Genomic DNA, 51,402 nt, shown 5'->3' with positions numbered 1-51,402 from the left:
GCTGCAATGAATGATGAATACATGATGCTTCTTCTCAAATCCTTTTGTCAAGGCTGATTGAGATGCTCTTACCCTGGTAGAATAAGGTTTAATCTAGCCTCTCTCAAACGTTATACTTTGCAAGTAATTTGCTTAGAAAATGCCAGAGTTTTTGTTCATTGCTTAATCCCACTACACGAGATATTGCTGGTAGTATTTTACGCTTAATCTCAGAAAATCCCCACATAAAAGTAATTAAACGCCTCACAAATTCTCACTTCGGGGAATAGTGTTCTGTATGCTCTGTATAATTCACAGTAATCGTCAATCGTCAACAAATTTTATGGTTACGGCCGGTTCTCCGAGCTTAAACATATTCGTAAATGGTTTACGGCACTTTCTCTTTTTATCTCATGAAAGTGATGAAAGAGCGTTACTTTCTGTTTTTATTATCTCATGAAAGTGATAAGAGATCGTTACCTTAGAGTCGCCGAATTTCCCTAAGTCCTTTCATGCAGAAGCGAACATTAAGTAAATATAATATTTAGAGAATGTCGTGCAGCTAAGTAACTCTTCTCGTTACTATCGTTGACCCCAGACTACGCTATCAGCTCATGTTTTTAAGGCGAAGTGTTTAAAAAAATAATCAGCAATAAAACCCTATAAACTCATGTTCATGCGTACTACGGCTCTCACTCCAATAGAACTCACGACTGCGATCGTCCGGGAGCCCTTGGTGGTTTCGCCCGATACGACGGTGATGGATACGATCGCCCAAATGAGTGGCGTACGATCGCTCTGCAACACCGCTAGAACGGCGGATGGTCAACTCGACGACCTCCACCTAGAGGCGCGATCGAGCTGCGTGTTTGTAGTGGAAAACGAGCAATTGGTCGGCGTACTGACCGAGCGAGACGTGGTGCGGCTGAGTGCCCAGCAGCGTTCCTTGGAGAATTTGGCGCTCCGGGAGGTGATGACACATCCAGTCGTCACCCTCCGCGAGTCCGCCTTCACCGATTTATTTTTGGCGATTAATCTGCTCCAGCAGCAGCAGATTCGCCATTTGCCCATCGTGGACGAACTCGATCGCCTAGTGGGCTTAGTGACTAACGAAAGTCTGCGCCACGCCTCTCGACCGATCGACCTGCTGCGGTTGCGTATGGTAGCAGAAGTGATGACCCGCGAAGTGATTTGTGCTGCGCCAGATTGTTCCCTACTGGCGATTGCCCAACTTATGGCAGAGCATCGCGTCAGTTGCGTGATGATTGTGCACTTGAGCGGAATCTCTACTGAACCGCTACAAATTCCAGTGGGGATTCTCACCGAGCGGGATATTGTGCAATTTCAGACATTGGGCTTGAACCTGGAAACCTGTCTAGCTGAGGCGGTAATGAGTACGCCGATTTTTAACGTCAAGCCAGAGGAGTCGCTCTGGACTGTGCAGCAGATCATGGAGCAGCGATCAATCCGTCGGTTGGCGGTGACGGGGGAGCTAGGAGAACTATTAGGCATCGTCACCCAGACCAGTTTGCTGCAAGCCCTCAACCCGCTGGAGCTATACAAACTGGTCCAGAAGTGGGAAGAGAAAGTGGTGCGCCTAGAGGCGGAAAAGGTGGCGCTGCTGGCAAATCGCAACCTTGAGCTCGAGCAGCAGGTGGAAGCTCGGACAGCCGCCCTCCAAGCAAAGGCCGATCGAGAGCAACTTCTCAATACCATTGCCGAGCAGATCCGCTCGTCCCTGAATTTGTCAGATATTCTGCATACTACAGTGCAGGAAATTCACTCGCTTCTGGGGTGCGATCGCGTCATCATTTACCAGTTTGGGCCTGACTTTAGCGGCACCGTGATTGCGGAAGCGATTACCGACACTGGGCGATCGGTGCTTCATAGGGAAGCCCACGATCCTTGCATGAGCCCAGAATGGCTTGAACCCTATCGCCAGGGCAGAATTCGCGTCATCAACGACATCTACGGCGAAGAAATGACCCTGTGCCATCAGGAAATGTTAGTGGGGTTTGATATTCGCGCCAAGCTGATGGTGCCGATCGTGATTGAGGAACAACTGCGCGGATTAATGATCGCCAGTTATCGAGCCACTGCACACTCTTGGACGACTGACGAGATCGAACTCCTGCGACAAGTTTCTCTACAGGTGGCGATCGCCCTTGGGCAATCCATGATCCAGCAAAAATTGCAGAATGAACTGGTAAAACGACAGCGGATCGAAGCCACCCTGTTCGAGAGCGAACAACGCTACGCCGCCCTTGCCGCTGCTGCTCCGGTGGGGATTTTTCGCACCGATGCGGAGGGGCTATGCACCTATGTCAACGATCGCTACTTTCAGCTCAGCGGACTCAGACCAGGAGCCACTATCGCACAGGGATGGCAACAAGGAGTGCACCCCGACGATCGCGATTGGCTCATCGCCCAATGGGAGCAATTCATCCAAGGTAACGACTCTTTTGAACTCGAATATCGCTTTCAACGTCCCGACGGTGGGGTAACGTGGGTTTATGGGCAAGGCGTCGCCGAACTCGATGCCAATGGACATCGGAGCGGCTATATAGGCACCATTACTGACATTAGCGATCGCAAACGAACTGAAGCCCGCCTGCAAGAAAGCGAAGAACGCTACGTCAGCCTAGTGGAAGCCGTACCAGTGGGGATTTTCCGCGCTGATGCTGCGGGCAAGTGCATCTATGTTAACGATTGGTGGTGTCTGATCAGCGGACTCACCCCAAAAACCGCCATCGGGGAAGGATGGCAACAAGGGCTACACCCCGACGATCGCGATTGGGTCATCGCCGAATGGGAGCAATCTATCCAAGAAAGTGGCTCTTTCCAACTCGAATATCGCTTTCAACATCCCGACGGTGCTGTGGTTTGGGTATATGGGCAGTCCGTTCCCGAACTGGATGCAGACGGGCAAGTAGTCGGGTATGTAGGAACTACTACAGACATTAACGATGGCAAACTTGCCGAACAACAACTCCAGGAACTCAACCAACAGCTAGAAGCAAAAGTCGAAGAACGCACCCAAGAGCTTTGGCAAGTCAACAGCCTGCAACGCGCCATCCTCAATGGTACTGATTACTCCATCATCTCCACTGACCCAACTGGCATCATCCAGACCTTTAATGCTGGAGCCGAAAAAATGCTGGGTTACAGTGCTCAAGAAATCATCGGCAAAGCCTCCCCCGCACTCTTCCACGATGCAAATGAGGTAATGAACCGGGCAGCATCACTATCTGCGGAACTAGGGCAAAATATTCCCCCCGGCTTTGAGGTTCTTGTTGCCAAAGCACGCCAAGGTATTGTCAGCGAAGAAGAGTGGACCTATATCCGCAAAGATGGTTGTCGATTTCCTATGTCGCTATCCATCAGCACCCTCAAGGATGTCAATCAGCAAATTATCGGCTTTTTAGGCATCGCCCAAGATATTAGCGATCGCAAACGTGCAGAAGTGGAACTACAGAAAGTATCGGATCGCCTAGCTTTGTCTCTCAAATCAGGGGCGATCGCTTGTTGGGACTTCGATCTTGTACAGAACACCGTCTTTTGGGATGAGCGGATGTACGAACTGTACGGTGTCACAAAACAATCTGATTCCCCTGTGCTTTACGACATTTGGGCAAACGCGCTACATCCCGATGACCGCATCGCCACCGAAACATTGGTTCAGCAAGCCATCTTAGGACAGACAGAAGTTGATACCGAGTTTCGAGTGTTACATCCAGATGGCAGCCTCCACTTTATTAAAGCCAATGGAGTGGTGGTGCCAGATGCTCAAGGTAATCCCCAGAGCATGATTGGGATCAACTTTGATATTAGTGCTCGCAAACAAGCTGAACTAGAACGACAGCAGTTAATTCAAGAATTATCAGCCTTTAAACAGGCCTTGGATCAGTCTGCCATTGTGGTCATCACCGATCGCGAAGGGGTGATATCCTACGTCAACGATCGCTTCTGTGTAGTCTCTGGCTACTCCCGCGATCAACTGATCGGACAAACCCATCGCATTGTCAACTCTGGCTATCATCCCCCTGCTTTTTTCCAAGACTTGTGGCGCACCATTAACAGCAGTCAGATTTGGCGGGGTGAAATTTGCAATCGGGCAAAAAACGGTAGCCTGTACTGGGTCGCCACCACCATCGTCCCCTTTTTGGACGAACAAGGCCGACCTTTTCAGTATCTAGCCATTCGCTTCGACATTACCGATCGCAAGTTGGCCGAAGCAACGCTTCAGCAGGAAAATACTTTCCGTCAACAAATTGTAGAAAACATGGCAGAAGGGCTGTGCGTTTTCCATGAAGTTGAGGAGTTTCCCTTTGTCGGCTTCACAGTCTGGAATCAGCAAATGCAAACGATTACGGGTTACACCTTAGAAGAAATTAACCGTCTGGGGTGGTATCAAACCTTGTACCCGAATCTAGAAGATCGAGAACAGGCGATCGCCAACTGTAAACAGATGCAGCCGATCACTGTGGAAAGGGAAATCCAGCGTCAAGATGGACAGCGGCGCACTATCTCCATTTCCACCTCTATCCTATCGGCTGATGATGGACATCTCTATGCGCTGGCCCTGATCCAAGACATTACCCATCGCCAACAGACAGAGCGAGAAAATCGCCTGTTGAAAGAACGTCTCGAATTTCTTCTGGCATCCAGTCCCGCGATGATCTATAGCTCTAAGCCCTATCGCGACTATGAGTCAACCTTCATCAGCAAAAATATCGAAGCCATTTTGGGCTACAAGCCAGAAGAAGTTGTATCGACCCCCAGCTTCTGGATTAACCATCTTCACCCAGAAGATGCCCCTAGAGTTTTGGCAGATCTATCGGCTCTCTTTGAGTACGACACTCATCAGCATGAATATCGATTTTTGCATCGCGATGGTTACTACGTTTGGATACGGGATGGAATGCGCCTAGTGCGAGATGAACAAGGTCGCCCAACCGAGATTGTTGGCTATTGTGCCGATATTAGCGATATCAAACAAACCCAAGAAACCCTAAAAATACAACTGGCGGCAATTGAGGCGGCGATCGAGGGCATTGCGATTCTCCAAGGAGATACCTACCTCTATTTGAATCAAGCCCATCTAGAATTGTTTGGCTACGAACATCCCCAAGAACTGCTGGGCAAAACTTGGCAACTTTTGTATTCCCAACACGAGTTAGAACGGTTTGATCAGGAACTCTTTCCGGTGCTGAGGCGCTATCACGCTTGGGAGGGAGAGGCGATTGCCCTCCGCAAAGATGGCTCTACCTTTGCCCAAGGGCTGTCCCTCACCCTCACAGACGATGGATTATTGATTTGTGTATGCCGGGATATCAGCGATCGCAAACAGATCGAAGCGGCATTAGCAGAGAGTGAAGCTAAATTCCGGCGGCTGGTAGAAGGGGCTAATGATTTGATCTGGTCATGTGAACCCGATGGCATACTCACTTATTTGTCACCGCAATTCAAGACGATGTTTGGCTGGGAGGAGAGTGCATGGATTGGTAAGTCGTTTATATATCTGGTGCATCCAGACGATCGCTCTTTGGTGGTTACTGGTTATCGGGAGAATATCAAATTTGGTAAAAAGTCAAGTGATTATGAGTTCCGACACCGCCACCGAGATGGCAATTATGTCTGGGTGAGAAGCAGCGCCACACCCGTTATAAATGCAGAAGGGGAATTGATTAGCATCCAGGGAATTTTATCGGATATCAGCGATCGCAAACAAGCTGAGCTCGCCAGGGAAAGCAGTGAAATGCGCTTCCGCCGGGTGTTTGATTCCAGTGTGAGCGGCATGATGTTTGCCGATTTTCAGGGGAACATTACCGATGCCAACGATCGCTTCTTACAGATGGTTGGCTACACTAGGGAGGAACTAAATGCTGGGATGATTCATTGGGATGCCATGACCCCCCCCGAATATCTCCCCGCTGATTTTTCAGCGCTCGAGCGCCTGACACAGGATGGCGAGATCGAGTCCTTGGAAAAGGAATACTACCGTAAGGATGGCAGCCGGATTGCTGTCCTGCTCGGAGCCGCACTTCTTCCAGGCTCAGAGGATCAAACTATTTGTGTATTAGTAGACATCACAGATCGCAAACAAGCCCAGAAGGCTTTGCAGGAATCTCAGCAGTTTCTGCAAACGGTACTCGATACCATCCCGCTCTCCGTATTTTGGAAGAATCGAGAGTCTGTTTTTTTAGGATGCAATCAGCAGTTTGCCAAAACTCTAGGCTTGCCCTCTACGATCGAAAGTATAGGTAAAAGAGATTTAGATATTTGCCAGGAAGAAGTCGAGGCGAACGATTATTGTGCGATGGATCGGCGGTTAATGGAAACGGGTGAACCTATCTTAGGGCTCGAAGAAACGCTAACCCTACCCAATGGTAAACCAATATTTATCGAAACCCACAAGGCTCCCCTGCGAGACTGCTCAGGTAATATTATTGGTCTGGTAGGCACGTTTCAGGATATCACCCATCGCAAAGAAGCCGAACTGAGATTGCAACAACAAGCAAAACAGGAACGTTTGCTGGGAGCAATTACTAAACGGATGCGATCATCTCTGAATCTTGACGAGATTCTCAATAGCACTGTTGAGGAAATCCATCAGCTCTTGCAATCAGACCGAACGCTCGTTTATCGGGTTTTTCCTGAAGGGACGGGGGCTGCCATTGCTGAATCTGTTTCGCCAAATAGGCTTAAGCTCCTAGATATCCTATTCCCAGAAGAGGTTTTCCCCGAAGAGAACTACGATCGCTATATCCAAGGAAGAGTTTATGCCCTCAACGATAGCGAAGATGAAAACGAGTCAATCGTACCTTGCTTAGTCGAATTTCTCGCAGACATCCAGGTTAGAGCCAAACTCGTAGTTCCAATTATTCAGAATCAAACCCTCTGGGGGTTGCTGATTGTTCATCAATGCGATCGTCCGCGCCAATGGCAAGACGGGGAAATCAATTTACTTAAACAAATTGCTAACCAATTAGCGATCGCAATTCAGCAATCTTACCTCTACGAACAGGTACAATCGGAACTGGCTATCCGCAAGCAAACAGAAAATGCGATCGCTTTACAACTGCAACGGCAGCGAACTTTGGGATTCATCGCCCAGCAAATTCGCGAATCGTTGGATATTAATCAAATTTTGGCGACTGTGACACAGCAAGTCAAAGAAATCTTGCAAGGCGATCGGATTATCGTGTTCCGGCTATTTGGGGATGGCAGAAGTCAAATTGTTGAAGAAGCTGTGTCTAGCGAGTTCCCCGCGCTCAAAGACCATCACTGGGAGGACGAACGGTGGTCGCAAGAAATCCTCAACCGGTACTGGCAGGGCAAGCCCCGCATCGTCCCCGATGTAATGACCGATATCTGGACTGATTGCTTGGTGGAATACGCAAGCGCTGGTCAAGTCCAGTCCAAAATCGTTGCACCTATCCTGCAAGAAGTCCGAAGCAGCGAAAGCCATAGATGGATTGCCCCAGGGCAAACCAAGAAGCTCTGGGGGGTTTTAGTCGTCCATGCCTGTCGAGAACAACGAATATGGCAAGAGTCTGAAGCGCAACTCCTGCAACAAATTGCCAACCAGTTGGCGATCGCAATTCAACAAGCTAGCCTATTTGAGCAGTTGCAGCAAGAACTCACCGAACGACAACAAGCCCAGCAGCAGCTCACCGAGCGCAACCAACAACTGGGAGTCTCTAACGAAGAACTCGCCCGTGCTACCCGTCTCAAAGACGAATTCCTCGCCAACATGAGCCACGAACTCCGCACGCCTCTTAACGCCATCCTGGGCATGAGCGAGGGGCTACAAGAGCAAGTCTTTGGCATCGTCAACGAACAACAAATCAAAGCTTTACAGACCATCGATCGCAGTAGCTCTCACTTGCTAGAGCTAATCAACGACATTTTGGATGTCGCCAAAATTGAATCTGGCCAAATGGAACTCGATTGCACCCCAGTTTCAATCAATCATCTCTGTCAATCAAGTATGGCATTTATCAAACAACAAGCCCTACAAAAACGCATCCAGCTAGAGATTCAAATGCCACTCAATCTGCCCGACTTATTAATTGATGAACGGCGTATGCGCCAAGTCTTGATCAACCTGCTCAATAACGCTGTCAAATTCACTCCTAACGGAGGACGCATAACCCTAGAAGTCAGCCGTCAACAGCGCCCTGCCGACCAAGATTCTGCCGATTCCCCACCCCATTTTTTGGTCAAAGAGACCCTGCGAATTGCCGTCATCGATACAGGTATTGGTATTGCCCCAAAACATATCAATAAACTGTTTCAGCCCTTTATCCAAATCGATGGCGCGCTGAATCGTCAATACACAGGCACTGGCTTGGGGCTTGCCCTGGTGAAACGCATTGTCGAACTCCACGGCGGGGAGGTGGGGCTCACCAGCACTGTGGGTGTAGGAAGTTGCTTCACGATCGACCTTCCCTGCGCTGCTTGTGGGCCATCCTCTGTTTACCTGGAATCCCAAACAGAGTCCCGCATCGAACCCAGCCAGCCCGAACAGGGAGGCTCTCCCTTAATCTTGCTGGCGGAAGACAACGAAGCTAATATCACTACGATTTCGAGCTACCTGAGAGCTAAAGGCTATCGCATTCTCTTGGCTAAGAATGGAGAGGAGGCGATCGCCCTGGCGCAGTCTGAAAACCCCAATCTAATTTTGATGGATATTCAAATGCCTGGTATGGATGGTCTAGAAGCTATGCAGCGTATTCGCTGCGATCCAAACTTAGTTGATCTGCCAATCATTGCCCTAACTGCCTTAGCCATGACGGCCGATCGCGATCGTTGCCTTGCCGCCGGAGCCAATGATTACCTCACCAAACCCGTCAAGCTGAAGCAATTGGCAAGCACTATTCAACAACTTTTAGCTTCTAAGTAAAGATAACCCGTGAACAGACCATCCGTTTTAATCATTGACGACGATCCCAATAATTTTGATGTAATTGAAACGCTCTTGAGCGAGCAAGACTATCAATTGCATTACGCTGCCAGCGGGCAAGAAGCGATCGCATCCCTCGACATATTTGAGCCTGATCTTATTTTGCTGGATGTGATGATGCCAGGAATAGATGGCATCGAAGTTTGTCGGCAAATCAAAGCCATGCCAAAATGGCAAGCCGTTCCCATCATGATGGTGACAGCATTAAACTCAAAATCTGACCTTGCCCATTGTCTAACTGCCGGCGCTGACGACTTCATTAGTAAACCTGTAAATGCTATTGAACTACGTGCCAGAGTTCACTGTATGCTGCGAATTAAGCACCAATATGACGACCTGCAAAGCTTACTCAAATTGCGGGAAGATATGGTTAAAATGGTAGTCCACGATTTACGCAATCCCCTGGCTGGTATCTTGCTTGGCTTGGAACTCCTAAAAAGCGTAGAGTATCCTAGAGAAAAACTACAAACCCAACTGACTCGACTTTACTCTTCTGCACAAGCAATACAGCTATTAATTGATGATTTATTGCAAATTGCTTTACTAGAATCCGGTAAAAGCCGTCTCAATTACACAGAGATTTATCTGTGCGATCTCGTAAAGTCTGCCATATCAAACTTTGAAGCTATCGCTGCTAAAAAAAATCAGTCGCTGGTCGCTCAATTACCAGAAAAAACCAGTAGGAAAGTCTCGGTTGATGCCACCATGATACATCGAACGCTGGATAATCTCCTCTCGAATGCCATTAAGTTTTCCCCACCCAATAGTCAAATCATACTGAATGTAGAATTACCCACATCGGGCAACGCCAAAATCCAGGTTATAGACTCTGGGCCGGGTGTTCCTGATACATTGCGGCACAAGATTTTTGAGAAATACGAGATTGGAAATCTGATGTTGGATGTCTCTCAAATAGGCTTGGGTTTAGCTTTCTGCAAAATGGTCGTTGAGGCACATGGGGGTGACATTTCTGTAAGAAGTAATCAACCACAAGGAGCCATTTTTGAAATCAGTTTGGCCGCCTAGCTGATGGCTATCACGTGAAGTCATAAAACTTTTTACATTGTTGAACGGGTGGCAATTATGTCTCAATTCTCTATCTTAATTGTTGATGACGAGCCGGATAACTTTGATGTGATTGAAACCCTGTTATCAGAGCAGGATTACCAATTGCATTACGCTGCCAGCGGGCAAGAGGCGATCGCATCCCTCGACCTATTTGATCCGGATCTTATTTTGCTGGATGTGATGATGCCGGGAATAGACGGCATCGAGATTTGTCGGCAAATCAAAGCCATGTCAAAATGGCAAGCCGTTCCCATCATTATGGTGACAGCATTAAGCTCAAAATCAGATCTTGCCAACTGTCTAACTGCCGGAGCCGACGACTTCATCAGTAAACCTGTAAATGCTATTGAACTGCGTGCTCGCGTGCATTCAATGCTCAGAATCAAACAACAGTATGATAATATCCAGAACTTATACCACATCCAAGAAAATACCATCAATCTCTTGGACAGCACCCTCAATGAGCTGCGTGGTAACTTAGCTTCTACTCTATCCCACGAACTGAATACGCCCCTCAATGGCATCTTAGGCACGATCGCGTGGCTCAAGGACGAGCTCGAAGACATGGAGATCGCCCAAATCCGTGAGATATTAGGCTGGGCACATGAATCTGCCCGTCGCCTAGAAACATTAACGAAAAAATTCCTGATTTATTTAGGATTAGAACTATCCGCAAGTCAACAGCACAAGATCGAATCTGCGCGGACTGAATTTTCTGCTTCCGCCATTGAAGCCGAGTTGAAATACCAGGCTCAGAAGGTCAATCGTAGCAACGATCTGTTGTTCACTCTTGAGGAAGCAGAAATCGCTCTATCAGAGCGATATCTATCAAGGCTGCTCTATGAATTAATTGATAATGCACTGAAATTCTCGCCACCAGAGACAACTATTAAAGTTAGTAGTCAAGTCGTAGGGGAGATGCTGCATTTATCTGTACAAGACTCGGGGCAGGGCATGACAGAAGAGCAAATTGCTAAAATTGGTGCCTTCATGCAGTTTGATCGCAAGAAGTATGAGCAACAGGGTACTGGTATCGGCTTAAAAATTGTCCAGAAAATAGTCGAACTAGCAGGAGGAGAGTTCTCAATTACCAGTATCTATCCAAAGGAAACAACGGTACATCTCACTCTGCCGATTGTCCGCAATTAGCATGAGTTTTTCTATCAAGTTCGGTGGTATCGTTATGGAGATTGAGAAGGAATAAATTTCTTTGCAGGGGAGCGGCAACAGATCAAAAAAGATGAACTAGCAGGATAAATATTTGACTCCTAATTAGAGCTTGCTTCTGCGCTAATTCATGGAATAGAAGCTAAAGAAAAAACCGTACACAACCTATTAAATTTAACTCGAATCACCCTACTTAATCTTTTGTTACATACTGGCGAATTTTCCCACCGACTTACTTAGTTCTCGTGTAAGCTACAATTGCAGACTCCGGCGCGATCGCACTCCATCTGCACCCGCTACCACTAAAACCCTGCAAATCGCGCCCGCAGTGCGACAGAATCGGGATTTGCGGGCTCGCGCAGTACGATCTGGCGCTTCGCCATTTTAGATTTTAGATTTTAGATTTTAGATGTGCAATGACTGAGGACTATCGGGGTAATGTAAAAATCAAAGCATAACCCTTTTATTTGCCACTCCCCTCATGCCTTTGCCGCGCCTGTTAACCTTAATTGCTGCTTTCTGCCTCACCCTGGGGCTGATTATTGGGCTGGTGAGTTCCTTAACAGGGCTTTACAGTCAAGTTGCGTGGTCTGCCTCTCCGCTGCTTGCTAATTTGCTGATTTTCCTGATAATTGTACTTTTGGGAACCCTAATTTTTGCGCTGGTTTACTATTTTAGGCTGCTGCAACGCCCCCAGAAAGTTAAGGGAAAACGGCCGATTACTCCGAAGATTCCTGTTGTCAAAAGTGAAGCAGCTTCGGAAAATCTCAAAGCAATTCGGCAACAAGTCGATCGCATTCAAGATGAAGTAGCGCGGCAAGCTTTGCTGTTGAGAGCTCGCGAAATTGAAGCTAGCATGGCTCGGGGCAGCGTTCGAGTAGTGGTTTTCGGCACCGGTTCTGCGGGCAAAACTTCCGCTGTGAATGCGCTGGTGGGGCGGATGGCGGGACAGGTGGGCGCGCCGATGGGAACTACCGAAGTTGGGGAAACTTACACTCTGAAATTGAAAGGAATCGATCGAGAATTAGCAATTACTGATACCCCAGGTATCTTGGAAGCGGGAGTTGCGGGGACTTACAGAGAAGAATTGGCGAGGCAGTTGGCGGCGAGGGCAGATTTGATCTTATTTGTGTTGGACGGCGATTTGCGAAAATCCGAGTACGAACCGCTGCGGACTTTGGCGGAAATTGGCAAAAGGTCGATCGTGGTTTTTAATAAAGTTGACCTTTATCCCGACACCGACCGAGATGAAATTCTCGATCGACTGCGGCAGCGAGTCAAGGGTTTTGTATCAGCAATGGATGTAGTAGCCATTAGCGCCAATCCGCAAAAAGTTGTACTAGAAGACGGCACAATTTTTCAGCCAGACCAGGATATTATGCCATTAATTCGGCGCGTCGCTGCGATTTTGCGAGCCGAAGGCGAAGACTTAATTGCGGACAATATTTTGCTGCAATCTCAGCACTTGGGAGACCAAGCACGCAAGTTAATTGACGCTCAAAGGAGGCGGCAAGCTGATAAAGCAGTAGAGCGATTTCAGTGGATCGGAGCCGGAGTAATTGCTGTCACGCCTTTGCCGGTTGTGGATTTACTGGCAACAGCAGCAGTTAACGCTCAAATGGTAGTAGAAATTGCCAAGATTTACGGCTGCGAATTAAATATCGATCGCGCCAAAGAATTAGCATTGTCTCTAGCAAAAACCCTAGCAAGTTTGGGAATAGTTGAAGGTGTAATTCAAGTAGTGTCAAGGGCGTTGCAGCTAAGCGTAGCCGGGTTTGTACTGGGCAAAGCAATTCAAGCAGTCAGCGCCGCTTATTTAACCAGAATTGCTGGTAAAAGTTTTATTGAATATTTTCGCCACGACCAAGATTGGGGCGATGGTGGCATCACCGAAGTTGTGCAAAGGCAGTTTCAGTTAAATCGGAAGGACGAGTTTGTAAAAGCATTTGTCAAAGATGCGATCGCCCGCGTTGTCGAACCTCTGAACATTTATCAGCAGGAATCGGAACCCGAATTAGAAATGTCAGCGGAATTGGAACCAGAAATAGAACCAGAACCCTTGTATCAGCCTCCGCAACAAGACGATTGGGAAACTTACAGCAACAAACGAAACGATGAGTGGTAATTAGTAATATCAAATCCGGCTTAAATATCCGCCTAGTTTCTTAGTCCCCCTCTGCTGGGACGAAAGTTGGTCTAGGGTGGGTTTCAACCGCCGAACGATCGAGGCGTAATAAACTAATTTCGCCCCACCAACAAATAAGCCATCATTTCTCCTTTACCTTTAATCTCAACAGCACCGCGCTTTTTAAACAAAAATTTATCTTTTAAACGATCATAAACCTCAGCAGTCACCTGAATTTCCCCCGGAATACCGCTTGATTCCATCCGCTGAGCAACATTTACTGTATCCCCCCACAAATCGTAACTAAATTTAGTTAAACCAATGACTCCCGCCACCACCCCACCACTATTTATCCCAATGCGGAGACTAAAGTTGTGATTGTTTTCGACATTGAAGCTAGCGACAGCAGCTTGCATATCTAGTGCCATTTGGGCGATCGCAAAAGCGTGATTTTCCTGGGGTTCGGGCAAACCGCCGACTACCATGTAAGCGTCACCCATAGTTTTGATTTTCTCCAAACCGTGCCGTAACGATAACTCGTCAAATAGACTAAAAATTTGATTCAGAACTTTCACCGTTTCTGCCGCACTTTTTTGAGAGGCAAAATTCGTAAATCCCACCAAATCGGCGAATAAAACGCTGACCTCCGAAAAGCTGTCAGCAATTATGCTTTGCCCCTCCTGCAAGCGCTCTGCAATCGCTTTCGGCAAAATATTTAATAGCAATTCTTCAATTTTTTCTTTCTGAGACTTGGTTTTTTCCAACAGCAACCGCGTTTCCCTTTCTGCCTGTTCCCGATAGGCGATTTCCTGCTGCAACATCAGATTTTTATCCCTCAGTTGCAATTCTAGTTCCCGCAGCCGCAATTGATTTTCTACCCTAGCGATCACCTCTACGGTTTGAAAAGGTTTAGTAATGTAGTCCGCCCCGCCAGCATTAAAGGCTTTCACCTTCTCAGAAGCTTGTACCACAGCACTCAGAAAAATAATGGGAATGCCACGAGTGCTAGCGCTCGCTTTCAATCGACTGCAAACTTCATAGCCATCCATATCGGGCATCATAATATCCAGCAAAATCAAGTCAGGCTGAGCCAAATCCACAGAATCGAGTGCCTGTTGACCGCTAGATGCAGCTTCTACTTTATAGCCTTTCCTGGATAAGATCAGCTCCAGTAACAATAAATTGTTAAGACTGTCGTCCACAATTAAAATACTGCCTCTTAATTTTTCTGAAGATGGTTGAGTCATCGGCTTGCTACGGGCTTAGTTAAACTTAATAAACTTAAGATTTGTTGAAATTTATAAATTACGCACGGGTGTGTCCAAACCTATTTTTTTTCACTGAAAGACGCATTGCCGAAGACAAGCAAGAGGAAAAAAAACAGGTTTGTGAGGGCATGATTGGCTCCTGAACTCAAATTTATTATACTAATTTGTCAAAACAGCGAAAGCTGGGGCTAAATTTCATATTGCGGATAAATTCGATCGGCCTGGGCGTCGATTGATTGACTGGCGAATTGATTCACTGCTTGCGGCCGGTTTTAAAACAAAAAATATCCCACGAACCCCACTGCTGCAATTTGCACTACAAAAGACAAAAGAGACTACCCGGATACTTTGCAGGGGTAATTTTAGCGAAATTCTGACAATAGCTGGATTCAAAAGTACGATCGACATCGTGGGCGGTAAGAAATGGGCGTGATTTTTTTATCAGATGCTCCCTGAGTCTCCGGTGCCGCATTATATTAAGAAATATAACAAGAATTTTACAGATTGGGGAGACTCCAAGGGGGAGCAAGTCAAACCGAGCGATCGGATCGAACACAATTTTGATAAGATTTAAGATTGACAACAAAATTTGCTATTGTGCGTCCGGGTAAAAACAATGAGCGATCGACCAATTATTCTCGGTATTGTCGGAGACAGCGCAGCGGGCAAAACCACCCTGACGCGGGGAATTGCCCAAGTATTAGGGCCAGAAAATGTCACTGTGATTTGCACTGACGACTATCATCGCTACGACAGAAAGCAGCGGGCCGAAATCGGAATCACAGCATTGCATCCCGACTGCAATCACCTCGACATCATGCAGCAGCATCTCAGCCTGCTGCGTACCGGACAAGCAATTCTCAAACCCATCTACAACCACACCACAGGTACATTCGACCCGCCGGAATACATCAAGCCCAGCAAATTTGTAATAGTTGAAGGTTTGCTGGGTTACGCAACTCGAACAATCCGCGATTCTTACGACGTAAAAGTGTATCTTGCTCCTCCCGAAGAGTTGCGAACTCAGTGGAAAGTTAAGCGCGATATCATGAAGCGCGGTTATACTGAAGAACAGGTGCTTGCAGAAATAAAAAAACGGGAACCGGACTCTGAAGACTTCATTCGTCCGCAGCGCAAATCGGCCGACGTTGTAGTTAGTTTTTACCCGCCAGAAGCGGACAATGAATCGAATTTGAGCGTCCGTTTAGTGCTGAGGCCGACAATTCCTCACCCTGATTTTACTGAAATTTTAGGTCGAGGCAGCGAGAGTTTTAAACCTGCAATTCGCTTGGGACTCGATCGCGATATGGGCAAACCTGTTGACGTTTTAGAAGTAGACTCCCACGCTACCAGCGAGCAAGTAAACGAACTAGAAAAGATTTTGTGCAGCGAGTTGCCACACCTGCGGGGATTTTGCACCGCCCAAGGCAACCCGGAAATTGGCAAACTGATCGGCACAACTGGCGAAGTTTTGCAAAGTTACCCGCTAGCTTTGACGCAGTTGCTAGTTGCATATCACATGATGAAAGCAATTCATGTGTATTAGTTAGTTGTTAGTTGTTAGTTGTTATTTTTTAATTGTTATTAGGTTCTTGGTCATTAGCTTCAAATACTATTACCAATTATGATTAGTAACAAATAACAACTAACCCATGACTAATGGCTCATAATTTGAGAATCTGCAATTTTCCAGATGCCATCCCAATACTCTAAAGTATAGCGAACTACCTTAGTATTAAAACTGCTAGTCTCGACTCTGCCATTTCGGTACACTGTGGCATCTTCGGTGACTTTGACTTCAATAGTGGCTTTATTTCCAGATGCTGCAAAGCGTTCGACGGATTCAACTTTTTGGACACCGTATCGGTACTGAGAATTGCTGTTTATCAGATTGTCCATCGCTTTGACTGTATCGGTATACAAAATACCTGTAGTCATTTTAGCCAGCAATTGGCGATCGAATGGAGGAGCAAATATTTGCTGCTTTGCATCCAGCCACTTGCCAATTAAATCCGAAGCTTGTCCGAGAGTAATATTCGGAGCTTCACTAATATAATTTTCGCAGTAATTTGTTGCTAGCGGTTGTCTGCTACAAGTAATATTTTCCGCTTTCGCGGGCGGAGTCAACCACAAAGGAGTTAAGATAACGAGTAGGATTATCGGTTTCATATCTAAATTCCTCAATCATCCTAAATTGACTGTGTTTAGCCAAAATTAAATTGAGAATTATTAGAAAATAATCTCAACCTATCATTAGTTGGTCAGTAATTGGGTCTACATCATGTAGTGGGGGAATTTCGGAATTTTAATTGTATTATTTTTGTCACAATTGAGAATAAATCCTCGGTGCTCGCCAAGTCGGGTTAGCAGTGCCTAATTGCTGAAGTGGCATGGAGACTGGCAACTGACTTTGAGGTGCGGGCAGCATTTCGCCTCGGAAGTCGAGGAGGGTGACGAGCAGCAGGTAGGCAACTGCTAAAATTATAGAAATCACCCCAGTGATAATAGCAATAATTTTTGAACGATCCATATTCAGCAAATTTTAAGTGCAGCTAATATTAGTTTAACATTAAAAAGAGCAATTATTACTTAACTTATGCAATAGAATATAATCAGGTGCTACTTATTTAGCTTACGAAAATGGAACCTCTTATAGATGCGCCAAATCCCACCGAGATGCCCGGAGCTACGCCAGTGGTGGAAACATTTAATCTGGGGAAGTTCTACCGTACCGGCTTCTGGATGAATGAAAAAATTGAATCGCTCAAAAATTGCACTCTGACTGTCTCTGAGGGCGAAACTTTCGGGTTGTTAGGGCAAAATGGAGCGGGGAAAACTACGCTGTTGAAAACTTTGCTGGGTATAGTGCGGCCCACTTCTGGCAGGGCGCTGCTTTTGGGGAGGCCTTTGGGCGATCGCACCGTGAAGCAGCGAGTCGGCTATTTGCCAGAAAATCCCTATTTTTACGATTATCTCACGGGCTGGGAATTCTTGCAATTTGCGGCGGGGTTATTTCAAATTCCCCCCTCGATTCAGCGACAGCGAATTCCGAATTTGCTAGACTTAGTTGGCTTATCTCAATCGGCGGCAATTAAAAAACAGTTGCGCCAGTATTCTAAGGGAATGCTGCAACGGATCGGCATGGCTCAAGCTTTGATTAACAATCCAGATGTGGTGTTTTTAGATGAGCCGATGTCGGGTTTAGATCCGATGGGACGCTATCAGATGCGGGAGATAATTTTATCGCTAAAAAATCAAGGAAAAACGATTTTTTTTAATTCGCATATATTGTCTGATGTGGAGAAGATTTGCGATCGAGTGGCAATTTTGGCGAAGGGTGAGTTAATCTGCATTGGTGCGATCGACCAACTCCTCGGCAATACTGAAACTTACCGGGTTGAAGGTAGGGGTGGCCACTTGAATATCCTGAAAAAATGGATACCGGATATGGAAGTTGATAATGATTTGTGGTACGGTCATTTGCAGGGCGAGCCGAAGGAGTTTCTTTCTAGTCTGAGCGGTACGGGAGGGCAGCTAATTGGGATGAATTTGGCTAAGCCTAGTTTGGAAGAGTTTTTTATGCAGCAACTGCAAGAAAGAGGAATTTATTCTAGTGGTTGAAGTCAATAAAATCGGCGGCTGAAACTCGGCGGTTAAAACCCGGCGGTTGAAAGCACTACTACACAAATGAAGCCCCTCTTTAAGAGACTCAGAAAACGGAATCTTCGGCCTGTTCCACAACACATCAAGCAGGACTTACGCACCATATCCAGATGTAGGGACTCTTCATCAGCGGGGGCGATTGCCCTACAAAACCCTATATTTAGAGGCTGTGCGTAAGTCCTGTCTCATTGACTGACATCTAAATTCGCCAAGCTGGTAATCGTTCAGATTGCTTGTCAAGTTTGCACACATAAAGTATCCTCAACAGATAGAAGGTAGTAAGGAGCTTTCTTTCAAAAAATCTTTAACCAAAACTAATACTATATCCTGCCTACAAAGTAATGTCTGTAAAGTTTGCTTGCAGCGAAAAAAGTAAGACTTAATTCCGAGAGATAGGTAGCAGCTTACAATCGTAGATTTTTGAAGGGGCGGATATCTGTGTTGTGGGGAGAGACCGGATCTGGGAAGCAGCCCAGATGTATTGAAACTCGATCGCTCAATTATGCCGACTGATTAAAATACAAGTAAGTTTGTTGGCAGGGTGCAAAATGTCTAACATTCAACTCGGCAGTCTGAAGGATAACTATTTCAATATCGATTTCGTTGGTAAGCTCGATTCCACAGACATTTATCGTTTCCATCGTCCTGCTGCAGGCAGTTTCCAAGTCTTGGCGGAAGGTTATAGCGGCGGTCTGAAAATGGAACTGCTCGACAGCCAAGGAAAGCCGATCGAAACTATCTCAACTAGCGACAAAAAGCCCGGAACTCTCAGTACCGATAATTTGGGCGTAGGAGACTATACTCTCAAAGTTTCTCCCATCTCCTCCGACACAACCTATCAGATTAGTCTGGCCGTAAATGACAAATTTGACCCGCTCACGGGTTTGAAGGTTGACTCCGGTTTTTTTACGCCCGATCCTGCCGGTGAAGTAGGCTTTGATTTTCTGTATGATGGCGGCGGATTCAAAGGACAATTAGCCATATTTAGTTTGCAGGGCATGGAGAAATTTACTCCAGGCTCTAAGGAGTTTATCAAGGAAGCTGCAAAAAGGGCTCTGAGTAATTCGGTGTTGGGTCACGTCGTGATTTCTGATATTACAGAAGGAACCGATCCTCAATTTAGAGGCACTTTAGGAAAAGTAAATCTTAACAGCGGCTCCTACAAAGGTGTGAAAAAGTTTGCGATGAATCCTGGAGAAGCATTTGCTGTGATGCTGGTGCCGGATGGCACGGTTAAGGAAGTATTTGATAAACCCGATATTGGCGGCAACAAGAGTCCGCTGTTTTCGCTATCTAGCAGTGACGAGGGTGATGCTTGGCTGTTGGGTCAGGTGGCAGATATTACTGGCGATGGTAAGGCATTTGCGATCGAGGATCGATCGATTACTCCGAAGTCAGATTACGACTACGATGATGTGATTTTCCGTTTGACGGGTGCAACTGGCAAAGCGGTGGAGGTGAAAGAAGTTATCGCTCCGGCTAAGGATTGGACTAAATCTGAAGGCGGTCAGAAATTGATCGATTATGTCACCTCAAAACTGCCTGATGAGCGCAAACCGCCTGCGGATACAGAACCGCCTCCACCCGCACCAACACCAGCACCTGCACCAGCGCCAACACCTGCACCAGCGCCAACACCTGCACCAACACCTGCACCTGCACCGCTACCTGTTCCTGCGCCAACACCAGCACCAGCGCCAACACCTGCACCAACACCGCCTGTAGCCCCACTACCACCTGCGGAGCCAACACCGCCTGTAGCCTCACAGCCACCTGCGGAGCCAAAACCTCCTGTAGAGCCAAAACCGCCTGTAGCCGCAACGCCACCTGTACCCCCAACGCCACCTGCGGAGCCAAAACCGCCTGTAGCCGCAACGCCACCTGTAGCCCCAACGCCACCTGTAGACCCAACACCGCCTGTAGCCCCAACGCCACCTGTAGACCCAACACCGCCTGTAGAGCCAACAACGCCTGTTGATGATACCCAGTTACCGGCCCAAACTCAACCGCCCGCTGAGCCGGAACCACCTCTAGAACCAAAGAAGCCCAGCCTGCCAACAATCGGGATTATCGATACTGGGTTTGCTGCCAACAATCCGGATCTCGACTACTCTAAGGTGACACTGGGGCGCGATCGCATTGACGGTGACAACAACCCTTTAGTGTCGTCTGATGCAGAAAACGAACACGGCACGGCTGTTTGGAGTTTGATTGGCGCTCGCGCAGGTAATAATATTGGCATTGACGGTATTAACGATCGCGCCCCTGTTTGGCTGGGACGTGCCAGCGGTTCCGGGCAGTGGGACTTGTCGCTGACGGATTTTGTCAGGGCAGTTAAGGCACAGGGGCAGCGGAATGCGATTGTCAACCTCAGCCTAGACTTAACTCAAGTTGACGCTGAAGGCACGGTAACGACGCGCTACGAATTGACGCCCAGAGAGCGGGCGGCTTTAGAATATGCTCGTCAGAATGGAGTGCTGGTGGTGGTTGCTGCTGGCAATGACGGCGGTGTGATGTCGGTTTTGGGTCAAGCTTCTCAGGAGTTTGACAATATTATGACAGTTGGGGCTTTTGATGGAGTGCGCCGATCGTCCTATTCCAGTTACGGTTATGGTTTGGATGCTGTAGTTGCCGAGGGGGAGAACGATGTAGATGCGCTTACGGGAACTTCTTTTGCAGCAGCGAAAGCGACTGGTATGGCGTCTGTGGTGTGGGAAAGCAATCCAGATTTGAGCGATCGCCAAGTAATTGATATTCTCAAACAAAGTGCGATCGATGTCAATTTACCGGGTTGGGATCGGAAAACAGGTTTTGGATTGTTGGATTTAGATAAAGCCGTGCAGTTAGCGAAGGAAACTGCACCGCAACAAAGCACTCGCGCCGAATTTGCCACACCTGAAACTTGGGGTTACGAAGGACTCGTAAAACCGATGGAACGAGCTACGGCAGATCGATTTAACGGCAAATCTTACGAGTGGCAATCTTACACGATTAAAGCCGGAGATAGTCTCAGCGAAATTGCCAGAGAAACAATGGGCAGCGCTGCTCCCGATTACTACAAATTCATTGCCAAACACAACAACATTTCCAATCCTAACGTAATTTCTGAAGGACAAAAAATAGAGGTTCCCGTAGAAGTAGCTGCATCTGATGGCGGTGACAATTCGATCGACAAGCCAGAGCAACAGTCACCCGTCATCGTCGGCGGCGCCGCTGGAGCGGCGGCTGGCGCGGCGATCGGGAGTGCCAATTCGATCGAAAAGCCAGAGCAACAGTCACCTAATTCAACCTCTATCAACGGTCACAATATTGCTGGCAAATTCTATCCGGTTTACGACAAGTATCAAAGTGCGATCGGCAAACCCACTTCAGATGTTACCAACTATTCAGGTAATGTCAGGTATCAACTATTTGAGCGCGGTTCGATCGTCAGCAGTGCCAAAGGCACTTTTCCGATTTACGGTGCTATCCGCCAAGAATACTTGAAAACAGGCGGGCTTGATGGTAGGTTGGGAGTTCCCAAGAGTGGAGAGATCGATCGGGGCAACGGTAACAAGATTCAATACTTTGAAGGCGGTCACATCTATTGGAATGGCAACAAGGCGACTGCTTATCAAGAAGGCGATGGTTCCAAAAGATCAAAGGAGGATACTGAGCCACCTCAGTCTAATTTTCCCTTGCCACCTGTATATACTAAAGTTAACTACCTTTCTATTGCTACTCGGTACGGTGAGTACCGTAGTGGTGATGACTGGAACGTTGGTCGTTACAAGAGTGGAGAATCTCTTGGTTTTTGGGACTCTGTTGATGCAAAGTATCAAAAGGGTAAGCTTATTTTTGCCCTTGAGGGTGGCACAATAGCAAAAGGTGGTAATGTCTTGGTAACCATACCATACTATAAAACTTTTGCTGAGGGTAATAATGGTGACGCAGAAGTCGTGCTTAGTCCTAACAATGAACTTTCTCAAGAAGCAAGAAACCATGAAGATTTCAAGAGCAAGTTTGAGAGCATTCGCGATATGCTTAAAAATAAGATAGAGAATGTTGTTGCCCAACTACTTACTGAAAAATCTCTGGGAAATAACGAGAGATTTGAGGAGAAATTAAAGAGTTCTTATGCTTGGGCAAACGATATCGGACCTGTAACTTTTGATGACGGTAATCTTGGAATTATTATTCACGGCACTCAACAAGAAGAGATTGGATTGAGTGATTTTTCGATTGATTATAACCCAGCAAGACCAACAGGTCAAACAATTAAGTGGAAAGGTAATTTTACTTACACCCTATATGATGATTTTGCTTTTTCCGAAGCAGATGGTGAGACAGGTGGTTTAGCGGGGTTAGTTTTAAGTCCTGCTTATGAACTGCAAAACTACGGTGTGGCAAAACCTTACAGTATCAAACTTGTTGTTGAGGAAGCAATAGAAGGGTAAGGGGGACGGCCAATTTTACTAGCATAAAATACTTATCCGTAAAATCGCACAAAGTGATTACCATTTTTAGTTTTCCCAGAAAGAGCGATCGCCTTTGTATTGAGGATTTTTTCAACAAGCAAAATAGCGATCACCCTTTTATCCCTCAATATCCCGATCGCTCGATTTCGAGATATGGAGAAATCTCAATCACTGAAATTTTCGCATTCTCAACTACTGTATTTTCCATAATCGTATTGTGGAATGCCTCAAACTTAGATTGTATCCGCTCAATAATCCGGGGTAAATCGCTCAACGATGCACCTCAAATGACGCAAAATCGTTCCTGAGTGGGTAGTCCGCCCCGAATTATTGAGCGGATACCTTAGATTCATGTTCAGCAATTCTTTCGTAGGGTAAAATCACATGGTAATATTTATTAATTGGCTCTCCCGAATCTGAAAGTTCCACGGCAAGCGAATCTATATTCGGAGATTCTTCGGCTTTCTCGCGATACTCGTCGGCTAAATGTTCCAGGGCGATCGCGATCGCGTGTTCTTTCCTTTGTCCGTAAAAATTCATGCGATCGTCGGGGTGCTCGCTCAGAGATGATGATATCTGACAAAGATATTGCCCATTTTATTGAGCAAAAACGTCTATCGCAATTGTTCCAGTAGTGGGAGCGGGATTTATTTGGGTCATCTGAACCTCCCTATCTGATGAAATAAGGTTTAGGAATTACGTGCTAACTCTATCTGTAAAGGGCGCACGGCGCACCTTACACCTACTTAGGGCTTGTTTAATAAGTTGGGAAAGTAAACACTCTATGGATTGTCTGACCCACAAAAGGTCGTCAGGTGCAAAAAAAACAGCTAAAATAGGTCTGGCTGAATAAGTTAGGGGCAATCATGAGAGCAATTGATTGGTGATTCAAGCCCTATTTACTATCTCCCTGAACGATCCAATCACTCATATAGAATGACGCTGTAGGATAGTTACTCAATAGTTCTATAATAGCAATATTAAGGAGCGCGAGCGCCCTTAATCCCTCCCCGTTCATCCGCCTTCATCTTCGGTTCAAAAAAGAGCGATCGCCCTTAATCCAAAAAGTGCGATCGCCCCTTTCAATTCCTAACCAGAAATCACCTCACTCAAAAGATGAGCCTGAGAACCCTCAAGCCGAGGCCCATGAATCTGCACCACCCTAGAAGCCAAATAATTGCCCCAGCGAGCCGCTTGTGCAGAACTCAAACCGTTAGTAAGTCCAAACAAAACACCCCCTGCAAAAGCATCCCCAGCACCCACAGTATCGATCGCCTTTACCGGAAATCCAGCCACATCAACAATCTGTTTGTTCTCCACCACCATGCAGCCTTTCTCCCCATTAGTAATAAAAGCCAAATCCGAAATCTCGCTCATTTTCCGAGCGCACTCTTTCAGAGATTCCTCCTTAAAAAAGCTCCGAACTTCATCAGCATTGCAAAAAATTACATCGCAATATTCCGAAACCACCTTGTGAAAATCATCAGCAAAGCGATCGACTAAAAAGCCATCCGAAAAAGTAAAAGCCACCTTCACGCCCAGACGCTTAGACTGTTCCATCGTCTCAATGCTAGCCTTTCTCGGATCGGGAGCATCCCAAAGATAGCCCTCAACATAACTGTACTTGCAGTGAGCCAGTCGATCGACATCAATATCAGTCGCAGCCAGAGTAGTAGAAACCCCCAGATTAGTACACATCGTGCGTTCCGCATCCGGCGTAGTCAGCACTACACAAGTACCCGTGGGCTCCTGCGACGACTCAGCAGGATGCACGTTAAAATCAATCCCCGCCGCCAGCAAATCTTGCCGATAAAATTCGCCGTTAGTATCCTTAGCAACCTTCCCTGAATAATACGCTTTACCGCCACTCTGAGCCAAACCAATCATCGTATTTGCTGCCGAACCGCCCGATCGCATTTGCAGCGAATTGTGCTCTAAATCGTGCAAAATCCCCCCCTGCGTTTCCGAATTCATCAGCGTCATCCCGCCGCGATTCAGCCCGTGACCGAGTACAAATTCATCTTCTACCAATGCTAGGATGTCTACAAGGGCATTGCCTACGCCAAACACATCCACGGAACGGGAATCTTGATTGTTTTCTGTCATCAGTAATTTTTGGTTTACACTAATTATCAACTTTATAATAAATCGACTTCAACTCAACATCTATTTTCTTTAATTTATTTTTATCTAAATCCCCAAGCCCAAATCGCTCTCATCGAAAATCCAAAATCTAAAATCTAAAATCGATATGACTGATACTTGTCTCCCACCTCTGATTCAGCAAATGTTGCAGCCCGGATTTTACCCCCACAGCGTAACAGAACCCGTGCAACTAATTCAGACTCATGCCTCTTTTGTTCTCCTCACAGGAGACTATGTTTACAAAATCAAGAAATCAGTTAACTTTGGCTTTTTTGATTATTCAACCTTGGAGAAGAGGCAGCATTTTTGCAATCAAGAACTGCTGATGAACCAGCGCACTGCACCGGAAATTTATCTAGAAGTTTTGCCAATTATTCAAACTGGCGATTCTTTTCACTTGGGCAGCAGCTTACCTGCTATAACTTCTGGCGAAATTGCTGTAGAATACGTGCTTAAAATGCGAGAATTTCCTCAAGATTCGCTCTTGCTCAGTTTGTTGGAACGCGGACTGTTGACCGAGCAACTTATGGCAGACTTAGGGCGGGAAGTTGCCAATTTTCACAGCACGGCAATTAGTAATAGCTACATTCGCAGATTTGGCGAAGTCAGTCAGATTCGCACAGCAATAGATAAGAATTACCAAATTTCGCAAAAATATATTGGCGGGCCGCAGACTCAGAGACAATATCAGGAAACTAAAGATTATAGTGATGCGTTTTTTGCAAAAAATCAAGAGTTATTTAACCTGCGGATTGCCAATAATAAAATTCGCGAGTGCCACGGAGATTTGCACTTGCGGAATATAGCATTCTGGAAAGATAAAATATTACTGTTCGACTGCATTGAATTTAACGAGCCTTTTCGCTTTGTTGATGTTATGTACGATGTCGCTTTTACTGTAATGGATTTGGAATCGCGGGGGCGCAGAGACTTAGGCAATGCTTTTCTCAATACTTACATCGAACAAACAGGGGATTGGGAAGGACTGCAACTGTTGCCTCTGTATTTGAGCCGTCAAGCTTATGTTAGAGCAAAAGTAACTTCCTTAATGTTGGACGATCCTGCTATTTCAACTGCCAAAAAAGCAGAGCTTTCACAGACAGCAGCTAATTACTATAAACAGGCTTGGCAATACACAAAACCGCGCCAGGGAAAGTTAATTTTGATGTCTGGTTTGTCTGGTTCTGGCAAGAGTACAGCAGCTCGATATTTGGCTCGCCGCACAGGGGCAATTCACATTCGATCCGATGCTGTTCGCAAACATTTAGGCGGAATTCCTTTAAATGAACGCGGGGGGCAAGATTTGTACTCGGATGAAATGACCGCGCAGACTTATGGTAGATTGTTAGAGTTGGGGATAATTGTGGCTGACCGAGGTTGGGATGTGATTTTAGATGCCAAGTTCGATCGCCAAAACTTGAGAACCGATGCGATTAATCAGGCTCTATCCCACGGCTTGCCCCTGCAAATTATTTACTGCACCGCACCAATTGAAGTATTGCGAGAACGACTGCAACAGCGCAGGGGCGATATTGCCGACGCGACCGCCGAACTATTGAGTTCGCAGCAAGCAGCTTTTGAACCTTTTACAGAATTAGAGCAAATTTCTGTAAACATTGTAGATCCCCTGCAAGACTTAGAGGTACAATTAAACTTGATTGGTGGGGAGTAGTTGGAGTTCGATCGTTCTTCCCAATTTGATTGTCTGCTAATATTGTAAATATCTTTCAGTTTTATTACAAAAAAAAGTTGCAGCTCATGCCAAAATTTACTGGAGACTCCAAGGGGTTTAGCCCCGCGCTGATATGGTTTGTGTTGTTTACCGTTGGGTTTCGCTTAGTAGGATGTACGCTGCCCCTGAGTCTCGGCCTGGGTGTCATCGGCGGCGTGGCAGCAGGTTTAATTGTCGCTTGGTGGCACAACGAATTACTACTCAACCCGAATATGAATTCCAAGGACAAAACCTCGGATGCTATCCTCAATAAAGAAGTAGTGCAAACGGACGGCCATAAATATAGCAAAACCTCTAGGACGGATGCTGCTACATTGTTTGGCTGGTTATCTGGACCAGAGGATCGTCGCTAGCACCGAAAATATTTTTGAGTATTGAGTTGTAAGCTTTAAGTTAAAGAGTTCATAATTCACAACTCAATATTAAAAATTAACCACTCCCGCCACCTAAATTACTAATTACAGATTAGCCATTAACGAAAGTCAATTACCAATCACCCATTCCCGCTAACGAGCAATTTGAATTACTTGCTTAATGTTTTTATTTCTATCGAAACTCCTGCCGCTGTTTATTTATCCTTTGGGGTTGAGTTGCCTGTTAATGATGGCGGCTTTAATCACACTTTGGAAGCGTCCCAAATGGGCGGCGGTGCCAATTGCTGCGGCTCTAATTATTTTACTCCTCGGAAGTAGCGGTTGGGTTTCAAAATCCTTAGTTCGATCGCTCGAATGGCAAAACTTACCCACCGCCGAACTCCCCCAAGCTGAAGCGATTATCGTCTTGGGTGGCGGTGTCAAAGCAGCTTTACCTCCCCGTCCTTGGGTAGAATTAGGGGAAGCGGGCGATAGAATAATCTATGGTTCCCGACTTTACCGGCAAGGCAAGGCTCCCCTGCTCATTCTCAGCGGCGGTAGAGTAGATTGGGAAGGTGGCGGGCCTCCCGAATCGGCAGACATGGCAGAAATTGCCCAAACAATAGGTGTACCCGCATCAGCAATTCTGCAAGACGCCGATTCACAAAACACCTATCAAAATGCTGTCAACGTGCGGCAAATTTTAGATGCTAAAGCTATAAAAGGGCCAGTTTTGCTAGTGACATCGGCGATGCACATGACTCGATCACTCTTAATTTTCAAGCGTCAGGGAATCAAAGCAATTGCCGCACCAACAGACTTTCAGATCACGCAGCAGGATATCGCAGCATCCCAAAGCAATTGGCAAGCAGTCGCCTTGGATTTATTGCCGGATACCTATCAGTTACACCAGTCAACTAAAGCTTTGAAAGAATACATCGGCTTAATCGTTTATCGTCTGCGGGGATGGCTTTAACAGAATTTTAGATTTTAGATGTGGGATTTTGGATTGAAGAATTCAAGTAGTCTCAACCGTGAAGTCACTTCCAAAATCCAAAATTGATTGAGTGTGCTAGCTTAAAGTCATTAGAGCCAATATTAGCCACAGTCGCCCCTAAACAATCATGCTGCCCCACGAGTTGCAAAACATTGCCCCAGAACCGACTCCCGCGGCCGAAATTTTTCAGAGACACCAAATTGTCCGCGAGTTTTACGATGAAATTAAGTACCGTCAAGAACTAGAACTTCACTGCCAGTGGTATTACGCTACAGCCAAGCAGCATCAGCAGGAATTGCAGAAAATGCAGGGAGATTGGAATATTTTAGGTTGGTTTAGCCGGGGACGGTCGAAAAATTAAGGGTTAAATAAAAAAGATGGTTTGTAGTAAGGACTTTAGCCCCGCCGATCGACTAAAAGCCACAGAAAAAAATGAACTCCTCACTACAAACTCTACAACAGTTATATGACCCCCGCCCAAAAACGGATAATTGCTTTCCGACAGGAGTCACGATCATCAAAAAATTTTAGATCCTAGTTCAAGCTTCCAGATTCATCTGTGGAGTAAATCTAAAATCTAAAATCTAAAATCTAAAATCGACTGACCGGATTTGATATTGTCTTGGGACTCCGGCTTCAACTTTTGAGAAAGCTAGACTTCCGAAGATATCAATTCGACCTCATCCTCTTTCAGGTGAGCTCGAAATTTTTTGTCAAATTGTACTAGAATCGGCCAATTAGCACTGACAGGTCGGCCGTGCCATTCGTGAACGATCGCCACGACTTCTCCTTCCATACCCTTAAGATCGAATGGTTGACTGCGATTTTGAGGGTGGTGGTAGACAACAACAGAGTTTTTAATGCAAACGCGATCGCCAACTTTCATAAATTTAAACTTAGTGTTCTTTCTTCCAAACTATACAAAGCGTGCAAGTGTAGAACACCTGTACGCTTTGGCGACAGTCTTTTTATCTTCCCACAGAAGTAGACCGAAAACTCATAGGACTTACGCACGGGTGGTCAGAAACCGGGTTTTTACGAAAATCCTGCGCCGTAGTCCGCAGTCAGGGTAAAAAACCCGGTTTCTTCAGTCTCCCTGCGTCCAGAACCGACTCAAAGAAAATTAGCGGTTGTCTGTCGGTATAGCAACCGCCACATCGGGCGCGGACATAAATAAGCTATAGACTTTACCGAACTCGTACACCGAGTTGCCGATCCCAGTGGAGGGATTTGGCTGCTTTGGCAAGCGGAGCTTCGGGGATCTGCCCCACGGATACGCCATAGTGCCAATTGGGTGGGCAAATGGCGATGTAGCGGGCATAGCCGCCTAATCCCCCCTGTAATTTGGGATAGCCGATCGTCACTAAGGCTCCTGTTTCGGGCACTAGATCGAGATTGGCCACTCCCTCGGCCTGAGTATAGCCATTTCTGAGTAACCAGGCTTCTCCTTCCAGCGTCGGCGTACTATCGGTATCTAGGGGTTCATGACCGTGAAACAGAATTTTACGCTCTAGATGCAAAAATTTCAGAGCATCCAGCGAAACACCCGGAAAATCGGTGAGGGTTGCCAGTTTAGGATTGGGCCATTCTTTCGACCAATCTGAACGGACAAATACCACCGATCCTTCCGGAATTCTGCCGTTTTGCCGTTCCCAAGTCAGAATATCCCGCACTTGCAGGGAATAATTTGGCTCGTGAGCCACCTTCTCCTGAATCGGAATAACCACTAACGGACGGACGGCAAAAGTGGGTGGTAACTCGTCAATTGCAGGATAGTCAGGATTCCAGTGGGCCGGGGGATCTAGTTGGGTACCCAGTTGGTCGGTAGGCAGATCGTAGTGTGTTGCTTCAAAGCCATCGGCAGCATAGGTGTAAGCTTTGCCCGTTTTGGGGTCTGTGGTGGCTGAAAATTGAGGCTGTCCAAAACCCGACCAAACAGGGATGGTTGGCGTAATGGTATGGGTGAGGTCTACGTATTTTGCTGATTTTAGTGACTGTTGATAGACTTGCCAGAGTGGGGGGTTAGGAATTGGCTGAGCAATGGCGATCGACCAAGAAATGATTGCACAAAAGACAACAATAAATCCTAAGAATCTAAATCTTTTCATGACTGTTTCTTCGAGTTATACCAACCGTTTTCGTCGGTTAGGAGGGAAGAAAGCGCAACACATTCAAGGGTCGCATCTCTGAGGCTATCAAACTGATCCTTGTGTTTGCGAATTCGACTCTCGGCAGCAAAAGCGAGTAGTTCTAATTTATGCCATAACCGACGAAAGCGGTTGCTATAGGTTCGATCGCCCGCCGCGAGCCCGGGAAGCCTATGGGCCCATCGATCCTCGGTCGATCCGGCGCAGGCCCGATCGAGATTTAAATCTCGATCGGGCGGATTCTCAAGGGCGGGAATTGATGCAGGCTAATCGGGAAACTATTTACTTAACTGATTTAACCAACACTCAACATCAACGGCCAAGGTTTGACCCAACTCCAGCAACTGCCGGATCGAAGACAAGTCCCAGCCGGCGCCGGAACCTGCAATCCCCAAGGCAACGGCAGCGACCACACTGTCGCCCTCCGAGGCATCTTGCAGTTGCAGCCAGCCCAAACACAGAGGCACAATTTGACTGTACAGAGAATCGAAATACAGTTCCTGCGATCGATCCAGACACAAACCCAGACTCAGCCGATCGCCCACCGCAATCAAACGCTCGATCGTGCGGATATCAGCTTCTAACTTGACAGGCGAGCGATCCTCCATGCCCGGTCCTGCTTGCAGCAGCGCCTCTAGCGATCGCCAAACCAGCCTTTCCAAAATTTGCTTGACTTCGGGAACGTTCAACCGACAGCGGAGATGGCCGCTTTCAGTGGCGATCGCCTCAATTTCGGCCAGCAGCGACTCCGCGTCCTCGGTTTCCTGTTCCAGGGCCTTCGCCGCCGTCAAACAGCGGTGTCCCAAAGCCACCTCAGCAGCCACCTGCAACTCTACCGGCACCTGCAGATCGTCGCGGTGGAACGCCATTATCACCCCGTAATTTTCCCGGTAAACCTGAGTGTAAAGCTGATCCAACCGAGTCAAATTTTCCTGACTCAGCAACTGCACGATCCGGTGGCGTTCCTCAGCAAATAAATCCCGCAAGCTAAAGGACTGATCCCCAAACAGGCGGACCATTTCCAGAATCGCGTGGGCCGCCGAAGCTTCTTGCAGAACTCCAAACAACCGCTCTTTGAGCATAGTGTAAGACCGGCGGCTGCCAAAAGGCTGAATGCAGCAGTGGAAGTCCCAGCCGCCGAGGTGGAACGCAGCAAACACAAAAACCTCTGTTTCCCGCGTAATTTCCGAGGTTAACTGCAATTGACCCACAGCCAGAGTCATCGAGCCCATGCGCTGAATTTGGAAATCTTGCTGCTGGGCCTGATAGCAGTAAAGTCGCTCTTCGCGGGAATATTTGGCAAACAGAGAACTGATTGCGTAGTGGGCTGCTACCTGTCTGAGACTAATTTGGGCTGTCACCACAAGTTTGCGGTAAACTTCGGCCCCTGTTTTGAAATAGTCAACGTTGCTGGGTACGAGGGCTAGTCGATCAACAAAATCCTTTTCTAGCTGGACGCCGGTAACTTCGCCCGCCAATTCCAGCGCCCGGGCCGCGTAGCGCAGAATTTGCACGCCTTCTGGCCGCGAGATTTCTTCAAAAAACCAGCCGCAGCTAGTGAACATTAACAGGGTGTGGCGCTGCATTTCCAGCAGTCGCAGGGCGTCCACCTGTTCTCCGGCGTCGAGGGGGCGCACTTGATGGCGTTCCAGGAAACTATCAACATTAGTGGGCGATCGATCCCGGATAACCTCAATATATTCATCTCTGGCCTTCCAGGGATCGGACAACAGCTTGCGCCCCGCTTCTTCGTAAATCGGAATCAGTCGATCGCGCAGCCAATTCAGAGTATCCCGCAGAGGGCGGCGCCATTTTTGGTTCCACTCGCCACCGCCACCGCAGCCGCAATCCTCTTGCCAGCGATCGACGCCGTGAGAGCAACTCCAGGCCGTCACGGGTTTGAGTTCCACTTCCCAAACGCTCGGATTTTGACTTAAATAATGAGCAAAATTCGTCACCGTCCAGCCTCGACGGGGAAACTCTTCTGTGAAGGCGTAGGCGAGGCATTTTTCGGTACTGTGTTTGTGGTGGCCGAAAGTTTCGCCGTCCGTCGCCACGCAGATTAATTGAGCCGGTCGGTGGTCTCCCCGCACTGCTTGACCCAAGCGCCCGGCCAGGTGGTGGCTGCTGCTGAGAACGTCATTGAAGCCCATATCCCGCGAGATCGGGCCGTCGTAGAAAAAGATATCGATGTAAGGAGTGTTGGCAGGTGGGGCTTCGGAATTTTGGGAGTGCTGGCGGCCAAAATAGTGAGTGCTCAGCGGCGAGAGTTGGTGGTCAGCCATCAATCGCATTTCTGGCTTCAAATAGCAGCGGTAAGGGCGAGTCGGATCGATTTGACCCCCGCCGACTTCGTGCCATTCGGAATTATGCCCTGGTTCCCCTTCGTGGTTTTGCCCGATTACCGGGCGGCAGCGTTCGGCTTGGGAGGGGGCTAAGACAATGAAGCGGATGCCTTCAGCGACTAAAACTTCGAGGGTGGCGTAGTCTACGGCGGTTTCGGCGAGCCACATTCCTTCGGGATCGCGATTGAATCGGGAGCGAAAATCTGCGATCCCCCAGCGAATTTGGGTGTATTTGTCTCGCTCGTTAGCGAGGGGCATGATGATGTGATTGTATACTTGGGCGATCGCGTTGCCGTGACCGTTGAGCCGCTGACAGCTTTTGCGATCGGCTTCCAGAATCCGCTGGTAGACTTCCGCGTCGTAGCGTTCCAGCCAGCTCATCAGGGTCGGCCCGATGTTGAAGCTCATATACTCGTAGTTGTTGACTATCCCCGTGACTTCGCCGCGATCGTTGAGTATGCGGGCAAAGGCGTTCGGGCGGTAGCACTCGATGTCAATGCGTTCGTTCCAGTCGTGCGCGGGAGAGGCGCTGGGTTGGCGTTCGATCGCGTCCAGGTAAGGATTTTCCCGGGGTGGCTGGTAAAAGTGACCGTGAACCGTCACGCAGACCCCAGTTGCTGCAGCCACGCTGGTTTGGGTTGCAGCCGTTACGGTTGGTGAAGGCAAAGGTAGCACATCGGATTGAGTTGTAGAAATCGAAACCATGCGGGCAAATCCTCACTCAAGTAGTTAAAGACAATAAAACGAGCCTAATTAGAAACTGAAACCTTACGCAGCAAGAGTTACAGCTAGGCATCTGTTAGGACTAAATTTGGCTGACAAGTTTTGATACATTTGTAGTATTGCGAGCAAAGCATTCGTTCCAAGATGCCAACCGTCGATCCCTGGGTTTTTTGCCAATGCTTTGCTGTTGAAAGAGTTAAAAAATGTAGCTTTTGCTGCTTTTTGGCACTTGCGACCCATTTCGGGTTAGTGCTTGCAGCACTGCTCATTGAGAGTTTCATTTACCTTGCTGGATTGTAAAGTCTTATTCATTAAATAGCAACTTTTGCCGGAAAGATTTAATTTTTGGCACTAAATCTTGGCGGTTGGGGATATCGGTTTAATGCCCGATGGATTTATAGAATAAGAGTATTGCCCGAGTTTCGCATCATACTTTAGGTGCTTTTTACCTAAGTCCTGGAGAAGTTAGGCTAGTTGGGTTAGGGCGGGGCTGATTTGCTGCAAATGTACTTTCCAGAAGAGATGCAACACTGGTGCGGAGTCAAATGGCAACAAAAAAGCAAAACGGTAAGTGTTATATTTTAACGCCTGAGAGGTATGTGGGGGCGGAGGCGGAGGCATTGGAGGAGGAGGAGGGTTTGGACGAGAAGATGCTGCTTTTGACGGCGAAGTGGGAAAAAAACTAGGTTTCTGGCGATCGTCTTGTGCAAGCACCTCTTGCAGAAATTCCTTGGGGGCATAATCTCCGCATTCTGAATGCTGTGAAAGCTCCTGTTGAGCGCGAGTGCTACATTCGCTATACTATCAAGCAAGGATGGAGTCGAAATGTGTTAGTTCATCCTATCTGATGAATCAGGAGAAAACCTGCTGGTTTGCAGTTATTCGTGAGGTGAAATCACCAAGTATTTTTTTAAATAAAATCTAGTTAAACAAAGAGAAAAAATGCCAGAAGTAATGATATGAGTTCCAATCAAAACAAGAACGTTGTCCATAACACTTGGTTCTTAACCAACATTGACTATGAAGGAGAAGGACGGGCTGAGTTTGAAAATCCTAAAGGATATATCGAAGGATTGGTTAAAGTTTCCTTTGATGAATTCGGCAACTCCAGTATCGAAATGAACGTAGCCAACTGCTATACAGAACAGCCCCTCCGCGTTGGTTTTATAGAATTTTTTAATGCAGATACCCCCATAGAGGAAGAGGGTCGTTTCTCTTTTACAAATCGTTTAGGAAGCAACCCGTGTAAAAGTTTAACTGTCAATACTCCCGATGGGATTTATTCCGCACAGGGAAGTATAGTCTACCAGCCTAGCATTGCTTTGGGCGGGGATAACACGAGAGTTGAATTTTATTTGGTTCCTTCATATTTTGACAATATAAATGCTGAAATTCCTAAATATTGGGTATTTCCAATATTTAACTTAATCTCAGATTTTACTCAGCTAAATTCACAGCTTGATTGCCATCCCCTGCGTATTCTTCCCAGGCTTGACGATGCAGAGAATACTACATGGACACCATTATTCAGGAAGCTTTTTTTCAATATTCATCGTTTAATTGTCTTTGATTTCAAAGGAACTAAGGGATTTATTCAAAAATTGCTTGATTTTAAGGAACGTAAAAAAAAGCTGTACTCGGGTCAGGTGCAACGTACAATCACAGCGGTAATGGTTGGGGAAGTTGGCTCTGAATCCATTGACATAGATAAATTGACGAACTGGCTACCATTCGGTCTTCTCCCTTTACTGAGTCTTGCTACTGGTTCTGAGGTAGGAATTCCTTGGATTGAATTTAGAGATGCTAATGGTGGGCTTGTCCGACGCATCCATAAGAGATTCGGTCAGCCAAAATTTTCAAGAGGACACACTACTATTTCGGAACAATATAATCAGGGAACTGGCTATTTACTCACCGGCGCTCAGTCTTCAACGCCTTATGGAAAAGAACCTCTAGGTTCTGTAATATTTGACCTAGTTCAAAGCAGTTCACATAGCCTTACTATTGAAGACAAGCTAAATAAAATTTGTCGAGCATTTGATTATTTATGTCAGCACTATAAGCTAGACACACAAAATTTACTTCTTGGCTTAGATGATGATTATAAGGAGTTCGTCAAAAAAACACTTAGGTCTGCGGCACAAGATATTCGTTCTGTGGCACAAGCTGCAAGTGATTCAGGGCAAAGCAAGTTACTTAACAAAATTGCTGAGAGAACGAAGAACTCTAGCAACATAGACAGGGATTTCGGTCTAGCTGTAACTGACTTACTAAAGCATTTGGGTTTACATGATGCTGACATTATTGATGCCTACTATCAAAGTAACCCACGAGCTGATGGAAGGACTCATTGGAGCAGTGTTATGTCTAGATATCGTGGAATTGCAGTGCATACGGGTGACTTTAGCTTCCAAGAAAAAACATACGATATACATGATGTTGTAAGAATTACTTATCATTTATACGATATTCTGGTACGCATTGTTTTTAAGATGCTTGGGTATGATGGTACATACCAGCCAATAATCAGAAATCAAACCTCACAGCCTGTCGATTGGGTAAAGGCTGATCTTCAAGCCAGCGAATTAGGGTATTAACCCAAGAATATATGGTTTAGATTTAATCGCCAAAACATTGAAGTGGACATCAACCAACAAAAAGAACAATTCAGCAACATCTACCTGCAAGCTGTCACCACCGTTGCCGGCTATACCCTCTACAAACCCTTCGTAGACGATGACAGCGTAGACTGGGGAGTAGCTGCGAAAGGCGGGACAGGCCCCATTAGATCACCTCGCTTAGAATTGCAGTTAAAATCTACATCAAGAGATATCCAAGACGATAACTCCATCCGCTACCCCCTCAAGCTCAAAAACTACGACGACTTAAGAATGGATAACTTCGCCATTCCCCGAATTTTAGTTGTCGTTTTAATCCCCGAAACACCCGAAGACTGGTTAACCCAGTCGGAAACAGAACTCTGCATCAGAGGCTGCGGATATTGGATCTCCCTGCGGGGAAAGCCAAAAACACAAAACACAAACGCTGTCACCGTCCCCATCCCCAGAACCAACCAATTTACAGTCGCCGCCCTTCAGTCAATTATGGAGAGAATTAGCCAAGGAGTTCAACCATGAAAATCACCGTAAAAGATAGCCAAACTCTCGAAACAATCAAGCTAAATCAACTGAGAAATTACTTACAAACTCACGGCTGGCATGAAGACCAACCTTTCTTAGATAATGCCACACTTTGGCACAAACCAACAGCAGATGCAGAAGAATTTGAAATATTGCTACCTAATCGGGAAAACCTGGGAGATTATGCAGCCCGCATCCGCGAGGCAATCCAAACCCTAGAAAACGCAGAAAATCTCCCTCAAATTGAAATTTTAAGCGAACTACTTACCCGCATTCCCAACACGACTATTCAGGGAATTGTCATGCAAATTCACACCCCAAATACCAAAAAATTAAGTGGCGAAATTACTCTCCTCGGCCTTGTAGTTGCCAAATTGCGGAAAATTCAAACTTCACTCGCAGACAAAGATTATATCCTGGCGATTAAAGCTTATCAAGAACGCTTACCGATTCTCTGTAGCGGTGACTTAATCAAAGACAACAACGCCTTCATCCTCAAAAACCCCCACAACTTAACCCTCGATGAATTGTGGCAAAACTAAAAGTCACCCACAGCCTATCTCGCTCAATTGTAAATGATGCGTCGTATGCTGCCAATTGCGCTGAGTCTTGAATCCCAACTTTTGATAAAACCTGTCGGCTGCTGGCGTATCTGTTCGCAACGTCAATAACTGATAATGCTGACTGGCTTCGTAAATCAGCCGATCGACCAATAAACGCCCCACCCCCTTTCCCCGCCAAACTGACTCAACATACAAATGCCGCAATCGTCCAACTTTTGGATCGTTGAAATAAGGATCTCGATTCAAGCCGCAAATTCCGATCGCTCTTTCCTGCGATGACGCTATAAATAAAGCTTCACCAACCTTGTCGAAGCAGTTATAACCATTACGATAATCTCGAACCAGTCTTTCCACAAACTGAAAACCTTGGGACACACTTTCCTCAATTAAATGGATAATTAATCCCTCATCAAACTCGAAAATTTTAGCGATGTGAATATGCTGCATACTTTGAAAAAAGATTTGTTAAGTAAGGAGTCCATCGACTTGACCAGATTTATGGGTTCTGACAAAGAACATTGTGATATCGTTCCAATAACCTGCTGCGGTTGAAGCTTCATTTATTTCTGTAAAATATTCCATCTTGCACTGCTGCCACTGTTCATCTGACCATTTCACATTTTGAAGCCCGAATGAACTCTTGGCATTGCCAGTCCACGCAGCTTCCGCATCTTGCAAGTAGAAGCCAAATTGCTCAAGCGAGGAGTCAATCGATTTTAGATTTTAGATTTTAGATTTTAGATTGAAGCATTGACCCCACGGATAAATTGGGGGGGCAAGTTTCTCGGATACACGTTTTTTATTTCTCCACGGATGAATCCGGGGGCTTGTATCCTGGATGCTTTCGGTCATTCATATCGATTCTTTTCCCAAACAAATATCCAGTTCCCTAGCAAAGGCCTCTGGCGCATCCAGCATCAGCCAGTGTCCAGTATCGGGGATCGTAGTTGTCGTCAGTGTGGGACGGAGGATGTGGAGGCTGAACGGAAAAGTGTTTGAGGGAGCAATAATGGCGTGGGCTCGTGTTCCCGGGGCTGCTAGGTAGCGATCGAGAGCATCAACAGCTTCAAAGGCAAACATCCCGCGAGACATTCCAGACAGACAATCCTGTGGAGTCGCCGCCAACCAAGCGAGAACCCGATCGCGCGTCTGGGCCGTGCTTCCTGTCAGCGCCTCGTTGAAGCTGGTTTCCACAGCAGCCCGCCAATCCTCCGTCTCCAGAGCCCTCTGGTAGGGGACGATGCGTGCCTCGTGCACATCTGCAGGCACCTTGGTAAAATCTCCAGGTGGGTCTGCCAGGATCAACTGCGCGATGCGGTGCGGTGCGGTGGCTGCTGTGGCGAGGGCAATACAAGCACCGAAACTGTGTCCCACAATCGCCACTCGATCGAGTCCCAGCCCATCTAGTACCGCCAAAACATCCGCTGCACAGGAGGCGGGCGCATAGTTGCCGTCCTCCGGCGGTGCAGAATCACCGTGTCCCCGCATATCAAGGGCGATCGCGCGTCGGGTACGGGCGACATGGGCAAGCTGGGCATCCCAGATGCTCGCAGAAACCGTCATACCGTGCACGAACACTACCGGCAGTGGCTGGGATTCCGCAGCGGTGACAGGGGGGCTGGCTTCGATGATGTGAATAGTGCCGATCGGTCCTTTGAGAGTTGTCGATCGCATACAATTTTCTCCTAACTTTGAATTTCCTCTTTTCACACAACCAATTTTACCTGCGTTACCCCTTGGCGCAATTCATACTGTCCTTTTACCCAAAATTGTTTAATTTTTTCACCCAAAAACGGAGCAATTTGCATCATCAATAAACGCAATAATCCATTTTTTCGCAGTTGTTCGCCTTTCCAGGCTTCTTGTGCTTGAAGTTGTTGGGCGCGAATAATTTCCGGTTCCCGTTCTGCCTGAATCCGCGATAATGCTAAGTCAATATCCTCGTAATTAGCCCCTGCTTTCAATAAAGGTACAAGGTGATTGGCGGCAACAATTACATCGCGGAACGCCATGTTAATTCCTTGAGCGCGCACCGGAGACATGGGATGTGCAGCATCCCCCAAAAGTATGATTCCTGGTCGATGCCAGCGCGGACAGCGACCAACTACAACAGATAATCGCATCGGAGATTCGATCGTATCGGCACAGTTGCGGAAATGTTCGGCCATCCACGCAGGCGATAGCGATGCGAAAGTTTCCGCCCAGTCTGTGTGTTTCCAATCAGTTTTGTCATCTGCCGATAGCACCCAAGCCAGATGAAGTTTTCCTGATTCTGCCCCATGAAAGACACTAAATCCGCTACCGCCATTCAGGATGGAATAAAATACATTATCCGCCACAAACCGAGGATGAGCGGCAAGTTTAAACCACAGAACATCTATACTATTCTGCTGTTTTACTAACTCTAATTCTGCACGCTGTCGTACAACCGAGTTTCTACCATCTGTACCAATCACAAGTGCAGCAGGAATCTCTCGCCCATCTCCTAGCTTTACACCCGCAATGCGATCGTTGCTGTAGAGTAAATCTTTTACGGGAACACCTGGGATAAATTCAAACTCTGGATGCAACTGAGCTTCTGAAATTAGTGTTTCTAGCAAAGGCGGTTGCGATACCAGCGTACAAGGTCGATTGGACCCCATTGGCTCATCAACTCGAAATAGTTGCCGATCGCCCACAACGAACTCCCAGGCATCAATTTGTCGGTGTGGAACACCTTCGAGCATAGTAGATAAACCCATTTGTGCGATCGCATCCAATCCGCTAGGCATTAACCCTTCACCGCGAAACACTCGGTAGGCATCTTTTGCAGCCTCAACCAAGGTAACAGCAATACCTCGTTTCACCAGCAGCAACGCAAGTGCCGCACCTGTTGGCCCCGATCCCACAATTACAACTTGCGTCATTGCCATTCCCCATTGCTTTTTAATGTATTTCCCAGTTTAATTTCCATCCTAAGAGATAAAGCACTGCCCGCAAGTATTCATCCACTTCTGCTGAAAAAGATTCTGGTAAAGACCGAATTTGCTAGACTAAAATGTTTTATTAAATGATATCGATTCCGATTGCACCGTCCGTGATTGTTGACTAATAACTGATAACTAATGGCTGATGACTAATGACTCGGGGTCAAAAAACGGAAAATTGTGCGCTATCTTTGTTGGCAGCTTGATTCGACTTTACGCCCGACTTCGGAGCGTGGATTTGATATCAATTCCGGCAGTCAGGCCGGAATTGATATGATAAAGTCAAGGTCAATCATTCCCCCTTCCCCAACGGACCACTCCCCATCATTCCGGTGTAACGGGAATTGATATGACTTGCGATCGGGCTGATGCCTCCCCAGCCACAGAAAACATTCAAAGCGCTGCGTGACCGACAACTTGCAGGCTGAACCTCAAATCGATCGCCAAGGCCTCCACACTGACCATAAAAATTTATGGCTAATTGGCATCTCTTTCTAACTGTTGGGAAATCTCTTTGAGCGCAGCGATCGTGCAAATTAAGCGGGGATGCTCGGGATCGAATAAATCGAGTTGATCCCAGGGAATACGATATCCCTTATGTAGATTGCGGGCACCCAAAAGATGCAGCAAACCTGCGCCTAAATTCCAGGCAGACAAACGCTCCACGATCGCCGGTATGCCCACGAGATATTCTACAATTACCCAATCGTCGCCTTGCTGCTGGGCGCGCACCTCTTCAATGCGTCCAACGCGATTGCCCGTTGAATCAAATACGCATTTACCGAGCAGCAGTTCTAAGTGTAGTTCGCGGCTTGCCATCAACTTCCTCCTGGAATGTGTTTAATCACGCGATCGCGCAGCCAGACTTCGTAGGCTAATGCGGGAGTTTGTTCGGCATCGAGATCCACTTCCACATCAATGCCGATGTTTCGCACCTTCGACCAAGCAATGCGAAACGGTTCGGTTTGTTTAGCGCCCCACTTGCTGGCAATCGCGGCAACCCAACGCGCGCAACGGGGATGAACTCGATGCGCTAAGGTGGTGACTCCCGTTTCAAGATAGGCCAGTCGCGGTGGCTGTCCCTCTAGGAGTTCTACAATAATGCCATCGACCTTGCCCATCTTGCGTTGGTTGCGATCGACAATCTGATTATCTAGGACATCTCGAATAACATCCATATCAACCTCCAAGCACTTCTAGTGGAATGGCGACGATCGCTAGCACAAAAGCCAGAACCATTGTGAAAATGGTGATACTGTTACTGATCCAGCCGTTGCAATGGTCGCCCACATATTCGCGATCGTTCATCAAGACCAAGAACGGGATAATCGTCACCGGTAAAATTACGGCAGTCAATGCCATTGAAAATAAAGTTAGTTGCAACGGATCGATTCCCACAACCATCAGCAGTGATGCCAGAAATACAAACACTGTGTAAACAAAGCTGAAACGGGCTGCCTCTTTGGGATGCAAACTTTCACCCCAGTTCCAACCAAAAGCCTGCGCCAGAATATAAGCCGTGTCTAAGCTAACTTCCAAAGCCGCTCCAAAACAAGCAATGCCCAGCGATGCAGCAAACAGCACAAATCCCCAATATCCGAAAGGTTGGGTCAACATCAAAGCTGCTTGTTCGTAGCTGTCTACTTGAATTCCTCGCGGGTGCAATACCTGTGCCGCCACAATCAGCACTCCCAGCGAGACGACGCTACCAAACCCCATGCCTAGCCCAGCAACTGCACGATTTACACCGAGATGCGATTTATCCCATTTATCTTCAACCGCACCCGAGGAGTAGAAGTAAAACAAATACGGACTAATTAATGCGCCGAGGATGCTGACAGCAATAAACAGATAATGGGCGGTGTCTTGTTGGGGTACGGTTGGCAAAAGTCCTTCAGCAACCGCAGGTAATGCTGGACGAAGCTTGAAGGTTGCCACCACAAATGCCAGTGTAATCAGTCCTAGGAAGGAAATGCCGTTTTCAATCAAGCTAAAATTTCCCTTCCAAAGCAACAGCCAGATTGCAAAGGCAACGGGTAGCGCCCACCATTGAAAGCTAATGCCTGTTACGAGTTGCAGCGCAATACAGACGCCGCCAATTTCAGCACCCAGCACTAAAAAATCGACGATGACCTCGGCAATCAACGGGAATATGAAGAAATTGAAGCCCAATCGTTCGCGAACGGCATCTGCCAAAGTGTGTTTGCTGACTGCCGCAAGGCGACCTGACATTTCGACTAAAGCGATGACACAAATCGTCCCTAGAACGATCGTCCAAATCAAGTGGAACTCGAAGCTAGAGCCTGCTTCGGCGGCTGTGGCGATCGCTCCCACATCTAGGAAGCCACCAATACTGGTGACAATACCCAAGGCAATTTCCCGAATCTTGTTCACGACCGGTCTCCCTGGGCTTTGAGCAATGCTTCAAGCTGCTGTTGTTCAGTTGCAAGCTGCACCAGAGGTGTGGCGATCTCCGCTTTGCGGTGCTGCTTCACAGCCGTTGTCATCTGCTGAAGCGTTTGCTGTAACTGGTATATCTGTCTTGGCAAAGTAGGAGGGTCAGTCAAATCTTTGGTTTCCTTGGCAATTTCCTGCTGGCTCTTTTCCAAGGTCTGTTGAGCGTAGAGGTCGGGAATGCTACCCTGTTGCCAAGTCTCTCCCACCATACGAGCGGTCGCTGTCCAAGATTGAACCGTTTTCAACGTTTTGACGAACTTATCGTGGGAGGACGACGGACTGCAGCCAGCTAGCACCAGCAGCAGACTGGCGAGTAAAGCTTTTTTCATGGGTGGCGATCGACTCCTCTAAGCAGTTTTACTAATATTTTCCTGCTTCAAATCGGCAATTAACAGCATCCTTAGAGAGATTTCTCTCTTTAGGTAGGTTGACCTTAGTCCTAAAAAAGACGGTGTTTTTAACTGATTTACGATCGCCATCTTACAAATCGGGCTAAACGATCGATCGCACAACACCGCCATCGACTCGCAAGGCAGCCCCGTTAATAGCAGATGATACCGGACTGGCAATAAATGCGACAAGTGCAGCCACCTCCGAAGTCTCGGCAAAACGCTGAATCAGCGAAGAAGGGCGAGTCTTTTCAAAGAACTCTTTCTCCACTTGTTCGCGAGTCACCTTTTGGTTTTCTGCAAATCCTTGAATAAAATCTTCTACTCCTTCCGATCGCGTCGGCCCCGGCAGCACAGAATTAACCGTCACATTGGTGCCAACAGTAGTCTCTGCCAAACCGCGCGCGAGGGAAAGCTGCGCCGTTTTCGTAACTCCGTAGTGAATCATTTCTGCTGGAATGTTGAGCGCCGATTCGCTAGAGATGAAAATAATCCGCCCCCAATTTTTTGTCAGCATTAATGGCAAATATTTTCGAGCCAGCCGCACCCCGCTCATGACGTTTACTTCGAGAATATTCATCCATTCGCGATCGGAAATATCCTCAAATGCTTTAGCGCCATAAATTCCTAGATTGTTTACCAGAATATCAACTTCCGGGACTTGCTGAAATAATTCCTCGGCTCCGGTTGCCGTTCCCAAATCGGCAGCGACACCTTGAAGTTTGGCATCGGGAGCAATTTCTTTGATTTGGTCGATCGCCCTTTTTACCCGCTCTTCAGTCCGTCCGTTAACGATGACAGTTGCATCTTCTTTGGCTAGTTCGGTGGCAATTGCCAAGCCAATTCCTGCCGTTGAGCCACTTACCAATGCCACTTTACCAGATAGTTTTAATTCCATTTTTCTTGTCCTCCAAAAAGTATTTTAGTCCGCAGAGGCGGACTTTGTTTTTGTAGCCACGAATTCTATTCCTTGGCTTAATTTTGTGTTTTATCCACTGTAAATCCGATTTCTTGCCCGTAGGATAGTTCCAGCGTGTGACCGTCCGGGTCTCGCAAAAAAGCCCAGTAGCCGATCGGATATCCAGCATCTTTTGGTTCTTCAAGCAATACGCCTTCTTGACGTGCTTTGTCGCAGAGTTCGTCCATGTATTCGCGGCTTTTGCAACCTACTCCGAGGTGTGCAAAGGGAGACAGAACGGGATGTACGGACTCTGTTTGAATGAGCACAATTACAAAAGGGCGAGTGCGGTCAGAAAGCCAGACCACAGCAACACCTGCTTCTGCATCGATGCGGCGGTGAACGACCTCCATTCCAGCATACTTGGAGTAGAATTCGAGAGTGCGATCGACATCAGAAACGGGCAGTGCGATGTGTGTGAGACCGATATCACTCATATGTTATGTTGCTCCAGTCATATTAAGCTTAACCTCAAGAATTGCCACTTCCAATATCATAATTTTAATGAGATGCTCGCCACTTTGCCGCTTTCAGATCGATTTCTTTAATGAACCCATCTTTTCCGTCCATGTACCCCTGAATATTATCAGGGTATTTTTTGGCAAGTTTTCTCTTGAGTTCGCTGTATTCCTGGGCGGCTTCATAATGGGTAATCATATAATCTCGAAACGCTAAGTGGCGCTCTATCTGCGGTGAACCAACTTCAAAACTGTGAATGTGGTGGGTTCTAATCCCTGCTTCATTACCCTTGCGAAAAAAACGACGACCCGATATCCCAAACTCACCCATCGCTTGATAACCTAATGCCTCCATTTCAGAACTATGTGTATCAATTTTAAGAATATCTTTAACCTCAACTAACATATCGACGATCGGTTTTGCATGAATTTGTGGAATGGCTGTGCTACCAATGTGATGTATAGCAACCACATTATTTTTCCCAAGTGCAAGTGCAATCAGTTTCGACTCAGTTTCAAAGGCGCTGCGCCAATTTGGATCGTGCGGGACGACTTCTACTTTGAAAAAATCTACTTTTATTGACATGGCTGATAATTATTTGCTTTTTTTTATTTCATTGATTTACGATCGCATTTAACCGAAACAGATTTTATTATGCCTCATATTTTACGGGCGGCGCCCAAAGCTCTTAAACATACGGACAACGGGGAGAAACTGACTGTTTGGGAGAGAAATTTCAAACCGCTCAATCACCTGATAGTCAAATTTTGTGTAAAATGGCTCTCCCGCCAGCGTCGCAATCATCTCAACTTGCTTAAATCCAGCACGATCAGCAGCCAGTTCGCATACTCGCATAATCTGACTTCCAATTCTTCGGCGTGCCCATGCTGGATGAACAAAGAATGCACGAATCTTTGCCGAGTCGCTGTCTGGGTTGAGCAGGCTGTCTTCTGGATTATTTTTGCCTGAATCACCTCCATAAAGCATTTTACGCTTACTCCAACCACCGCAACCAACAATTTGGTGATTGTTCTCAGCAACAAAGTAGGTTTGGTCTAGAATCAGTTGACTATCAACCCCAAAAACTGTGCCCAGTGCGCCTTCAATCTGCTCTGAACTATAGTAGCCTGCTTGCAAAGCTCTAGCAGAATTAGGAATTAAAGTTGTCAGCTTAGGAATGTCTTCTAAGGAAGCTAATCGAATACAAAAATCCATTGAACCGATCGGCTAAACAAATCGCTATCTTAGTTTGTCACATCCGTGAAAGCCGCAATACAGCGATCGCCCGATCCTCCACCCCCAGCTTTAAGCAAACACCCAAATATCGAACCCTCCCCCATTCTTAAACTGTATGGCAGGCTATATGATTGACGGTTGGCAGCTTTTGAGAATCTAAATGCTAAACACAAATACAATAATTTCCAGTCTGCTGTTATTTATCCCGGTTTCTATCGCCGGACACTTTCTCGGCTGGGAATCCTCCACAATCTTCATCACCTCGGCTTTAGCCATCGTCCCTCTAGCCGCCTGGATGGGGACGGCCACCGAAGAAATCGCCGTCGTCCTCGGTGCCAACTTGGGGGGTTTGCTGAACGCTACCTTCGGAAATGCCACGGAACTGATTATCGGCATCGTCGCCCTCAACGCCGGACTAATAGATGTTGTCAAGGCCAGCATCACCGGTTCAATTATGAGCAACCTGCTGCTGGTGATGGGATTTGCGATGCTGCTGGGCGGCTTGCGCTACAAAGAACAAGAATTTCAACCGATAGTAGCCCGATTGAACGCTTCAGCGATGAACTTAGCCGTGATTGCCATTTTGGTGCCGACTGCAGTTAATGCCACCTCTACGGGCATCCCTGCGGAAACTATGCAGAATCTCTCTAGCGCTGTTGCTATAGTCCTGATTGTCGTCTACGTGCTGACGCTGCTGTTTTCGATGAAAACCCACAGTTATCTGTACGATGCAGGCGTGGCAGAAATAGAGATGCTCGAAGAATTAGCCGAAAGTAACTTAGCACCAGACAGTCCAGACCACAAAGTCAATCTGCCGCTGTGGATTGCGGTGCTGTTGGCCTGTACCCTGATGGTAGCTGTCGAGTCAGAACTGCTGGTGGGTAGTCTCGAAGAAGCGACGGCGCGTTTGGGACTGACATCACTATTTACCGGGGTGATTTTAGTACCGATTATTGGTAATGCTGCCGAACATACGACGGCGGTGACGGTGGCGATGAAAAATAAAATGGATTTGTCGGTTTCTGTGGCCGTGGGTTCGAGTTTGCAAATTGCTTTGTTTGTTGCGCCTGTGTTGGTTTTGGCAGGTTTTGTCTTGGGCAAACCGATGGACTTGAATTTCAACCCGTTTGAACTTGTAGCGGTTGCGGTGTCGGTGCTGATCGCCAATTCTATCAGTTCTGACGGCAACTCTAACTGGCTAGAAGGTACTTTGCTGTTGGCAGCTTATACGGTTTTGGCGCTGGCGTTCTACTTTCATCCGGTAATTGAGGGACTTGTTTAAAAGGCTTTCTTATCGGGAAGCAAGAGGGAAGAGGGAAGAAGGCATTCAGCAGAAGGCGGGTTTTCCCACTCGCGGACTCTCCCACTCTCCCACTCTCCCCCTCGCCCACTCTCACTTATTTCTTCGAGAGTGGTGGTTGCGATCGTACAATTGAAATCTGGGTGGTCTCTCGTTAATTAGTTATAGTCTTTTTGTAGATTATCTGCTGTCATCAGGGATTTGTGACCTCGATCGGCTGTGACAAACAACAAAACCTTTGCCCTCAACCCGATCGTTAGACCGCAGTGCCATCGGTTATACAAAAACACGGGATGCTGAAGTCAATCAAGACTCAAGCCTCCCTCGACTTCAGAGACGTTGGAAGATTTCAATCAAGGGTGCTCATGAGTCTTTTACTAGGTGTGCTACGATCGTCATAAGTTGAAAATTGAGTCTAACTAGACAACGTAAAACCTCGTACTCTTATTGTTGAGTACGTCGTCCCACAAACACGGTGTTGCCGTCTAGGAAAACTCGTATTTGAACAAAAACCGAACTAGATAAAGAGGACTAATCAAATACGGTATGCCATACCGGAATTAACGATTTTAGAGAAGACACCTCTAATTTGGCTTGAGTAATCTTGTCAAGGCAAGTAACGCAAGCTGAATCAAAAATCTCACTAACCAAGAGTGCACAGAGGTTAATCTAATCGCTTAATACTTGATTAAACTTCCTCCGAGCTACTTATGACAAGCCTATTGACAGAGACGCACTTTTGTGCAACATTCTCAGAATAATGCCCAAAATCTGCAGGAAAAATTTTCTGGAAGAGTAAACGACGGTCGATTTAAAACTGACCAGCCTATAAAAAGGTCGAACGGGATACCACGATTCGTTAAATTGGTTGAAAATAATGGTTAAAGAATGGCTAAAAGCTTCCACAATAATAAATAGTTGTAGAGACTTCAAAAATAGGGTGCTGCTCCACCCGAATTTACGCCTGTGGACAAGTAAGAGCCGACTCTCTTGGCAGAAGCAGGAATCAGACCCTCTAGAAAATACTTCTAGTTGAATGGTGAAGCTTAGATAAGTTTAGCCAAGTTTTGTATAGCAGTGTCAAAGTAAAACTTGATAGAGCAACCTCAATCAGGGTTATGTGGCTTCTGTGAGTTATTGCCTCAATCCCAAATGCCCGAATCCCTCCGATCCAGCCAACTCTGGTAAATCCGCGTGTATCCACTGCGGGTCTGAACTTTTGTTGCAAGGTCGATATCGGCTAGTCGCGCCTCTCGGAGGCGGTGGCTTTGGCAGAACATTTGAAGTGGACGACAACGGCGCCCGAAGAGTGCTCAAAGTCCTGCTCAAAGAACATCCCAAAGCTGTAGAACTGTTTAAGCAAGAAGCCGACGTGTTGGTCAGGCTAAGACATCCAGGTATTCCAAAAGTCGATCGCGACGGTTATTTTACATTTACGCCCGCTCACAGCACAGAGTCTTTTCACTGTCTGGTGATGGAGAAAATTGCTGGGGCTAATTTGCAAGACTGGCTGAAACATCGGGGCCGCCCCATCAGTCAAGAACAAGCTCTCAACTGGCTCAAACAACTGTCGGAAATTTTAGACCAAGTTCACCGCCTCAACTATTTCCATCGGGATATCAAGCCGCACAATATTATGTGCAAGCCAAACGGGCAGTTAGTGCTGATTGACTTCGGGACTGCTCGGGAAGTGTCGGCGACTTATTTCGCTAAGGTGGGGCAGGGGCAAAATGTGACTGGTATTGTTTCCCCCGGCTACACGCCACCGGAACAAACTAATGGCAAGGCTGTTCCGCAGTCGGATTTTTTTGCTCTGGGGCGCACGTTTGTTTATTTGCTGACTGGGAAGCCGCCGACTGCGTTTCCAGAGAACCCGCGCACGGGCAGATTAATGTGGCGCAAAGGAGCTCCTCAGGTTTCCGACCCGCTGGCTAATGTGATCGATTACCTGATGGCGCCTTTTCCGGGAAATCGACCTCAAAGTCCGCAGATGGTTTTGCAGTGCTTGGAGGAAATTAATCTCGACGGCGGGGAAACTCAGTTGCCCACTCAGTTGCCGACGACGGGGCAAACTAAAATTCGCGCAACTGCCGGGCCGTCTGGGGCGAAGAAGCAGAGTTCCATAAACCGCCTCAGACCTCTGGATTCGGGATTGAACAAGACCGATAAAGATGTTTTTGATTGGAAAAAGAAGTTGCTGGCGGGCACGGCTGTTTTGATGGTGAGTATTGGCGTGTCTCAAATTTACGGTTCGCTGCGTTACGGGGAGTTTCCGGCAAACCCGGTGTGGCTGCTTTCTACTTTACCTAGCACTCATTTTTTGCAAGGAAAGTTGGATAATTTGGAGAGTGTAAATGCGATCGCCCTGTCCCCGGACGGTAAAACTTTGGTGAGCGCAAGCCTTGGGACGATTAGAATTTGGAATGTGAGGACGGAACGCCTCCGGGTGCCGCCTCTCGATTTGGTGCATTCTAAAAAATCGGTCAATACCGTGGCGGTGAGTCCGGACGGCTCGATTTTGGCCAGCGGCGGCGGCGACAAGAATGTGATTCTCTGGGATTTGAAGACGGGGCGACGGATGCGGACGATTCCCGCGCACAAAGCCGCCGTCAACGCGATCGCTTTTAGCAGGGACGGTCAAACTCTGGCTAGCGGCAGCGATGACAAAACTATTCGCTTGTGGAATGTCAGAACCGGCAGCAGGTTGCGAACTTTGAGCGGCCACGCCGGAGGAGTAAACGCGATCGCTTTTAGCAGGGATGGTAAAACTCTCGCTAGCGGCAGCCAGGACAAGACTGTGCGTTTGTGGAATCTCGGCACCGGAGAAGTCAGAAGAATTATCACAGGTCACGGGGGCCCGGTTACTGCTGTGGCTTTTAGCCCGAACGGGCAAATTGTGGCTAGTGCTAGCATGGACAATACGATCCGTTTGTCGAACGTGCAAGACGGGAAGCGCACCCGCACTTTTAAAGGGCATTCGAGCTGGGTGAGGACGATCGCCTTTAGCCCGGACAGCCGCACTTTGATCAGCGGGGGCGAAGATATTATAGTTTGGGATTTGAAGACGGGAAAAGAAAGAAGCACTCTTTCTGGTCACACTCAGTTTGTGAGTTGTGTTGCTATTTCCAGAGATAGCAAGACTTTTGTGACCGGCAGTCCCGATCGCACTATTAAGATTTGGCAAATGCCATAGTCCTACTATTTTAGATTTTAGATTTTAAATTTGAGATTGAAGAGTCGAGGCGATCGAGAAATCCAACCCCGACTCCGACGTGGAAGTCTGGGGATTGCCCGCCCTACAACTGTTACTTGCCACAATTGGCAAAAGTAGAAAACAGGTTAAATTCTGTAACCCTCCACGCTTGCCATGTCTGCCCGCCAGCAAAGAGACTGTACCTAGTTATGCTTTTATCGCTGTCCACATAACTTTGCCAACTTAAGGAAGCAACAGTTGGATACTGGGCTGGAAACTCCCCTGGTATAGGACTTACTTGGGATCTCATGTTCCATCCTACTTGCTTGCTAAATTCTTGAATTTGACCTTCGCAAGTTCGACAGCTAGAACCGCCCACTTTCTGCCAAATCTCTAACTGTGGAGTCAATCCATATTTGCCATTGCTCGATTGCATCCACAGCCGATCGATCGCCCGGAGGTTCGGACAAGACAGATTGGCGGGGTTGTTGCGGATCAGAGAGACTGTTTCTTGATCTGCTTCGTACCATTTTTTGGCTTCTAATAAGGATTGAAGTTTGCTAAATTCGCTGTTGCTTTCTTGTGAATGAGCGGTAAATGCTGGTTGCCAAACTGCCACAAATGTGCATATTAATGCGAGTGATTTTTGGCGAAGTTTAATCATGTTCCCTGAGTAAAAGTGGTTTAACAAGTAATCAGTTTACCATCTCTAGACCGAGAAGAAATCTTCAGAGCCGATGAGATTGGGATCAACGCCTGTCAAAGAAGCTAAAACTTCACCGCTGCTGGCTACTCTAATTAATGTGCCGTCCGTTCCCGGAGAAATTGATAGCTGTCCGAAGGTCAAGCCATTGATTAATTGAATGGTATCTTGAAAGTAGGTGAAATCAGAGATTGTATCAACTCCCAATCCCGCACCTAAAACAAATACATCATTGCCCGCGCCGCCGACTAGAATATCGTTTCCCAAACCGCCGTTGAGGGTGTCAAAACCTTTGCCTCCGCTGAGGATATCGTTGCCGTCGCCGCCATTTAAGAAATCATTACCGCGCAAACCGATCAGCACGTCATCACCTTCGGAACCGTTGATGATATCGTTGCCACTGGTGCCAGTCTGGTTGTCGTTGCCTGGAGTGCCGTTGATGACCTTTGGAGTGCTGCTGGTGTCAACAACAAAAATGTCGTCTGTATTGTTAGTATCCCCCGGCACTACGTAGTAGGGAGATGCATAAAACGCCACAAACCGCCCGTCGGCTGAGATGGAGGGATTACCTCCCTCCTCCGGATAGCCTGCTGAGTCTAGAGAGACGTTGGTGGTGGTATTGGTGAGCGTGTCCCGCACGAAGATGTCGAAGCTCTTGGTACCCACTATGTTGAAGACACCAGATTCAAACGCCACAAACCGCCCGTCGGCTGAGATGGAGGGGTTGTCGGAGCGAAAGTTCCTCTGATTGCCTGCTGAATCTACTGAGACGCGGGAGGTGGTATTGGTGAGCGTGTCCCGCACGAAGATGTCTCCGCTACTGTTAAGTAGTTAAGCAAAATTAATTACATAATTATCTCCAAATTCTTTAAGAATTCTTTCGACAGATGAAACAAGAGAT

The 51,402-nt window shown here is 47.1% G+C and carries 40 protein-coding genes; 18 read left to right on the top strand and 22 right to left on the bottom strand.

The annotated features are described in order from the left end of the window. Positions 1-649: 649 nt before the first annotated feature. From QUA04_RS12865 to QUA04_RS12850, 4 genes are all read left to right on the top strand, one after another. Positions 650-8,887 (top strand): PAS domain S-box protein, encoded by an 8,238-nt coding sequence (locus QUA04_RS12865; RefSeq protein ID WP_445242319.1) that lies wholly within the window; start codon positions 650-652, stop codon positions 8,885-8,887. A 9-nt stretch (positions 8,888-8,896) separates the two neighbouring features. After that, positions 8,897-9,973, top strand: coding sequence for a hybrid sensor histidine kinase/response regulator (locus tag QUA04_RS12860; RefSeq protein WP_333257614.1), 1,077 nt, complete (start codon positions 8,897-8,899; stop codon positions 9,971-9,973). A 57-nt stretch (positions 9,974-10,030) separates the two neighbouring features. Beyond that, positions 10,031-11,164, top strand: coding sequence for a hybrid sensor histidine kinase/response regulator (locus tag QUA04_RS12855; RefSeq protein WP_333257613.1), 1,134 nt, complete (start codon positions 10,031-10,033; stop codon positions 11,162-11,164). Between the two features lie 499 nt (positions 11,165-11,663). Further along, positions 11,664-13,307, top strand: a complete 1,644-nt coding sequence (locus QUA04_RS12850; protein WP_333257611.1) for a GTP-binding protein — start codon at positions 11,664-11,666, stop codon at positions 13,305-13,307. Between the two features lie 113 nt (positions 13,308-13,420). Here QUA04_RS12850 and QUA04_RS12845 read toward each other — a convergent pair whose 3' ends face one another. Continuing rightward, positions 13,421-14,554, bottom strand: a complete 1,134-nt coding sequence (locus QUA04_RS12845; protein WP_333257609.1) for an adenylate/guanylate cyclase domain-containing protein — start codon at positions 14,552-14,554, stop codon at positions 13,421-13,423. Positions 14,555-15,191: 637 nt separating this feature from the next. Here QUA04_RS12845 and QUA04_RS12840 point away from each other — a divergent pair. After that, a complete protein-coding gene (locus tag QUA04_RS12840; RefSeq protein WP_333257606.1) occupies positions 15,192-16,121 on the top strand; it encodes a phosphoribulokinase in 930 nt (309 codons plus the stop codon). A 110-nt stretch (positions 16,122-16,231) separates the two neighbouring features. Here the strand turns inward: QUA04_RS12840 and QUA04_RS12835 are convergent, their stop codons facing one another. Further along, positions 16,232-16,744, bottom strand: coding sequence for an ARC6/PARC6 family protein (locus tag QUA04_RS12835; RefSeq protein ID WP_333257604.1), 513 nt, complete (start codon positions 16,742-16,744; stop codon positions 16,232-16,234). Positions 16,745-16,898: 154 nt separating this feature from the next. Then, entirely contained in the window at positions 16,899-17,105 is a 207-nt protein-coding gene (locus QUA04_RS12830; RefSeq protein ID WP_333257601.1) for a hypothetical protein, read from the bottom strand. 110 nt (positions 17,106-17,215) lie between these two features. Between QUA04_RS12830 and QUA04_RS12825 the strand changes: the two genes are divergently transcribed. Then, positions 17,216-18,196 (top strand): ABC transporter ATP-binding protein, encoded by a 981-nt coding sequence (locus QUA04_RS12825; RefSeq protein WP_333257598.1) that lies wholly within the window; start codon positions 17,216-17,218, stop codon positions 18,194-18,196. Between the two features lie 590 nt (positions 18,197-18,786). Continuing rightward, on the top strand, positions 18,787-22,674 hold the full coding sequence (locus QUA04_RS12820) for a S8 family serine peptidase (RefSeq protein ID WP_333257595.1): 3,888 nt from the start codon (positions 18,787-18,789) through the stop codon (positions 22,672-22,674). A gap of 145 nt (positions 22,675-22,819) precedes the next feature. Here the strand turns inward: QUA04_RS12820 and QUA04_RS12815 are convergent, their stop codons facing one another. The 3 genes from QUA04_RS12815 to QUA04_RS12805 all read right to left on the bottom strand — a co-directional run bounded on the left by QUA04_RS12815 (position 22,820) and on the right by QUA04_RS12805 (position 24,801). Then, positions 22,820-22,969 carry a hypothetical protein gene (locus QUA04_RS12815; protein ID WP_333257590.1) on the bottom strand — a complete coding sequence of 50 codons (150 nt, stop codon included), beginning with the start codon at positions 22,967-22,969 and terminating at the stop codon, positions 22,820-22,822. A gap of 53 nt (positions 22,970-23,022) precedes the next feature. Continuing rightward, positions 23,023-23,235, bottom strand: coding sequence for a hypothetical protein (locus QUA04_RS12810; RefSeq protein WP_333257587.1), 213 nt, complete (start codon positions 23,233-23,235; stop codon positions 23,023-23,025). A 549-nt stretch (positions 23,236-23,784) separates the two neighbouring features. After that, positions 23,785-24,801, bottom strand: a complete 1,017-nt coding sequence (locus QUA04_RS12805) for an adenosine kinase (RefSeq protein WP_333257583.1) — start codon at positions 24,799-24,801, stop codon at positions 23,785-23,787. 145 nt (positions 24,802-24,946) lie between these two features. Here QUA04_RS12805 and QUA04_RS12800 point away from each other — a divergent pair, with 145 nt between their 5' ends. The 4 genes from QUA04_RS12800 (at position 24,947) to QUA04_RS12785 (ending at position 28,283) form a co-directional block, all read left to right on the top strand. Next, positions 24,947-26,512: an AAA family ATPase gene (locus QUA04_RS12800; RefSeq protein WP_333257580.1), complete on the top strand. Its 1,566-nt coding sequence runs from the start codon at positions 24,947-24,949 to the stop codon at positions 26,510-26,512. Between the two features lie 86 nt (positions 26,513-26,598). Then, positions 26,599-26,925, top strand: coding sequence for a hypothetical protein (locus QUA04_RS12795; RefSeq protein WP_333257578.1), 327 nt, complete (start codon positions 26,599-26,601; stop codon positions 26,923-26,925). Positions 26,926-27,106: 181 nt separating this feature from the next. Next, on the top strand, positions 27,107-27,901 hold the full coding sequence (locus QUA04_RS12790; RefSeq protein WP_333257576.1) for a YdcF family protein: 795 nt from the start codon (positions 27,107-27,109) through the stop codon (positions 27,899-27,901). Positions 27,902-28,049: 148 nt separating this feature from the next. Then, a complete protein-coding gene (locus QUA04_RS12785; RefSeq protein WP_242722513.1) occupies positions 28,050-28,283 on the top strand; it encodes a hypothetical protein in 234 nt (77 codons plus the stop codon). A gap of 291 nt (positions 28,284-28,574) precedes the next feature. Here QUA04_RS12785 and QUA04_RS12780 read toward each other — a convergent pair whose 3' ends face one another. From QUA04_RS12780 to QUA04_RS12770, 3 genes are all read right to left on the bottom strand, one after another. Then, positions 28,575-28,808, bottom strand: coding sequence for a ferredoxin-thioredoxin reductase variable chain (locus QUA04_RS12780; RefSeq protein WP_333257573.1), 234 nt, complete (start codon positions 28,806-28,808; stop codon positions 28,575-28,577). A gap of 301 nt (positions 28,809-29,109) precedes the next feature. After that, a complete protein-coding gene (locus QUA04_RS12775) occupies positions 29,110-30,030 on the bottom strand; it encodes a cyclase family protein (protein WP_333257570.1) in 921 nt (306 codons plus the stop codon). A 317-nt stretch (positions 30,031-30,347) separates the two neighbouring features. Continuing rightward, a complete protein-coding gene (locus tag QUA04_RS12770) occupies positions 30,348-33,119 on the bottom strand; it encodes a DUF3536 domain-containing protein (RefSeq protein WP_333257567.1) in 2,772 nt (923 codons plus the stop codon). Positions 33,120-33,682: 563 nt separating this feature from the next. On the opposite strand from QUA04_RS12770, the gene QUA04_RS12765 reads away from it, so the two are divergent. From QUA04_RS12765 to QUA04_RS12745, 5 genes are all read left to right on the top strand, one after another. Beyond that, positions 33,683-33,823 carry a hypothetical protein gene (locus QUA04_RS12765; protein ID WP_333257564.1) on the top strand — a complete coding sequence of 47 codons (141 nt, stop codon included), beginning with the start codon at positions 33,683-33,685 and terminating at the stop codon, positions 33,821-33,823. A gap of 18 nt (positions 33,824-33,841) precedes the next feature. Then, the gene (locus QUA04_RS12760; RefSeq protein WP_333257561.1) at positions 33,842-33,985 is read left to right on the top strand and encodes a DUF1016 N-terminal domain-containing protein; all 144 of its coding nucleotides are present in this window, start codon (positions 33,842-33,844) and stop codon (positions 33,983-33,985) included. 111 nt (positions 33,986-34,096) lie between these two features. Beyond that, positions 34,097-35,734 (top strand): hypothetical protein, encoded by a 1,638-nt coding sequence (locus QUA04_RS12755; protein ID WP_333257558.1) that lies wholly within the window; start codon positions 34,097-34,099, stop codon positions 35,732-35,734. Between the two features lie 42 nt (positions 35,735-35,776). Next, positions 35,777-36,274, top strand: coding sequence for a DUF4365 domain-containing protein (locus tag QUA04_RS12750; RefSeq protein WP_333257555.1), 498 nt, complete (start codon positions 35,777-35,779; stop codon positions 36,272-36,274). Further along, entirely contained in the window at positions 36,271-36,819 is a 549-nt protein-coding gene (locus QUA04_RS12745; RefSeq protein WP_333257552.1) for a hypothetical protein, read from the top strand. The genes QUA04_RS12750 and QUA04_RS12745 overlap by 4 nt, the downstream gene beginning before the upstream one ends. A 3-nt stretch (positions 36,820-36,822) precedes the next feature. Here QUA04_RS12745 and QUA04_RS12740 read toward each other — a convergent pair whose 3' ends face one another. The 11 genes from QUA04_RS12740 to QUA04_RS12690 all read right to left on the bottom strand — a co-directional run bounded on the left by QUA04_RS12740 (position 36,823) and on the right by QUA04_RS12690 (position 45,284). Beyond that, positions 36,823-37,287, bottom strand: a complete 465-nt coding sequence (locus QUA04_RS12740) for a GNAT family N-acetyltransferase (RefSeq protein WP_333257549.1) — start codon at positions 37,285-37,287, stop codon at positions 36,823-36,825. A 405-nt stretch (positions 37,288-37,692) separates the two neighbouring features. Then, entirely contained in the window at positions 37,693-38,514 is an 822-nt protein-coding gene (locus QUA04_RS12735; protein WP_333257546.1) for an alpha/beta hydrolase, read from the bottom strand. Positions 38,515-38,546: 32 nt separating this feature from the next. Beyond that, positions 38,547-39,746 carry an FAD-dependent monooxygenase gene (locus tag QUA04_RS12730; RefSeq protein ID WP_333257544.1) on the bottom strand — a complete coding sequence of 400 codons (1,200 nt, stop codon included), beginning with the start codon at positions 39,744-39,746 and terminating at the stop codon, positions 38,547-38,549. Between the two features lie 537 nt (positions 39,747-40,283). Further along, positions 40,284-40,625: a hypothetical protein gene (locus QUA04_RS12725; protein ID WP_333257541.1), complete on the bottom strand. Its 342-nt coding sequence runs from the start codon at positions 40,623-40,625 to the stop codon at positions 40,284-40,286. Further along, complete coding sequence (locus QUA04_RS12720) at positions 40,625-40,984, bottom strand: hypothetical protein (protein WP_333257539.1); 360 nt, start codon at positions 40,982-40,984, stop codon at positions 40,625-40,627. The genes QUA04_RS12725 and QUA04_RS12720 overlap by 1 nt, the downstream gene beginning before the upstream one ends. 1 nt (position 40,985) lies before the next feature. Then, complete coding sequence (locus tag QUA04_RS12715; RefSeq protein ID WP_333257535.1) at positions 40,986-42,200, bottom strand: divalent metal cation transporter; 1,215 nt, start codon at positions 42,198-42,200, stop codon at positions 40,986-40,988. After that, positions 42,197-42,472: a hypothetical protein gene (locus tag QUA04_RS12710; protein ID WP_333257534.1), complete on the bottom strand. Its 276-nt coding sequence runs from the start codon at positions 42,470-42,472 to the stop codon at positions 42,197-42,199. The genes QUA04_RS12715 and QUA04_RS12710 overlap by 4 nt, the downstream gene beginning before the upstream one ends. Before the next feature lie 283 nt (positions 42,473-42,755). Beyond that, the gene (locus QUA04_RS12705; protein WP_333257531.1) at positions 42,756-43,550 is read right to left on the bottom strand and encodes an SDR family oxidoreductase; all 795 of its coding nucleotides are present in this window, start codon (positions 43,548-43,550) and stop codon (positions 42,756-42,758) included. Positions 43,551-43,627: 77 nt separating this feature from the next. Further along, positions 43,628-44,047, bottom strand: a complete 420-nt coding sequence (locus QUA04_RS12700; protein WP_333257528.1) for a VOC family protein — start codon at positions 44,045-44,047, stop codon at positions 43,628-43,630. Positions 44,048-44,111: 64 nt separating this feature from the next. Next, positions 44,112-44,654 carry a GrpB family protein gene (locus QUA04_RS12695; RefSeq protein ID WP_333257525.1) on the bottom strand — a complete coding sequence of 181 codons (543 nt, stop codon included), beginning with the start codon at positions 44,652-44,654 and terminating at the stop codon, positions 44,112-44,114. An 81-nt stretch (positions 44,655-44,735) separates the two neighbouring features. Continuing rightward, entirely contained in the window at positions 44,736-45,284 is a 549-nt protein-coding gene (locus tag QUA04_RS12690) for a GNAT family N-acetyltransferase (protein ID WP_333257523.1), read from the bottom strand. Between the two features lie 181 nt (positions 45,285-45,465). On the opposite strand from QUA04_RS12690, the gene cax reads away from it, so the two are divergent. Both cax and QUA04_RS12680 read left to right on the top strand, forming a co-directional pair. Continuing rightward, a complete protein-coding gene (gene cax / locus QUA04_RS12685; RefSeq protein WP_333257521.1) occupies positions 45,466-46,587 on the top strand; it encodes a calcium/proton exchanger in 1,122 nt (373 codons plus the stop codon). A gap of 1,138 nt (positions 46,588-47,725) precedes the next feature. Then, positions 47,726-49,798, top strand: a complete 2,073-nt coding sequence (locus QUA04_RS12680) for a serine/threonine-protein kinase (protein WP_333257517.1) — start codon at positions 47,726-47,728, stop codon at positions 49,796-49,798. Between the two features lie 112 nt (positions 49,799-49,910). Here QUA04_RS12680 and QUA04_RS12675 read toward each other — a convergent pair whose 3' ends face one another. Beyond that, on the bottom strand, positions 49,911-50,462 hold the full coding sequence (locus QUA04_RS12675; RefSeq protein WP_333257514.1) for a GUN4 domain-containing protein: 552 nt from the start codon (positions 50,460-50,462) through the stop codon (positions 49,911-49,913). 45 nt (positions 50,463-50,507) lie between these two features. Further along, on the bottom strand, positions 50,508-51,305 hold the full coding sequence (locus tag QUA04_RS12670) for a calcium-binding protein (protein WP_333257512.1): 798 nt from the start codon (positions 51,303-51,305) through the stop codon (positions 50,508-50,510). Positions 51,306-51,402: the final 97 nt, after the last annotated feature.

It is taken from the genome of Microcoleus sp. S13_C5, from assembly GCF_036700845.1.
Taxonomy (GTDB): Bacteria; Cyanobacteriota; Cyanobacteriia; order Cyanobacteriales; family Microcoleaceae; genus Microcoleus.
This window is presented reverse-complemented; position numbering and strand designations above follow the sequence as displayed.

Coding starts and splice junctions, on each gene's coding strand:
- QUA04_RS12755 (WP_333257558.1), top strand. CDS start 34,097: ATGAGTTCCAATCAAAACAAGAACGTTGTCCATAACACTTGGTTCTTA.
- QUA04_RS12830 (WP_333257601.1), bottom strand. CDS start 17,105: ATGGATCGTTCAAAAATTATTGCTATTATCACTGGGGTGATTTCTATA.
- QUA04_RS12675 (WP_333257514.1), bottom strand. CDS start 50,462: ATGATTAAACTTCGCCAAAAATCACTCGCATTAATATGCACATTTGTG.
- QUA04_RS12735 (WP_333257546.1), bottom strand. CDS start 38,514: ATGCGATCGACAACTCTCAAAGGACCGATCGGCACTATTCACATCATC.
- QUA04_RS12740 (WP_333257549.1), bottom strand. CDS start 37,287: ATGCAGCATATTCACATCGCTAAAATTTTCGAGTTTGATGAGGGATTA.
- QUA04_RS12800 (WP_333257580.1), top strand. CDS start 24,947: ATGACTGATACTTGTCTCCCACCTCTGATTCAGCAAATGTTGCAGCCC.
- QUA04_RS12865 (WP_445242319.1), top strand. CDS start 650: ATGTTCATGCGTACTACGGCTCTCACTCCAATAGAACTCACGACTGCG.
- QUA04_RS12795 (WP_333257578.1), top strand. CDS start 26,599: ATGCCAAAATTTACTGGAGACTCCAAGGGGTTTAGCCCCGCGCTGATA.
- QUA04_RS12780 (WP_333257573.1), bottom strand. CDS start 28,808: ATGAAAGTTGGCGATCGCGTTTGCATTAAAAACTCTGTTGTTGTCTAC.
- QUA04_RS12810 (WP_333257587.1), bottom strand. CDS start 23,235: ATGAATTTTTACGGACAAAGGAAAGAACACGCGATCGCGATCGCCCTG.
- QUA04_RS12730 (WP_333257544.1), bottom strand. CDS start 39,746: ATGACGCAAGTTGTAATTGTGGGATCGGGGCCAACAGGTGCGGCACTT.
- QUA04_RS12850 (WP_333257611.1), top strand. CDS start 11,664: ATGCCTTTGCCGCGCCTGTTAACCTTAATTGCTGCTTTCTGCCTCACC.
- cax (WP_333257521.1), top strand. CDS start 45,466: ATGCTAAACACAAATACAATAATTTCCAGTCTGCTGTTATTTATCCCG.
- QUA04_RS12765 (WP_333257564.1), top strand. CDS start 33,683: ATGGCAACAAAAAAGCAAAACGGTAAGTGTTATATTTTAACGCCTGAG.
- QUA04_RS12805 (WP_333257583.1), bottom strand. CDS start 24,801: ATGACAGAAAACAATCAAGATTCCCGTTCCGTGGATGTGTTTGGCGTA.
- QUA04_RS12825 (WP_333257598.1), top strand. CDS start 17,216: ATGGAACCTCTTATAGATGCGCCAAATCCCACCGAGATGCCCGGAGCT.
- QUA04_RS12690 (WP_333257523.1), bottom strand. CDS start 45,284: ATGGATTTTTGTATTCGATTAGCTTCCTTAGAAGACATTCCTAAGCTG.
- QUA04_RS12790 (WP_333257576.1), top strand. CDS start 27,107: ATGTTTTTATTTCTATCGAAACTCCTGCCGCTGTTTATTTATCCTTTG.
- QUA04_RS12840 (WP_333257606.1), top strand. CDS start 15,192: ATGAGCGATCGACCAATTATTCTCGGTATTGTCGGAGACAGCGCAGCG.
- QUA04_RS12720 (WP_333257539.1), bottom strand. CDS start 40,984: ATGGATGTTATTCGAGATGTCCTAGATAATCAGATTGTCGATCGCAAC.
- QUA04_RS12770 (WP_333257567.1), bottom strand. CDS start 33,119: ATGGTTTCGATTTCTACAACTCAATCCGATGTGCTACCTTTGCCTTCA.
- QUA04_RS12725 (WP_333257541.1), bottom strand. CDS start 40,625: ATGGCAAGCCGCGAACTACACTTAGAACTGCTGCTCGGTAAATGCGTA.
- QUA04_RS12820 (WP_333257595.1), top strand. CDS start 18,787: ATGTCTAACATTCAACTCGGCAGTCTGAAGGATAACTATTTCAATATC.
- QUA04_RS12705 (WP_333257531.1), bottom strand. CDS start 43,550: ATGGAATTAAAACTATCTGGTAAAGTGGCATTGGTAAGTGGCTCAACG.
- QUA04_RS12745 (WP_333257552.1), top strand. CDS start 36,271: ATGAAAATCACCGTAAAAGATAGCCAAACTCTCGAAACAATCAAGCTA.
- QUA04_RS12700 (WP_333257528.1), bottom strand. CDS start 44,047: ATGAGTGATATCGGTCTCACACACATCGCACTGCCCGTTTCTGATGTC.
- QUA04_RS12845 (WP_333257609.1), bottom strand. CDS start 14,554: ATGACTCAACCATCTTCAGAAAAATTAAGAGGCAGTATTTTAATTGTG.
- QUA04_RS12855 (WP_333257613.1), top strand. CDS start 10,031: ATGTCTCAATTCTCTATCTTAATTGTTGATGACGAGCCGGATAACTTT.
- QUA04_RS12775 (WP_333257570.1), bottom strand. CDS start 30,030: ATGAAAAGATTTAGATTCTTAGGATTTATTGTTGTCTTTTGTGCAATC.
- QUA04_RS12785 (WP_242722513.1), top strand. CDS start 28,050: ATGCTGCCCCACGAGTTGCAAAACATTGCCCCAGAACCGACTCCCGCG.
- QUA04_RS12835 (WP_333257604.1), bottom strand. CDS start 16,744: ATGAAACCGATAATCCTACTCGTTATCTTAACTCCTTTGTGGTTGACT.
- QUA04_RS12695 (WP_333257525.1), bottom strand. CDS start 44,654: ATGTCAATAAAAGTAGATTTTTTCAAAGTAGAAGTCGTCCCGCACGAT.
- QUA04_RS12710 (WP_333257534.1), bottom strand. CDS start 42,472: ATGGTGGGAGAGACTTGGCAACAGGGTAGCATTCCCGACCTCTACGCT.